Annotated in this window: 55 protein-coding genes and 1 pseudogene (2 of these 56 only partly in view); 27 read left to right on the top strand and 29 right to left on the bottom strand. The window is 69.8% G+C overall.

Annotated elements, in window-relative coordinates:
* Both CLV49_RS09085 and CLV49_RS18620 read left to right on the top strand, forming a co-directional pair.
* Nucleotides 1–706, top strand: partial view of a dipeptide ABC transporter ATP-binding protein gene (locus tag CLV49_RS09085; protein WP_106563258.1) — the 3' portion only. 980 nt of this gene lie to the left of the window's left edge; the window shows 706 of its 1,686 coding nt (coding positions 981–1,686); its start codon lies off the left edge, out of view; the stop codon is at nucleotides 704–706.
* Nucleotides 707–798: 92 nt separating this feature from the next.
* Nucleotides 799–924 carry a hypothetical protein gene (locus CLV49_RS18620; RefSeq protein ID WP_279432405.1) on the top strand — a complete coding sequence of 42 codons (126 nt, stop codon included), beginning with the start codon at nucleotides 799–801 and terminating at the stop codon, nucleotides 922–924.
* Nucleotides 925–1,257: 333 nt separating this feature from the next.
* Here CLV49_RS18620 and CLV49_RS09080 read toward each other — a convergent pair whose 3' ends face one another.
* Together CLV49_RS09080 and CLV49_RS18335 are read right to left on the bottom strand one after the other, a co-directional pair.
* Complete coding sequence (locus CLV49_RS09080) at nucleotides 1,258–2,370, bottom strand: RHS repeat-associated core domain-containing protein (protein ID WP_483401366.1); 1,113 nt, start codon at nucleotides 2,368–2,370, stop codon at nucleotides 1,258–1,260.
* Between the two features lie 137 nt (nucleotides 2,371–2,507).
* Nucleotides 2,508–2,648, bottom strand: a complete 141-nt coding sequence (locus CLV49_RS18335; RefSeq protein WP_158261939.1) for a hypothetical protein — start codon at nucleotides 2,646–2,648, stop codon at nucleotides 2,508–2,510.
* Nucleotides 2,649–2,730: 82 nt separating this feature from the next.
* Between CLV49_RS18335 and CLV49_RS09075 the strand changes: the two genes are divergently transcribed.
* On the top strand, nucleotides 2,731–2,940 hold the full coding sequence (locus tag CLV49_RS09075) for a hypothetical protein (RefSeq protein ID WP_106563256.1): 210 nt from the start codon (nucleotides 2,731–2,733) through the stop codon (nucleotides 2,938–2,940).
* 416 nt (nucleotides 2,941–3,356) lie between these two features.
* On the opposite strand, the gene CLV49_RS09070 is transcribed toward CLV49_RS09075, so the two are convergent.
* From CLV49_RS09070 to CLV49_RS09055, 4 genes are all read right to left on the bottom strand, one after another.
* Nucleotides 3,357–4,232 carry an ABC transporter permease gene (locus tag CLV49_RS09070; protein ID WP_208019802.1) on the bottom strand — a complete coding sequence of 292 codons (876 nt, stop codon included), beginning with the start codon at nucleotides 4,230–4,232 and terminating at the stop codon, nucleotides 3,357–3,359.
* Nucleotides 4,229–5,242, bottom strand: coding sequence for an ABC transporter permease (locus CLV49_RS09065; RefSeq protein WP_106563255.1), 1,014 nt, complete (start codon nucleotides 5,240–5,242; stop codon nucleotides 4,229–4,231). Before CLV49_RS09065 ends, CLV49_RS09070 begins: the two co-directional genes overlap by 4 nt.
* Before the next feature lie 74 nt (nucleotides 5,243–5,316).
* Nucleotides 5,317–6,933: an ABC transporter substrate-binding protein gene (locus CLV49_RS09060; RefSeq protein WP_106563254.1), complete on the bottom strand. Its 1,617-nt coding sequence runs from the start codon at nucleotides 6,931–6,933 to the stop codon at nucleotides 5,317–5,319.
* A gap of 89 nt (nucleotides 6,934–7,022) precedes the next feature.
* Nucleotides 7,023–8,273: an aminotransferase class III-fold pyridoxal phosphate-dependent enzyme gene (locus CLV49_RS09055; RefSeq protein ID WP_106563253.1), complete on the bottom strand. Its 1,251-nt coding sequence runs from the start codon at nucleotides 8,271–8,273 to the stop codon at nucleotides 7,023–7,025.
* A gap of 188 nt (nucleotides 8,274–8,461) precedes the next feature.
* Between CLV49_RS09055 and CLV49_RS09050 the strand changes: the two genes are divergently transcribed.
* The gene (locus tag CLV49_RS09050; RefSeq protein ID WP_158261938.1) at nucleotides 8,462–9,052 is read left to right on the top strand and encodes a TetR/AcrR family transcriptional regulator; all 591 of its coding nucleotides are present in this window, start codon (nucleotides 8,462–8,464) and stop codon (nucleotides 9,050–9,052) included.
* Nucleotides 9,053–9,086: 34 nt separating this feature from the next.
* Here CLV49_RS09050 and CLV49_RS09045 read toward each other — a convergent pair whose 3' ends face one another.
* Nucleotides 9,087–9,926: an alpha/beta fold hydrolase gene (locus tag CLV49_RS09045; RefSeq protein ID WP_106563251.1), complete on the bottom strand. Its 840-nt coding sequence runs from the start codon at nucleotides 9,924–9,926 to the stop codon at nucleotides 9,087–9,089.
* Between the two features lie 167 nt (nucleotides 9,927–10,093).
* Here CLV49_RS09045 and CLV49_RS09040 point away from each other — a divergent pair, with 167 nt between their 5' ends.
* The 4 genes and pseudogenes from CLV49_RS09040 (at nucleotide 10,094) to CLV49_RS18670 (ending at nucleotide 13,007) form a co-directional block, all read left to right on the top strand.
* A complete protein-coding gene (locus tag CLV49_RS09040; RefSeq protein WP_106563250.1) occupies nucleotides 10,094–10,519 on the top strand; it encodes a MarR family winged helix-turn-helix transcriptional regulator in 426 nt (141 codons plus the stop codon).
* Between the two features lie 5 nt (nucleotides 10,520–10,524).
* Complete coding sequence (locus CLV49_RS09035; RefSeq protein WP_483401365.1) at nucleotides 10,525–11,940, top strand: MFS transporter; 1,416 nt, start codon at nucleotides 10,525–10,527, stop codon at nucleotides 11,938–11,940.
* A gap of 116 nt (nucleotides 11,941–12,056) precedes the next feature.
* A pseudogene (locus CLV49_RS18675) lies at nucleotides 12,057–12,248 on the top strand (recombinase family protein); the annotation flags it as partial.
* Nucleotides 12,231–13,007, top strand: coding sequence for a DUF2599 domain-containing protein (locus tag CLV49_RS18670; RefSeq protein WP_106564985.1), 777 nt, complete (start codon nucleotides 12,231–12,233; stop codon nucleotides 13,005–13,007). The pseudogene CLV49_RS18675 and the gene CLV49_RS18670, both read left to right, overlap by 18 nt.
* A gap of 381 nt (nucleotides 13,008–13,388) precedes the next feature.
* Here the strand turns inward: CLV49_RS18670 and hxlA are convergent, their stop codons facing one another.
* On the bottom strand, nucleotides 13,389–14,015 hold the full coding sequence (hxlA, locus tag CLV49_RS09020) for a 3-hexulose-6-phosphate synthase (protein ID WP_106563247.1): 627 nt from the start codon (nucleotides 14,013–14,015) through the stop codon (nucleotides 13,389–13,391).
* 40 nt (nucleotides 14,016–14,055) lie between these two features.
* Nucleotides 14,056–14,646 (bottom strand): 6-phospho-3-hexuloisomerase, encoded by a 591-nt coding sequence (gene hxlB, locus CLV49_RS09015; RefSeq protein WP_106563246.1) that lies wholly within the window; start codon nucleotides 14,644–14,646, stop codon nucleotides 14,056–14,058.
* A gap of 98 nt (nucleotides 14,647–14,744) precedes the next feature.
* Between hxlB and CLV49_RS09010 the strand changes: the two genes are divergently transcribed.
* Complete coding sequence (locus CLV49_RS09010; protein WP_106563245.1) at nucleotides 14,745–15,530, top strand: LuxR C-terminal-related transcriptional regulator; 786 nt, start codon at nucleotides 14,745–14,747, stop codon at nucleotides 15,528–15,530.
* A gap of 18 nt (nucleotides 15,531–15,548) precedes the next feature.
* Here CLV49_RS09010 and CLV49_RS09005 read toward each other — a convergent pair whose 3' ends face one another.
* Nucleotides 15,549–16,412 carry an AraC family transcriptional regulator gene (locus CLV49_RS09005; protein ID WP_106563244.1) on the bottom strand — a complete coding sequence of 288 codons (864 nt, stop codon included), beginning with the start codon at nucleotides 16,410–16,412 and terminating at the stop codon, nucleotides 15,549–15,551.
* Between the two features lie 91 nt (nucleotides 16,413–16,503).
* Between CLV49_RS09005 and CLV49_RS09000 the strand changes: the two genes are divergently transcribed.
* From CLV49_RS09000 to CLV49_RS08980, 5 genes are all read left to right on the top strand, one after another.
* Nucleotides 16,504–19,836 carry a DUF5107 domain-containing protein gene (locus CLV49_RS09000; RefSeq protein WP_106563243.1) on the top strand — a complete coding sequence of 1,111 codons (3,333 nt, stop codon included), beginning with the start codon at nucleotides 16,504–16,506 and terminating at the stop codon, nucleotides 19,834–19,836.
* A 35-nt stretch (nucleotides 19,837–19,871) separates the two neighbouring features.
* The gene (locus tag CLV49_RS08995) at nucleotides 19,872–20,915 is read left to right on the top strand and encodes a substrate-binding domain-containing protein (protein WP_106564984.1); all 1,044 of its coding nucleotides are present in this window, start codon (nucleotides 19,872–19,874) and stop codon (nucleotides 20,913–20,915) included.
* 119 nt (nucleotides 20,916–21,034) lie between these two features.
* Nucleotides 21,035–22,543 carry a sugar ABC transporter ATP-binding protein gene (locus CLV49_RS08990; protein WP_106563242.1) on the top strand — a complete coding sequence of 503 codons (1,509 nt, stop codon included), beginning with the start codon at nucleotides 21,035–21,037 and terminating at the stop codon, nucleotides 22,541–22,543.
* A 35-nt stretch (nucleotides 22,544–22,578) separates the two neighbouring features.
* The gene (locus tag CLV49_RS08985) at nucleotides 22,579–23,619 is read left to right on the top strand and encodes an ABC transporter permease (protein ID WP_208019803.1); all 1,041 of its coding nucleotides are present in this window, start codon (nucleotides 22,579–22,581) and stop codon (nucleotides 23,617–23,619) included.
* Entirely contained in the window at nucleotides 23,619–24,491 is an 873-nt protein-coding gene (locus CLV49_RS08980) for an aldose epimerase family protein (protein WP_106563240.1), read from the top strand. Before CLV49_RS08985 ends, CLV49_RS08980 begins: the two co-directional genes overlap by 1 nt.
* 101 nt (nucleotides 24,492–24,592) lie before the next feature.
* Here CLV49_RS08980 and CLV49_RS08975 read toward each other — a convergent pair whose 3' ends face one another.
* The gene (locus tag CLV49_RS08975; protein WP_106563239.1) at nucleotides 24,593–25,468 is read right to left on the bottom strand and encodes an SDR family oxidoreductase; all 876 of its coding nucleotides are present in this window, start codon (nucleotides 25,466–25,468) and stop codon (nucleotides 24,593–24,595) included.
* Nucleotides 25,469–25,607: 139 nt separating this feature from the next.
* On the opposite strand from CLV49_RS08975, the gene CLV49_RS08970 reads away from it, so the two are divergent.
* Nucleotides 25,608–25,976 carry a winged helix-turn-helix transcriptional regulator gene (locus tag CLV49_RS08970; protein WP_243696708.1) on the top strand — a complete coding sequence of 123 codons (369 nt, stop codon included), beginning with the start codon at nucleotides 25,608–25,610 and terminating at the stop codon, nucleotides 25,974–25,976.
* A 67-nt stretch (nucleotides 25,977–26,043) separates the two neighbouring features.
* Here CLV49_RS08970 and CLV49_RS08965 read toward each other — a convergent pair whose 3' ends face one another.
* The 4 genes from CLV49_RS08965 to CLV49_RS08950 all read right to left on the bottom strand — a co-directional run bounded on the left by CLV49_RS08965 (nucleotide 26,044) and on the right by CLV49_RS08950 (nucleotide 30,689).
* On the bottom strand, nucleotides 26,044–26,889 hold the full coding sequence (locus tag CLV49_RS08965) for a transglutaminase family protein (protein WP_106563237.1): 846 nt from the start codon (nucleotides 26,887–26,889) through the stop codon (nucleotides 26,044–26,046).
* Nucleotides 26,886–27,815 carry an alpha-E domain-containing protein gene (locus CLV49_RS08960; RefSeq protein WP_106563236.1) on the bottom strand — a complete coding sequence of 310 codons (930 nt, stop codon included), beginning with the start codon at nucleotides 27,813–27,815 and terminating at the stop codon, nucleotides 26,886–26,888. Before CLV49_RS08960 ends, CLV49_RS08965 begins: the two co-directional genes overlap by 4 nt.
* Entirely contained in the window at nucleotides 27,809–29,581 is a 1,773-nt protein-coding gene (locus CLV49_RS08955) for a circularly permuted type 2 ATP-grasp protein (RefSeq protein ID WP_106563235.1), read from the bottom strand. The genes CLV49_RS08960 and CLV49_RS08955 overlap by 7 nt, the downstream gene beginning before the upstream one ends.
* A gap of 154 nt (nucleotides 29,582–29,735) precedes the next feature.
* Nucleotides 29,736–30,689: an aldo/keto reductase gene (locus tag CLV49_RS08950; protein WP_106563234.1), complete on the bottom strand. Its 954-nt coding sequence runs from the start codon at nucleotides 30,687–30,689 to the stop codon at nucleotides 29,736–29,738.
* A 157-nt stretch (nucleotides 30,690–30,846) separates the two neighbouring features.
* On the opposite strand from CLV49_RS08950, the gene CLV49_RS08945 reads away from it, so the two are divergent.
* Nucleotides 30,847–31,557, top strand: a complete 711-nt coding sequence (locus CLV49_RS08945) for a hypothetical protein (protein ID WP_243696632.1) — start codon at nucleotides 30,847–30,849, stop codon at nucleotides 31,555–31,557.
* A gap of 75 nt (nucleotides 31,558–31,632) precedes the next feature.
* Here the strand turns inward: CLV49_RS08945 and CLV49_RS08940 are convergent, their stop codons facing one another.
* Together CLV49_RS08940 and CLV49_RS08935 are read right to left on the bottom strand one after the other, a co-directional pair.
* A complete protein-coding gene (locus CLV49_RS08940) occupies nucleotides 31,633–31,896 on the bottom strand; it encodes a hypothetical protein (protein WP_127054364.1) in 264 nt (87 codons plus the stop codon).
* Nucleotides 31,897–31,978: 82 nt separating this feature from the next.
* Nucleotides 31,979–32,455, bottom strand: coding sequence for a hypothetical protein (locus CLV49_RS08935; protein WP_106563232.1), 477 nt, complete (start codon nucleotides 32,453–32,455; stop codon nucleotides 31,979–31,981).
* A gap of 190 nt (nucleotides 32,456–32,645) precedes the next feature.
* Between CLV49_RS08935 and CLV49_RS08930 the strand changes: the two genes are divergently transcribed.
* Together CLV49_RS08930 and CLV49_RS08925 are read left to right on the top strand one after the other, a co-directional pair.
* The gene (locus tag CLV49_RS08930) at nucleotides 32,646–33,500 is read left to right on the top strand and encodes an amidohydrolase family protein (RefSeq protein ID WP_158261937.1); all 855 of its coding nucleotides are present in this window, start codon (nucleotides 32,646–32,648) and stop codon (nucleotides 33,498–33,500) included.
* Nucleotides 33,501–33,608: 108 nt separating this feature from the next.
* Nucleotides 33,609–34,211 (top strand): LURP-one-related family protein, encoded by a 603-nt coding sequence (locus tag CLV49_RS08925; protein WP_208019804.1) that lies wholly within the window; start codon nucleotides 33,609–33,611, stop codon nucleotides 34,209–34,211.
* Here the strand turns inward: CLV49_RS08925 and CLV49_RS08920 are convergent.
* The 4 genes from CLV49_RS08920 to CLV49_RS08905 form a co-directional block, all read right to left on the bottom strand.
* The gene (locus CLV49_RS08920) at nucleotides 34,208–34,489 is read right to left on the bottom strand and encodes a winged helix-turn-helix transcriptional regulator (protein WP_106563230.1); all 282 of its coding nucleotides are present in this window, start codon (nucleotides 34,487–34,489) and stop codon (nucleotides 34,208–34,210) included. The two genes, CLV49_RS08925 and CLV49_RS08920, sit on opposite strands and share 4 nt — an antisense overlap.
* Nucleotides 34,486–34,890 (bottom strand): VOC family protein, encoded by a 405-nt coding sequence (locus CLV49_RS08915; protein ID WP_106564981.1) that lies wholly within the window; start codon nucleotides 34,888–34,890, stop codon nucleotides 34,486–34,488. The genes CLV49_RS08920 and CLV49_RS08915 overlap by 4 nt, the downstream gene beginning before the upstream one ends.
* 95 nt (nucleotides 34,891–34,985) lie before the next feature.
* On the bottom strand, nucleotides 34,986–35,633 hold the full coding sequence (locus tag CLV49_RS08910) for a histidine phosphatase family protein (protein WP_106563229.1): 648 nt from the start codon (nucleotides 35,631–35,633) through the stop codon (nucleotides 34,986–34,988).
* Between the two features lie 10 nt (nucleotides 35,634–35,643).
* Nucleotides 35,644–36,222: a GNAT family N-acetyltransferase gene (locus CLV49_RS08905; protein ID WP_106563228.1), complete on the bottom strand. Its 579-nt coding sequence runs from the start codon at nucleotides 36,220–36,222 to the stop codon at nucleotides 35,644–35,646.
* 159 nt (nucleotides 36,223–36,381) lie between these two features.
* On the opposite strand from CLV49_RS08905, the gene CLV49_RS08900 reads away from it, so the two are divergent.
* From CLV49_RS08900 to CLV49_RS08890, 3 genes are all read left to right on the top strand, one after another.
* Nucleotides 36,382–37,404: a 3-oxoacyl-ACP synthase III gene (locus tag CLV49_RS08900; protein WP_106563227.1), complete on the top strand. Its 1,023-nt coding sequence runs from the start codon at nucleotides 36,382–36,384 to the stop codon at nucleotides 37,402–37,404.
* A gap of 85 nt (nucleotides 37,405–37,489) precedes the next feature.
* Nucleotides 37,490–40,171 (top strand): alpha/beta fold hydrolase, encoded by a 2,682-nt coding sequence (locus CLV49_RS08895; protein WP_106564980.1) that lies wholly within the window; start codon nucleotides 37,490–37,492, stop codon nucleotides 40,169–40,171.
* Nucleotides 40,168–41,139: an NAD-dependent epimerase/dehydratase family protein gene (locus tag CLV49_RS08890; RefSeq protein ID WP_106564979.1), complete on the top strand. Its 972-nt coding sequence runs from the start codon at nucleotides 40,168–40,170 to the stop codon at nucleotides 41,137–41,139. Before CLV49_RS08895 ends, CLV49_RS08890 begins: the two co-directional genes overlap by 4 nt.
* A gap of 67 nt (nucleotides 41,140–41,206) precedes the next feature.
* Here the strand turns inward: CLV49_RS08890 and CLV49_RS08885 are convergent, their stop codons facing one another.
* Nucleotides 41,207–42,850, bottom strand: coding sequence for a sensor histidine kinase (locus CLV49_RS08885; protein ID WP_127054366.1), 1,644 nt, complete (start codon nucleotides 42,848–42,850; stop codon nucleotides 41,207–41,209).
* 236 nt (nucleotides 42,851–43,086) lie between these two features.
* Between CLV49_RS08885 and CLV49_RS08880 the strand changes: the two genes are divergently transcribed.
* The 3 genes from CLV49_RS08880 to CLV49_RS08870 all read left to right on the top strand — a co-directional run bounded on the left by CLV49_RS08880 (nucleotide 43,087) and on the right by CLV49_RS08870 (nucleotide 44,430).
* Nucleotides 43,087–43,500, top strand: coding sequence for a hypothetical protein (locus CLV49_RS08880; protein WP_106563225.1), 414 nt, complete (start codon nucleotides 43,087–43,089; stop codon nucleotides 43,498–43,500).
* A 69-nt stretch (nucleotides 43,501–43,569) separates the two neighbouring features.
* Complete coding sequence (locus CLV49_RS08875) at nucleotides 43,570–43,932, top strand: ArsR/SmtB family transcription factor (protein WP_106563224.1); 363 nt, start codon at nucleotides 43,570–43,572, stop codon at nucleotides 43,930–43,932.
* Nucleotides 43,933–43,941: 9 nt separating this feature from the next.
* Nucleotides 43,942–44,430, top strand: a complete 489-nt coding sequence (locus tag CLV49_RS08870) for an SRPBCC family protein (RefSeq protein ID WP_106563223.1) — start codon at nucleotides 43,942–43,944, stop codon at nucleotides 44,428–44,430.
* Between the two features lie 18 nt (nucleotides 44,431–44,448).
* On the opposite strand, the gene CLV49_RS08865 is transcribed toward CLV49_RS08870, so the two are convergent.
* The 3 genes from CLV49_RS08865 to CLV49_RS08855 are packed head-to-tail and all read right to left on the bottom strand — an operon-like array spanning nucleotide 44,449 to nucleotide 47,568.
* Nucleotides 44,449–45,420, bottom strand: a complete 972-nt coding sequence (locus CLV49_RS08865) for a siderophore-interacting protein (RefSeq protein ID WP_106563222.1) — start codon at nucleotides 45,418–45,420, stop codon at nucleotides 44,449–44,451.
* Between the two features lie 49 nt (nucleotides 45,421–45,469).
* Nucleotides 45,470–46,531, bottom strand: a complete 1,062-nt coding sequence (cds1, locus tag CLV49_RS08860) for an L-cysteine desulfhydrase Cds1 (protein ID WP_106563221.1) — start codon at nucleotides 46,529–46,531, stop codon at nucleotides 45,470–45,472.
* Nucleotides 46,528–47,568, bottom strand: a complete 1,041-nt coding sequence (locus tag CLV49_RS08855; RefSeq protein ID WP_106563220.1) for a LacI family DNA-binding transcriptional regulator — start codon at nucleotides 47,566–47,568, stop codon at nucleotides 46,528–46,530. Before CLV49_RS08855 ends, cds1 begins: the two co-directional genes overlap by 4 nt.
* A 50-nt stretch (nucleotides 47,569–47,618) precedes the next feature.
* Here CLV49_RS08855 and CLV49_RS08850 point away from each other — a divergent pair, with 50 nt between their 5' ends.
* Nucleotides 47,619–49,490, top strand: coding sequence for a glycoside hydrolase family 2 protein (locus tag CLV49_RS08850; RefSeq protein WP_106563219.1), 1,872 nt, complete (start codon nucleotides 47,619–47,621; stop codon nucleotides 49,488–49,490).
* Between the two features lie 90 nt (nucleotides 49,491–49,580).
* Here CLV49_RS08850 and CLV49_RS08845 read toward each other — a convergent pair whose 3' ends face one another.
* The 3 genes from CLV49_RS08845 to CLV49_RS08835 are packed head-to-tail and all read right to left on the bottom strand — an operon-like array spanning nucleotide 49,581 to nucleotide 52,914.
* Nucleotides 49,581–50,711 carry a Gfo/Idh/MocA family protein gene (locus tag CLV49_RS08845; RefSeq protein ID WP_106563218.1) on the bottom strand — a complete coding sequence of 377 codons (1,131 nt, stop codon included), beginning with the start codon at nucleotides 50,709–50,711 and terminating at the stop codon, nucleotides 49,581–49,583.
* The gene (locus CLV49_RS08840) at nucleotides 50,708–51,535 is read right to left on the bottom strand and encodes a sugar phosphate isomerase/epimerase family protein (protein WP_106563217.1); all 828 of its coding nucleotides are present in this window, start codon (nucleotides 51,533–51,535) and stop codon (nucleotides 50,708–50,710) included. The genes CLV49_RS08845 and CLV49_RS08840 overlap by 4 nt, the downstream gene beginning before the upstream one ends.
* A 44-nt stretch (nucleotides 51,536–51,579) precedes the next feature.
* On the bottom strand, nucleotides 51,580–52,914 hold the full coding sequence (locus tag CLV49_RS08835; RefSeq protein ID WP_208019805.1) for an MFS transporter: 1,335 nt from the start codon (nucleotides 52,912–52,914) through the stop codon (nucleotides 51,580–51,582).
* A 234-nt stretch (nucleotides 52,915–53,148) separates the two neighbouring features.
* On the opposite strand from CLV49_RS08835, the gene CLV49_RS08830 reads away from it, so the two are divergent.
* Nucleotides 53,149–54,072, top strand: a complete 924-nt coding sequence (locus tag CLV49_RS08830; RefSeq protein ID WP_106563215.1) for a 2-hydroxyacid dehydrogenase — start codon at nucleotides 53,149–53,151, stop codon at nucleotides 54,070–54,072.
* 116 nt (nucleotides 54,073–54,188) lie between these two features.
* Nucleotides 54,189–54,572, top strand: coding sequence for a DUF1801 domain-containing protein (locus tag CLV49_RS08825; RefSeq protein WP_106563214.1), 384 nt, complete (start codon nucleotides 54,189–54,191; stop codon nucleotides 54,570–54,572).
* 106 nt (nucleotides 54,573–54,678) lie between these two features.
* On the opposite strand, the gene CLV49_RS08820 is transcribed toward CLV49_RS08825, so the two are convergent.
* Nucleotides 54,679–55,576, bottom strand: partial view of an acyltransferase family protein gene (locus CLV49_RS08820; RefSeq protein WP_243696633.1) — the 3' portion only. Its footprint extends 1,277 nt past the window's final position; 898 of the gene's 2,175 nt are visible here — the last part of the coding sequence; its start codon lies beyond the right edge, outside the window; the stop codon is at nucleotides 54,679–54,681.

Here is a 55,576-nt window from a genome sequence, read left to right as displayed (position 1 = left end):
CGCCGGATCGACGTTCGACGTGCCCCGCGGCAGCACCGTCGCGATCGTCGGCGAGTCCGGATCGGGCAAGTCGTCGACGGCCCGGCTCGTCCTCGGCCTCGACTCCCCCACACGCGGCACGATCACGTTCGACGGCCGCGACCTCGCCTCCTTCTCCGCGTCGGAGCTCCGGGCGTTCCGCCGGCGCGTGCAGCCCGTATTCCAGAACCCGTTCGCCTCGCTCGACTCGCTCTTCACCGTCGGCGACACGATCGCCGAGCCTCTCGTCGTGCACGGCATCGGCACGGCCGCCGAGCGGCGAGAGCGCGTTCTCGCACTCCTCGAGGAGGTCGCCCTCCCCGCCGACACCGCCGAGCGGTACCCGCACCAGCTCTCCGGCGGCCAGCGCCAGCGCGTCGCGATCGCCCGCGCTCTCGCGCTCCAGCCGGAGGTCCTCGTGCTCGACGAGGCGGTCTCGGCCCTCGACGTCGTCGTGCAGGCGCAGATCCTCGACCTGCTCGCGCGCCTGCAGCGCGAACACCGGCTCACGTACCTCTTCATCAGCCACGACCTCGCCGTCGTCCGCCAGATCAGCGACTGCGTGCACGTCATGTCGCGCGGGCGCATCGTGGAGACTGGAACGCCGGACGAGCTCTTCGAGTCGCCGCAGGAGGACTACACGCGCGAGCTCCTGAGCGCGATCCCGGGCGCCCGCCTCGCGGTCTGATCCCCGACCGTTCTCGCAGGACGCAACCGCGGCGGCGGTGAGATCTCACGCGCGGACGGTACCTGGATACGCGCGCGAAGGGGGAGAGGATCGTGAAGATCTCCGACGCTCTCGGTGACGCCGGCGTCGAGCTGCGACGTCACTTCCTCATCGTCCTCGAGCAGCCGCTCGAGGACGACGGCGGCGAGACGCAGTTGCGCCCCAGCCGCCTTACATAACGTCCATTATCGGCTCTAATTAGGAACCTACTTTTTGCTCTAGCTGCTCTTTCCTGCGGCTCACCGTTCAGGTCTGACCCGACCCTCGCACCGATGGCCGCTCCTACGACACCGAAGAAGCTAGCAATCAGGGCGACCGAGACGCGACGCTAGTAGTCAAGCCCGTCCTTCTGGGGAATCACTTCTTTCGTATCTGGCGATAACCGATAACCGCCATTGCAATGCCAACTAGAGCAAGCGCCCACCCCAGGAAAGTGGATACGGTCGAGGTCGCGAAGATGGCCAGGGCTACGCCAAGTACCGCGAGCAAGGGTCCTGCAACTAGGAAGATCATCACGGGTAGCTTGTCACAGCTTCAACGAGCCCTACGCCGCTACACGAGTCAAGAAGCGCTGCGATCGCTAGTCCGTAACCTACCCCGGCAGCAGCAAATGCAAGACCCCCAGAAGCTCCTGCCGCTGCGATAAACACCCCCGTGGCAAGAAGTCCGGCCGCGATAGAGAGCCCACAAGAAACAGGGTCGACCGCCAGGCCCGTCGCGTCCGACGAGTTGACCGGATTGCACGCCGCGTACCCGTAGGGATTAGCCTCCTGCCCGCTCGGGTCATATTGAGTGAATCTGCCCAGGGCGGGATCATAGAACCGAGCGCCGAGCTTGTAGAGGCCGCTGGCGGAGTCGTAGTAGCCGGCGATGTAGCGAAGGTTGTTGTTTGTGCTGACGGCTTGGTTGGTGCCGGTGGAGCGTGCTTCGCCGTAGGGCGAGTAGGAGTATCCGCCGAGGTAGGTGCCCGTCTTGTCGAAGAGTCCGACGACGGAGCCGATCAGGTCTTTGGCGTAGTAGTAGCGGGATCCGCCGGAGAGGCGGGCGCTGGTGGCGTCGCCGGTGCTGTCGCGGGTGAAGGCGCGTGAGCCGCCGAATCCGAACTTCTCCGCGCTGAGGCCGAGGGGCGTGTTCAGGTACGAGGTGGTGTCGGCACTACGGGTCTGCTGCAGGGTGTTGCCCTGCCCCATCGCACTGTACGTCGTGGTCCCGATACCGGTCACGGCGCCTTGACTGTTGTAAGAGGCGGTTTGGCCGGTGATGCCGTTGCGGGTCTGGTTCCCGGCCGCGTCATACGTCCACGTCGTCGTATCTGCCGAGGTCGAGGCGATCCGGTTCGCGGCGTTGTAGGTGTAGTTGATCGTCCCCGCGGTGGCACCGGTGGATCCCGTGCGGGCCTGCTGGGTGCGGTTCCCGGCCTTGTCATAGGCGTAGGTCCAGGACGCGGAGGTCGTCGTTCCGACCTTCTCGACCGCCGCGGTGACCCGGTTCAACGAGTCGTACATGTACGACGTGACCGCGCCTGCGGTGATGCCCTGCTCCGCGTAGCTGGTCCGCTTGACGATACTCGTGCGGTCCGTACTTGAGGCGGAACCAGCGCTGGCGGCGGTGTAGGAGTAGCCGATGTCGACCTTCGTGACCCCGGCACCGTCCTTCGCCGTGATGCGGGTAGCGCGGGCGCCCCGGTCGGAACGACGGGCCTCGTGGATAGTATCGGCGCTCGTACGCGGCTGCGGGCGGCGGCGGCTGCGGGGCGAGGTGGCTAGCGGCGGGCCTTCACGTCGAGGGCGTCGCGCAGGCCGTCGCCGATGAAGTTGATCGCGAGCACGATCGACACGATCGCGAGGCCGGGGGCCGCGGCGATCCACGGCTGGTAGAAGTTCTTCGCACCCTCGGTGATCATCGCGCCCCACTCCGGCGTCTCTCGCCGGAGAGACGCCGGTACCGTTGAAGACCACGAGCGGGTCCAGACGGAGGAGGTATGCGTGACGTCAGAGAAGCAACCTGACGAGAAGCAGGAGATTCGAGCGACGATCTACAGACTGCATCGGGTCACGCTCATCCTGCCCGTCGTCATCGCCATCGCTTTCGTCGCCCTGGGGATCGTCGTCCAGAACTGGGCGATCGTCGCCGTCTTCGCGATCCTCGGCCTCGCCGCGGTCGTCACCTCGATTGCGATCGGACGGAAGCGTTGAACGTGCGGGTGTCGATCCATTAGAGGTTGCTCTCACTCCAACCGGCGCCCTCGATGACTCGCCGACACGTCCCGACCAGCGTCGTGATCGACCGACTATCTGCGGTGGAGCTCGCGGGCTCTTCCTCCCGCGCCGTCATCGGCAACCCGTCGCCGTCGTCGTCGTTCTGCGCCTGACTCGAATACGAAGAGGCTGACGAGAACCACAAGAAATACGAACCAAACCCACCAGCGCCAGACGTCCTCGTTATCAAGTGCGCTGATGAGCGCCAACCCCTGTGCCCCGAGTGCAAGGACCCCAGCCACGCCGACACGAAGTCCGCGGGACGTCCGCCTGCGCCCTTCTGGAGTATTCGGGTCGACGGTCATGATCAGATGATGTCAGTTGAACAGGGCGCAGGGCGCGGGGTGCCACCGCTAGCGGCGGGCCTTCACGTCGAGGGCGTCGCGGAGGCCGTCGCCGATGAAGTTGATCGCGAGCACGATCGACACGATCGCAAGTCCAGGGGCCGCGGCGATCCACGGCTGGTAGAAGTTCTTCGCGCCCTCCGTGATCATCGCGCCCCACTCCGGAGTCGGCGGCAGCGCACCGAGCCCCAGGAACGACAGCGACGCCACGAGGAGCACGATCTGACCGAGGTCCATCGTCGCGTTCACGAGGGTCGGCGTCGAGGCGTGCGGGATGATGTGGCGGAACAGGATGCGGCGCCGCGATGCGCCGATCGCGACGGCGGACTCCACGTGCTCGCGCTCCTTGATCGAGAGCACCTGCCCGCGCATCAACCGCGCGTAGATCGGCCACCACACGATGATGATGGCGATGCCGGCATTGTTGAGGCCGGGGCCGAGGGCTGCGGCCACCGCCATAGCGAGCAGGATCGCGGGGAACGACATCGTGATGTCCGCGATCCGCATGATGATCGAGTCGACGAGGCCGCCGACGTAACCGGCGACGGCCCCGAGGACGCTCCCGACGACGACCGACGCGACGATCGACACGAGCGCGATGGGCAGCGAATACCGGGCGCCGTACAGCGCGCGGCTCAGCACGTCACGACCGAGTGCGTCGGTGCCGAACCAGTGCTCGGCGCTCGGCGCCGCGAGGCGCTGCCCCGCCGAGGCGAGCGGATCGAACGGCGCGATCCACTGCACCGCCACCACGAGGACGAGCCAGAACGCCACGATCACGTAACCGAAGACCATCTGCGGCCGCATCCAGACCGACGACCGCGCGGTGCGCAGGGCGGCGAGCGAGGTGGTGCCCATCCCGGCGAAGGCTGATGCGGCGCTCATGCGAGTCTCACTCTCGGGTCGATCGCGGCGTACACGAGGTCCGTGACGAGGCTCGCGAGCAGGAAGATGACGCCGCCGAGCAGCGTGACGCCGTTGATGGCCGGGTAGTCGAGCGTTCGAGCGGCCTCCACCGCGTAGGAGCCGATCCCGTTCCACGAGAAGATCTGCTCGACGAGGACCGCCCCCATGAGGAGCGCTCCGAAGGCGAAGCCGACGACGGTCACGACCGGGGTGAGGCTGTTGCGCAGCACGTGGCGGCGCATGACGGACGACTCCGCGATGCCCTTCGCCCGCACCGTCCGCACGTAGTCGGAGTGGAGCTCGTCGAGCATCGCTGCGCGGACCAGCCGGCTGATGGTGCCCATGAGCCCCCACGCGAGCACGAACGCCGGGAGGAGGAGGTGCGCCCAGGCATCCACGAAGAGCGGGATGTTCCCGGCCACGAGCGCGTCGATCGTGTAGAAGCCCGTGACGTGGGGAGGGGGATCGACGCGCGCCGAGAGCCGACCGGGCCCCGGCACGATCCCGAGCTGCGCGTAGAACACGAAGAGGAAGACGAGTCCGGTCCAGAAGATCGGGAGGGAGGAGCCGAGGAGCGCGAACACGCGCGCGGCGTTGTCGGCGAACGAGTCCTTCCTGCTCGCCGAGATCACTCCGAGCACGATGCCGCCGAGCGCTCCGATGATGAGCGCGAGGATCGTGAGTTCGAGCGTGGCCGGCAGCCTCTCGGCGAGATCGGCCGACACGCTCGCACGAGTCTGGAACGACGTGCCCATGTCGCCCGTGAGCAGGCGCCCCACGTAACTGACGTACTGGATGAAGACGTTGGAGTCGAGTCCCCAGCGCTCCCGTGCGGCCTCGACGACCTCGGGGTTGTTCATGCTGCGCTGCCCCACGATCGCCGCGATCGGGTCTGACGGCATGAGGCGGGAGATGACGAACGCGATCGTCACGATCCCGAGCAGCAGGAGCGGCACGATCGCCAGACGGCGGAGGACGAAGCGGGTCATACGGTTCTCCAAGCGGGAGGGGAGGGGAGAGCGACGGGCGGGGCGCTGAGGGGTGCGCCCCGCCCGTCGGTTCGTCAGCCGGTCAGGCCGAGCTGCCCGATCTCGAGGTTGCAGCAGGGGCTGTACGCGACGCCCGAGATGTCGCTCGCGTACGCGAGGATCAGCTGCGGGTTGACCATCGGCAGGACGAATGCGTCGGCCGCCATGGACTCGGCGAGCGCCTGGTACGTCGCCACCCGCTCGTCGCCCGACTCGGCGAGCGCCTGAGCGAGCAGGTCCGTCTGCTCCTGCGACACCGATCCGGTCCACGGGTTGATGAGTCCGCCCTGGTCGATGTTGCCGAAGTACTGCACGTACTGGCTCGAGTCCGTGTGGTCGGGGGCGAAGTAGACCGCCGTGACGGGCGTGCCGTCGCCGCTCACCGTGTCGATCCACTGCGTGAAGTCCACGGGGTTGAGCTCGAGCGTCACCCCGATCTCGGCGAGGTCCTGCTGCACGGCCTGCATCTGCAGGTCGAGGTCGACACCGTACGCGACGAGCTTGGGGTACGTCGCGCTCACGGTGAAGCCGTCGGCGTACCCGGCCTCGGCGAGGAGCGCCTTGGCGCCATCGAGGTCGTAGCTCGGGAGCGCGACCTCCTCGCTCCCCTCGAAGCCGTTCGGGATCGGCGACCCCTGCAGCTTTCCGTAGCCGGCCACGAGGGTGTCGACGAGACCGTCGTAGTCGACGGCCATCCGGATCGCCTCACGCACGCGGACGTCCTCGAGCGGTTCACCTCCGGGAGCGGCCGGGAGGAGGGCGATGTACGTGTAGTTGTAGGAGTCGACGACTTCGGTCGTCACGGCCTCGTCGCCCTCGAGCTGCGCGAGCGCGTCTGGCGAGATCTGCATCGCCACGTCCACGTCGCCCTGCTGCAGCTGCTGGAGCTGCGAGCTCGAGTCGGTGACCTCCTTCATCTCTACGTCCGTGAAGGCGGGGGCCGCACCCCAGTACTCGTCGTTCGCCGTGAGCTCGACCGACTCGCCCGCGCTGTAGTCGGCGAGGGTGTACGGTCCGCTGCCCGCCGAGTTCTCGAGGAACCAGCCCTCGGCGTCGTCCGTCGACGCGGCGTCCTCCGCGGCGCTCGCCCCGTTCTCCTCGGCGACCTCGCTGTTCACGATGCCGAGGTACGGAGCCGCCGTGATCGCGAGGAACGCGGAGTTGGGCTTCTCGAAGGTCACGACGACCGTGGATGCGTCGGGCGTCTCGATCCCCGTCATGCCGGCGAGGAGGAACGAGGCGGAGCCCTGCAGGTTCACGAGTCGCTCGAAGCTCCACTTCACGTCCGTCGACTCCACGGGGGAGCCGTCGGAGAAGACCGCGTCGGCGTCGAGGGCGAAGGTGAACTGGGTGTTGTCCTCGTTCGCCTCCCAGCTCTCGGCGAGACCGGGCAGCACGGTCGACGTGTCGGCCGGGTCCACGGTCACGAGCCGCTCGTAGAGGGCCGTGTAGATGATCTGGCACGTGTCGCAGTATCCGCGCTGCGGGTCGAGCGTCGTGAGGTCCATCGCTCGGGCGATGACGAGGGGTCGCTCACCGCTCGTGCTCGCGGGGGTGCCGCCCGCGCAGCCGGTGAGGGCCACGGTGAGGGCGGCGACGCCGGCGAGGGCGGCCCTCCACCGGCGTTTCGGTCGCTGTGGTGCAGTGGTCACGGAGTGCTCCTCGTCGCTTTCGTCGGGTGGCGCTGTCGGGGTGGGACGGTTCGGGATGGAACGGGTGATGCGGTCTGCGGGGTGGTGGGTCAGCCGATGACGGCGCGCGCCTCGGCGAAGGCGTCGGCCGTGCGGTCGAGCGCGTCGGCGATGTCCTGCTCGGTGTGCGCCGTGGAGAGGAACCAGTTGTGCACCGGGTGGAGCAGCACGCCGCGGGCCGCGGCCGCACCGGTGAAGGCGAGGGCGGCGGCGTGGCCCGGGTCGTCGACGAAGCGGAGGTACGGCATGACGGCCGGTCCGCTCTGCACGATCTCGAACCCGTTGTCCTCCGCCTGGGCCTGCAGCCCGGTGCGGAGGAGCGTTCCCACGTGGTCCATGTACGCGGGAGTGTCGGTCTCGCGGAGGAGCCCGATGTTCGCGATCGCCGCGGCCATCGCGACGCCGGAGTACCAGAACGAGCCGGTGGCGTAGATGTCGGACGCGGCCTGCGCGAGCGCGTCGATGCCGACGACGGCCGCGAGCGCCCACCCGTTGGCGATCGCCTTGCTGTACGCGATGAGGTCGGGCGCCACACCGAGGGGCTCCCACGCGCTGCCCGTCACGAGGCGGAAGCCGGTGCGGACCTCGTCCATGATGAGCACGGCGCTGTTCCGGTCCGCGATGGCACGCACCGAGCGGGCGAACTCGACGTCGGCGAGGCGCTGGTCGTCCGCCGGACCGTCGTGCTTGAACGGGGAGACGATGATGCCGGCGAGGTCGTCGCCCGCCTCGGCGGCTGCGGCCTCGAGCGACGCGATGTCGTTGAAGTCGAAGAAGATGATGTTCGACCGGTCCTCCGGGGTGGAGCCGAGGGGGTTCGGATTGAACCACGCGTTCGCGCCGTGGTATGCCGTCCGGCCCTTGAGGATCTTGCGCTTGCCGGTGGCGGCGCGCGCGATCGTCACGGCGAGGCTCGTGGCGTCCGTCCCGTTCTTGCCGAACATGGCCCAGTCGGCGGGGCCGACCGTGTCGACGAGCAGCTCGGCGAGCTCCACCATGCGCTCCGTCGGACCGCCGAGGGCGTCGCCCCGGGCGAGCTGCTTCGCGGCCGCGGCCTCGACCACCGGGTTCCGGTAGCCGGAGATCATCGGGCCGAACCCGCACATGAAGTCGATGTACTCGTTGCCGTCCACATCGGTGAGGCGGGCGCCGTCGCCCGAGCGGTAGTACTGCGGGTACGCGGCCGGGAGCAGCGTGACGTTGAGGTGGCCGTACATGCCGCCGGGGATCACGCGGGATGCGCGCTCGCGCAGCCCGGCGTCCACGGGCTTGAGGGTCTGGATCGCGGTGTCGATCGTCATGGGGGTCCTTCGCGGGAGGGGGCCGGTCGACGAGCCGGGACGGCGCTGCGTCGTGTGATCAAGTTTTTGGTACAGGCGTCCGAAATAGATTTCGTCGCCGTTACGGGTACGTTAAATAGATCAAGCGTCCGAAAAAGCGCGCGACGATGGAGTCGACACCGCACGCTTGGAGAAAGGAGGCACGATCAGTGCCCAAGATCGTTGACCACGACGAGCGCCGCGCAGCGGTGCTCGAGGCCACGTGGCGCGTCATCAGCCAGCAGGGACTCGAGGCGGCCACGGTCCGGGAGATCGCGAAGGCCGCCGGGGTGTCCAACGGCGCGCTCGCCCACTACTTCACGAACAAGGACGACGTGCTCATCCAGGCGCACAAGCTCGCCTACCAGCGCGTCTACGACCGCGTCGCCGACCGCGCGGACGAGCTCGACACCTTCGGCATGCTGCGGGAGATGCTGCACGAGGCACTGCCGCTCGACGACGAGAGCCGCACCGAGGCGATCATCGACGTCAGCTACATGGGTCGGGCGATCACGAATCCGACCCTCGCCGCCGTGCGGGCCGACTCGATGGTCGTGGCGCGGGCCTGGTGGACCGACGGACTCACGGCGGCGCGCGACGCCGGCGACCTCCGCGCCGATCTCGACATCGCTCTCACGGTCAACGAGCTCCTCGTGCTCATCGACGGCATCTCGGTCCAGGCCGTTCTCTACCCCGACGAGATGACGCCGGACATGCAGCGCAGCCTCGTCGACGCGTTCCTCGACCGCATCAGCACCTGAGCCGGCGTCTGCGTCTGCGTCTGCGTGTGGCCGATCAGCGGGGGACGCGGGCGTCGAGCCACGCGAGGAGGTCGCCGACGATCTCGTCGCGGTTCGTCTCCTTGTAGATCTCGTGGCGCGCACCCTCGTAGATCCGCATGGTCACGTCTGAGAGCTTCGAGCGCTTCACGTACGCGTCGCGGAGCAGCGTCATGCCGCGGGTGCCGCCGAGCGAGTCGTCCGACCCGCCCTGGATGAGCACGGGGATGTCGCGCATGCCCTTAAGCGGTCGCCCGAGGAAGGCGAACGCCTGGACCGCCGTCCACACGGGCCGCTCCGCGATGTCGAACGCGCGCGGGTCCTCCGCGAAGGCCGTTCCCACCGCGGGGTCGCGCGAGAGCCACTCGAATCCGGTGCTGCCGGCGCCGCGCCACCGCTTGTTGAGGTCGCCGGCGTTGATGACGCCGGGGATCGCGAGCGACGAGCCGGACAGCACGACCGCGTCGTAGGGGTGCTCCCCCGCCACGATCTTCTGCGCCATGAGCGAGCCCCAGCTGTGCCCGAGGAGAACGAGGGGGACGCCGGGATTCTGTTCCGCGATCGTCTGGCCCACGTGGAGGACGGAGCGGATGGCGCCGCGCGTCGTGCCCTGGCCGAGTCGGCCGAGACCGAGATGGTTCTCCCCCGTGGCGCCGTGACCGCGGTGGTCGTCGGCGACCACGGTGAAGCCGGCGCCGACGAGGTCGTCGGCGAGCTGCTGGTACCGCCCGGCGTGCTCCCCCGCTCCGTGCGCGATGTGGACGATGCCGCGGGGCTGTTCGGCCGCCCACGCGTAGTACCAGATGGTGACCCCGTCGGCGTCGACGAGGGTCCGGGTCTCGGGAGCCTGACTCACCCCCACACCCTACCCACCCGCCCCCTCTGCCCCTCCCCCCACCCCAAAAAGATTTCGATACTGCAGTGAATTTCGTGCCGTATCGCCATCTTTTTGGGGTCTGGGGCGGGGGGGGGAGGGGGAGGGGCGGGAATAGTTAGCAAGGGTAATGAGTTATGCTAAGTAATATGCCTCGAACCATCGCCGAACAGAGTTCGGACCTCCGGATGGGCACGTTCCGACTGGCGCGCCGACTTCGCGCAGAGAAGGCCGACGACGACCTCAGCGACGGCCAGTTCTCGGTCCTCGCCGCCCTCTTCACCCACGGTCCGCACACCCTCAGCTCCCTCGCAGAGCGCGAACGCGTCTCCGCCCCGTCCATGAACCGCACCGTCGGCTGCCTCGAAGACCTCGGGTACCTCACACGCGTGCCCGACGCCGACGACAAGCGCCGCGTGAGCATCACCCTCGCACCGAGCGGCACCGACATCGTGAAGGCCACCGTCAAGAAGCGCGACGCCTGGCTCACCCACGCCCTCAAGGCGGTCACGCCCGAGGAGCGCGCCACGCTCGCGGACGCGGCCGCCATCATGCAGAGGCTGGCCGGACGATGAGCGCGATGTTCCGGTCGCTCTCCGTGCGCAATTACCGGCTGTGGTTCATCGGCGCGCTCGTGTCGAACATCGGCAGCTGGATGCAGGCCACCACGCAGAACTGGGTGGTGCTCACCGACCTGACCGACAACGACGCCGTCGCCGTGGGATTCACGATGGCGCTGCAGTTCGGCCCGCAGGTGCTCCTCGTCCCGATCACCGGCCTCATCGCTGACCGCTTCGACAGGCGAAAGATCATCATGGTCACGCAGTCGCTGCTGCTGCTGCTCGGCCTCTCCCTCGGTCTGCTGCTCATCTTCGGCACCGCGCAGCTCTGGCATCTCTACGTGTTCGCGCTGCTCCTCGGCCTCGTGAACGCGGTGGACGGTCCGGCCAGGCAGACCTTCGTGTCCGACCTCGTCGACGAGCACAACATGTCGAACGCCGTCGCCCTCAACGCCGCCTCGTTCAACGCCGCGCGCATGATCGGCCCCGCCGTCTCCGGTCTCCTCATCGTGGTGGTCGGCGCCGGCTGGGTCTTCGTCATCAACGCCGGGACATTCATCGCGATGATCGTCGCGCTCACCTTCATCCGCACGTCAGAGCTGCGCCCCCGCCTTCGAGCGAGTCGCGCCCGCGGACAGCTCGCGGAGGGCTTCCGCTACGTGCGCGGCCGGCCCGATCTGCTCGTGGTCTTCGCCGTCGTGTTCCTCATCGGAGCGTTCGGCATGAACTTCCCAATCTTCGCCTCCACCATGGCGGTCGAGTTCGGGCGGGGAGCCGGCGAGTACGGTCTGCTGTCGTCGATCCTCGCGATCGGCTCTCTCACCGGGGCGCTCCTCGCGGCACGGCGGGAACGCGCGCGCCTGCGCGTCGTGGTGCTCGCGTCCGCCGGATTCGGGCTCGCGGCCATCACGTCGTCGCTCATGCCCACGTTCTGGACCTTCGGCGTCTCGCTCATCCTCATCGGCTTCGCCACCGTCACGATGCTGACCACCGCCAACGGCTACGTGCAGACCACGACGGAGCCGGCGGTCCGCGGACGCGTCATGGCCCTGTACATGGCGATCCTCATGGGCGGAACGCCGATCGGTGCCCCCATCGTCGGCGCCGTCGCGAACGCGTTCGGCCCGCGCTGGGCGCTCGTCGTGGGCGGGGTCGCCGGACTCGTCTCCGCCGGCATCGCCTTCACGTGGCTCATCGTGCGGAAGAACCTGCGCGTGCACCGCTCGCCCACCGGCCGCTTCCGCTTGCGCGTCGACTACGTGGGCAAGCCGCGCTCGGTGAAGACGGACGTCGTGCCGGAGGACTTCTCGGAGCAGGTGGCTCTCACGTCGCCCATCCCGATCCCGCTTCCCCGCGCCGACGGACGGCACCAGCCGTCGTCCTCGAAGCGCACACCGACGGCGTCGATCCCGCAGCAGCGCGCGCCTCGCCGCTGACACTGACGATGCGCTGATCTAGCTGTGCCGACCCGGATCGTGTTGACGTAGGAGCGACCTCCGGTGTCTAGGTGGACTGTCCAGTTCTGTAGCTCGCATGTGCCAAGAGGCCGGCCCTCGATCATGCCCTGAACGCGCTAAGCCACCGGGACACCTTCGTCACTACCACGCTTGATCGCTTTGACCGCTCGACGATCAATGTGCTCGACCTCGCCAACCAGCGCCGATCGAAGGGCAACAATCTGCGCGTGCTGAACCTTGGCGGGCAGAACGTCAACACCAGAACACCCATGGGTGGATTGGTGTTCACGGTCAGCCAGATCCAGAACGGGCGGCGACTCATCCAAGCAGGTGGATCGCCAATCGAAATCGCACGAGACCTAGGCCTGTCACGCGCCACATTGCGCCGCCGCCTCCGAGAACTTCGAGTGAGTTTCATCTACAGAACGGATGACTATCCCCGCGAGTCTGCACGCTCTACACTCCCGACTGGGGGGGCGCATGCCATACGTGTAAGTCTCCGACGTCAACGATGCTTGAGGAGTACGGATGCGATCGAGTTGCTTGGCCTCGCTACAGGCCTGACCATTGTTCTGGGGCTTCAGGGAATCACCGGCCCTGCCTCAGCCCAGACCGACGACTCCGGCACAATAGCGCTGGCTGCCGAAGCTTCACCAAGCTCAGTGCCATCGACGGACGACCCCGATGCGGTCGCGGAGTACCTCAAGCTACTTGCTGAGTATCGAAGCTCAAATACAAGTGCACGAGCAGCGGCGGCCTCCGGTCCGTGCCTGTCGGGTGCGGTGAAGAAGACAGTCTCGCAAGGCACGACAATCTCCGTCTACCGCACTGTCGACGCACCCCGACTTGTCTGTTCTAATGCCGCACAAGCTGTTTACGACAACGAGTACAAGCCGATGGTGGCGAGTGCCTACGAGGGGCAGAAGAGGAGGGACCAGTTGGTCTGCCAGATTTCAAATGCTTGGGATAAGCGTCCCTGGAACCTGGACCCTTGGCGTCCAAATGTCGGCTACGCGGCAACTGTAGCCGCCCTATGCAACCCGTAGAGATCAGAGAGGGCAAAATGATGCGAAACAAAATGACAGCCGTGTGGGGATCTACCGCGGTGCTTTGCCTCGCAGGGATCATCGCTATCCAGGGCGCGTTCGGCGATGCGGTGACCGCAGCCGATCAATCTTCCGGAACACCCGCAATCGGGGTTCTTCTGATCGCCGCGTCCTTGGTCCTTGCCGCCCTACTCGTCGTGTCCGTCGCAGGATTCGCTCGAGTTGTGACGAAGGCGCGCAAGGCCTAACGCCCCGACCTGGGCTGACGCTATCGGTCCGGAACGCGTCGAGCGCTACAGCTCGAGCCGAGCGCTACAGGAATTCCTGTAACGCTCGGCTCGAACGGTAGCGCTCGGTAGACGCGCGGCCGGAAGCCGGACGTCAGTCGGTGATGGCGGCGCGGAGCTCTGCGGCAGCGGCTCCGACGTCGTCGGCACCGTAGATGGCGCCGCCGGCGACGGCGACCTGCGCGCCGGCCTGCTGCACCGACGCGATCGTCGACGCGTTGATACCGCCGGCCACGGAGAACGGCACGCCAGAGGCTTCGCCGTCGCGGAGCAGCGTGGAGAACGTGAAGCCCTCCTCGGCCTGCTCGTCGAGTCCCGCGTGCATCTCGACGAACTCGGCGCCGAGGGCGACGACCTCCTTCGCGCGCTTCGGCTTGTCGGCGACGCCGATGAGGTCGACGACGACGCCCTTGCCGTGCTTCTTAGCGGCCGCGACGGCCCCGACGATCGTGCTGTCGCCGGCCGTGCCGAGAACGGTCACGAGGTCGGCTCCGGCGGCGAAGGTCATGTCGGCCTCGAGCTCGCCCGCGTCCATCGTCTTCAGGTCGGCGAACACGATCTTGTCGGGGTGCGCCTCCTTGATGGCCGTGACGGCGGAGAGGCCGGCGCTCTTGATGAGCGGCGTGCCGAGCTCGAGGATGTCGACGTGCGGCGCCGCGGCGGCGGCGAGCTCGAGAGCGGCTTCGGTGGTGAGCGTGTCCATGGCGAACTGCAGTTTCATGAGATTCCTTTTCGTGAGGTCGGTCGGAGAGGCGTGTGGGTCATTCGAGGTTGGCGTGGCGCGGCCACAACTCGTCGGCGCTCGCTCCTGAGCGCTTCCAGAGCGCGTGGAAGAGGGCGTCGCCGAGGAGCACCACGAACTGTTCGAACAGTCCGCCGGCGTACTGGGCGGAGGCTGCTTCGGAACGATCGAGCTTCTCGGCGGCGGGCACCACGGCGACGACCGTCGCGAGGAGCGCGAGGGGCGAGTCGGCCGCGGTCGTGATGGCGGCGACGCGGGCTCCCGCCTCGACGGCGCCCTCGGCCGCGCGCACGATCGCGCCGGTGGTTCCGGATCCGCTCGCGGTGAGGAGCACATCCCCCTCGGCGATCGCGGGGGTCGTCACCTCTCCCACGACGTGCACCGCGAGTCCCAGGTGCATGAGGCGCATCGCGGTCATCCGCAGGGCGAGGCCGGAGCGGCCGGCGCCCACGACGAAGACGCGGTCGGCGTCGGCGAGCAGATCGGCGAACGCCTCGAAGGGATCCGCGTCCGTGTCGCTCGCGTCGGTGACGGCGCGCTCGACGAGGGTGTCGAGTTCGCCCCGGATGAGGCTCAGTGCGTCGCGCACGGACGTGTCGGGTGTGGTCATTCCTCCATCCTGTGCGGGGCGGCAGAAGAACGTGCTCCCCCGTTGGAGCAGGATCGCCTACCCGAAAGGATGGGGTGGGCGAGGCGTATAGTCGGGCCATGACCGTCGACACGATCCAGCTCGCCGCCGACCAGGCCGACCACCACGCAGTGACGCTCGAATCGATCCTCGCGGTGCTGCGCTCGCGCCGCCTCGACGACCGCGCCGCGCGCACGATGGCGACGGAACTCGCGGCCGGGGCGCTCGTCGACCTCAGGACAGCGAGCGACGAGTTCCGGGACAGCCTCGTCGAGCCCGTCGTCGGCGCCTTCGCTCGCCTCCGGAACGACCTCCGGCCGCTCGTCCGTCACGGCGACCTCGACGTGCAGTTCGTCGAGCCGCCCGCGACGGGCCGCGCCCTCCCCGGCGAGGTCGCCCACGCCGCGCGCGCCATCGTGCGGAGTGCCGTGCTGGCATTCGTCGACCAGGGCGAGACGAACCGCGTCCGCATCCAGTGGGACTGCGACGGGCTCAACCTCCTCATCGACATCCGCGACGACGGCCGCGGGGAGCTGACCGCTCACGACGATTCCCTCCGCCCGATCGCCGAGCGTGTCGCAGCGCTCGGCGGCGAGCTCGGCGTCTCGTCGACCGCCGGCTGGGGCTCGGACCTCGCGATCCGACTACCGCTCGACCCGCCGGCGCTTCCGGAGTCCCTCGACAGCGTCGAGCTCAGCGCACGCGAGCGGGAGGTGCTGCGACTCGTCGCGTCGGGCGCCCGGAATCGCGCGATCGCGGGCCAGCTCGCGATCAGCGAGAACACGGTGAAGTTCCACGTCTCGAACCTGCTGCGGAAGGCCGGGGCGTCCTCGCGGTCGGAGCTCGTGGCGCTCGCGACGCACTGACCGGACGACGTCCTTCGATCATCCCTTGCGCTGGCGGCGGTAGCGGAGCGGCGAGACGCCGTGGACGCGCTTGAACTGGCGCGCGAAGTAGAACGAATCCGGGTACCCCACGGTCGCCGCGACGGAGGCGATCGGTTCGTCCGTCGTGTCGAGGAGCTCACGCGCCCGCGCCATCCGCACCTGCGTCTGGTACTGCCGGACGGGGAACCCGAACTGCTCCTTGAAGAGGGCGGAGAAGTGCGACGGACTCAGCCGCGCCATACCCGCGAGCGCCGCGACCGACACGGTCTCGTCGCCGGACTCGCGGATGTAGGCAGCGGCACGATCCAGGGTGTCGTGCCGGGTTCCCGGCGCGCGGTCGGTCGCGAGCAACGCCATGAGGTGCCATGCGGCCCCGGCCGCACCGAGCAGGCTGGCGGGCGAGGCGTCCCGCTCCATCCACACGAGCGCCTCCTGGACGAGCGCGACCGCGCGGTACACGTCGGACAGCGACCGGACGGGCGACCGCGTCGTGATCCCGGCGGCCGTGAGGAACTCGGGCAGGTCGCGACCCTGCACGTGCAACCACCAGACCGTCCAGGGATCGTCCGGGTCGGCCCCGTAGGCGTGCGGGTGCCCCGGCGGCAGCACGACCGCTTGTCCGGCCGAGACGTCGACCCGACCGTCCTCGGTGGTCGCCCACCCCTTCCCCTTCGTGCAGACGATCACGACGGCCTGGGGGATCCCCGTCGACCGCGACCGGCCGTGGGATTGCGCCTCGGGGAAGTAGCCGCAGTCGGTCACGACCAGGTGCGCCGTGCCCGGCCGCTGGAGCGCATCGCGGACGAGGGGACGGGGCAGCACGAGCATGCGCTGACCGGGGAAACCGTCGGGGATCGACATGGAGCGATCATGTGCCCGAATCGGCGTTTTGTCCAGATTTGTCCGCGATTCCTGCTGTCCGGGGCCCGGCGGACGCGCCTAGCCTGAGCGAGTGCTCGAACAGACAACGGTGTCGCCCTCGCGATTGACCCTCCCCGACGTGCCCGCCCACCTGGCGGGACAGCCGGTCGCGGTGTGGAGCGAGCCGGTCCTGATCGACACGTACCTGCCGGCCGAGCCGGACGACTACCCGGCCTTCCTCGACACCCGCGTCTACCAGGGCTCCTCCGGCTCCGTGTTCCCACTCCCGTTCCACGAGCGCATCGCGCAGGAGAAGGCCCCGCACGAGTGGCAGGCCGTGCACCTCGAGAACGCCTGGATCCGGCTCATGATCCTGCCAGAACTCGGCGGGCGCATCCACGTGGGCTACGACAAGACCGCCGACTACGACTTCTTCTACCGCAACAACGTGATCAAGCCCGCCCTCGTCGGGCTCGCGGGACCATGGATCTCGGGCGGGGTCGAGTTCAACTGGCCGCAGCACCACCGCCCCGCCACGTTCCTCCCGACGGACGTGGAGATCGAGCACGAACCCGACGGCGCCGTCACGGTGTGGTGCTCCGACCACGACCCGATGCAGCGGATGAAGGGCATGCACGGCATCCGCATCCGGCCGGACAGCACGGTGATCGAGGCGCGCGTGCGGCTCGTCAACCGCTCGGAGATCACGCAGACCTTCCTCTGGTGGGCCAACGTCGCGGCGGCCGTGAACGACGACTACCAGTCCTTCTTCCCGACCGACGTGTCGTTCGTCGCGGATCACGCGAAGCGCGCGATCGCCACGTTCCCGGCCGTCGAGGGCACCTACTACGGCGTCGACTATCCGGCCCGCCGCACGGACGATAATCCGGACGGCGACCGCCTCGACTGGTACCGCAACATCCCCGTCCCCACCTCGTACATGATCGTCGACACCGACGACGACTTCTTCGGCGGTTACGACCACGGCCGCGAGGCCGGATTCGTGTACTGGGCCGACCGGACGATCGCGCCGGGCAAGAAGCAGTGGACCTGGGGGAACGCGGAGTTCGGCTGGGCGTGGGACGCCAACCTCACGGACGGCGACGGGCCGTACGTGGAGCTCATGGCCGGCGCCTACACCGACAACCAGCCCGACTTCTCGTTCCTCACGCCCGGCGAGACCAAGACCTTCAGCCAGTACTGGTACCCGCTGCGCGGCATCGGTCCCGCGCAGCGCGCGACGCTCGACGGAGCCCTGCGCCTCGACGTCCGGGCCGACGGTGATCGCTCACGGGTTCGGGTCGGCGTCTCGGCCACGCGGGAGATCGCGGACGCGACCGTCTCCGTGCGCGCGGCCTCGGGTTCCGTCGTCCTCGAACGTCGGACGACCCTCCGCCCCGGCGAGCCGCTCCTCATCGAGGAGTCCGTCGACGCGACGGGTACGCTCAGCGCGGACGTGACGGACGCCCACGGAACGGTCCTCCTCTCCTGGACCCCTCCGACCGAGCGGGCGGAGTCGCAGCCGCCGGACCCCGCAACGGCGCCGCCGGCGCCCGCCGAGATCGCGAGCATCGAGGAGCTGTTCCTCACCGGCCAGTACCTGCGCCAGTACCGCCACGCGACCAGGTCCCCCGAGCCGTACTGGCTCGAGGCCCTCCGCCGCGACCCGGGCGACGTGCGCTCCTCCATCGCTCTCGCCGGACTCCGCTACGAGGCCGCACGCTTCGCCGAGGCGGAGACGCTGCTGCGCACCGCGATCGAGCGCCTCGTCGACCGCGTCCCCAACCCCGCCGACGGCGAGGCCCACTACCGGCTCGGACTCACGCTTCTACGACGGGGCCGTGCCGCAGACGCCGTACCCGCCCTGCGGAAGGCGATGTGGAACTCCGCGTGGCGCGTACCGGCCGGACTCGTGCTCGCCCGGATCCACTCGGCGGCAGGGGATCTCCCCCTCGCCCTCGAGCGCCTCGACGAGCTGCTCGCCCTCGACACCGAGCACCTCCAGGCCACGGCTCTCCGCGCTCGTGTGCTGCGATCCCTCAACCGCACGGAGGAGGCGGACGACACGCTCGACCGCATCCTCTCGATCGACCCCCTCGACCAGTGGTCGCGCCACCTCGCGGGCCGCCCGCTCACCACGGACGCCCCCACCCTGCTCGACGTCGCGCTCGAATACGCCTCCGCCGGCTTCACGGACGACGCCCTCGACGTCCTCGACCTCGCCGCCACGGCCGCGCACCGCACGGCTCTCGGCCAGGTGCAGGTCGCACCCCTCGTCCACTACCACCGCGCGGCCGTCCTCGACCGCGTCGGACGGACGGAGGAGGCCGCGGCCGCGCGCCGTGACGCTCGTCTCGCCGATGCGCGCTTCGCCCTGCCGTCGCGCCTCGACGACATCGCGGCCCTCGAAGCCGCCGTGGCCGAGGACCCCGACGACGCCCGCGCCTGGTCGCTCCTCGGCAGCTGGTACTACGACAAGCGCCGCGTGGACGATGCGGTCGCCGCGTGGACGCGATCGCTCGAATCGGGCGGAGCGGACACACACACCACCGCCCTCGCGCACCGGAACCTCGCGATCGCGGCGTACAACGCGCGCAGCGACCTCGCCGGAGCGCTCGCGCACTTCGACGCCGCCCGGGCGGCCCGGCCGGACGACGCCAAGCTCCTCTACGAGCACGATCAGCTCCTCGCCATCGCGGGGCGCACGGCGGAGGAGCGGCTCGTCGTGCTCTCGGGGCGGCGCGACCTCGTCGACTCCCGCGACGACCTCTCCGTCGAGCTCGCCGGTCTGCTCACCGCGGTCGGACGCGCCGACGAGGCGCTCGACCTGCTCGCGGCCCGACGGTTCCAGCCGTGGGAGGGCGGGGAGGGCCGCACCCTCCAGGCATGGGAGGACGCGCAGATCGCACGTGCGCGCCGAGCGCTCGACGCGGGCGACGCCGAGGCCGCGGGTGACGCGGTCCGGTCGGCCCTCCGCCCACCCCATTCCCTCGGCGAGGCCCGGCACCCGCTCGCGAACGTCGCACGACTGCAGCTCGTCCTCGGCGACGCGGAGGCGCTCCGCGGACACGACGACCTCGCACACGCCGCCTGGACCGCCGCCGCCGCATCGGTCGGCGACTTCACCGACATGAGCACGCGCACCTACAGCGTGCACACGGCGAGCAGCATCACGGCCCTGCGCCGCCTCGACCGCCTCGCGGAGGCCGAGGATCTCGTCGCCCGCTTCGCCGCGTACATCGAGGAGCTGTCCGCGACGAAGGGCACCATCGACTACTTCGCCACATCCCTCCCCACGATGCTGCTGTTCCACATCGACCCGGACGAGACGCTGCGCGCCGGCGTCCGCGCGCTACGCTCGGCCCTCGCCTCCGTCACCACGACCTCCCCGACCCCCGCACACCACGAAGCCCTCGAGCACTGACGCTCGCGGCACCGAAGAGAATGAAGGACACCACGATGAACAGATCCACAGCAGGACGCCGGCGTCGTGCTCTCGCCGCGGCGGGCGCCCTCGTCGCCCTCGTCGCGCTCAGCGCGTGCTCCTCCGGAATGGAGGAGGCCGGTTCAGGCGGCGGCGCGTCGAGCGGCCCGAAGGACGGTCCCCTCACCATCGCGTACCTGCAGAAGCAGGGCGACCAGCAGTACTTCGTCGACCAGGCCAACGGAGCCAAGGCCGCGGCCGAGGAGCTCGGCGACGTCACCATCAACGTCGTCGACCTCGGCACCGACTCCAACAAGGCGATCAGTGAGCTCGACTCCGCGATCGCGCAGGGTGTCGACGGCATCATCATCGTGGTGCCCGACCAGCAGATCGGCCCGCAGGTGATCGAGGCGGCCGACGCGGCCGGCATCCCGATCATGGCGTCCGACGACATCATCACCGACGCGGAGGGCAACGATGCGCCGTTCGCCGGCTTCGACGGGACCGCCATGGGCACCGAGGTGGGCAACGCCGCGGCCGACCTCTACATGGACGCCGGCTGGGACGCCGCCGACACCCGCATCCTGTCCGGTTACAAGCAGGACCTGAGCGTGTGCCAGCAGCGGGTCGACGGCGCGGAGGCGGCCTTCACCGAGGCCGTCGGCGACGACGCCCCCGAGCTCATCGAGATCGGCACCGACAACTCGGTCACCGACGCGCAGGACCAGGCCGGCGCGGTCATCACGGCCAACGCCGGCGTGAAGCACTGGATCGTTTGGGGCTGCAACGACGAGAACGAGACCGGGATCGTCACGGCGCTCCAGAACTCGGGCGTCTCGGGCGACGACATCATCGGGGTCGGCCTCGGCGCGTACCTCACCTGCAAGGACTGGGCCGCCGGCCAGGACACCGGCAACAAGGCTGCCCTCTTCATCTCGGGCGCCGAGGTCGGCAAGGCAGCGGTGACCTCGATGGTCGCTCTGCTGCGCGACGGCACACCGCTTCCTCCCCAGTCGATCGCGAACACGGAGATCGTGGACGCGAGCAACTGGGAGTCCGAGGGCGTGGTCTGCACGTAGGTCCACCCCAGCCCGCGACGTGCGGACATCCGTCGACTGATCGTCCGAGAGGACGACGGACGTCCGCACGTCGCAGGGCCACCCTCCGCCCCACCGATCGACGACGACGAGGAGCACCCATGAGCGAGACCCGAACGGGCATCGCCTTCGCCGCACGCGGCATCACCAAGAGCTTCGGGCCCGTCCGCGCCCTCCGCGGCGTGGAGCTCGAGCTCCGACGCGGCGAGGTCACCGCCCTCATGGGCGAGAACGGTGCGGGCAAGTCCACACTCCTCAAGATCATCACGGGCGACTACCAGCCGGACGACGGCGTGCTCGAGCTCGACGGCTCCCCCGTGGTCTTCGCGGGTCCCGGCGCCTCCCGCGCCTCCGGTGTGCGGGTCATCGCGCAGGAGCCCGAGATCGTGCCGCACGTCTCGGTGGCGGAGAACATCTTCATCGGGTCGCTCGGCCGGCTCGGCTACAAGCGCTCGGAGCTGCTCGAGCGCGCCGCGGCCGCCCTCGACGATTGGGGCTTCGCCCGCGTCATCCGCCCCGAACTCATCGGCAGCACCCTCTCGCCGGCCCAGCGCCAGATCGTCGAGATCATGCGGGCGCTCATCTCGGAGCCCGAGGTGATCTGCTTCGACGAACCCACCTCCTCCCTCGGAGACGACGAGGTGGCCATCCTCTTCGCGGTCATCCGGCGCCTGCGCGACCAAGGGGTCGCGATCGGCTACGTCTCCCACCGCATGGCGGAGATCTTCCAGCTCGCCGATCGCATCACCGTGCTGCGTGACGGCGGGCTCGTGGGCACCGAGGCGGCAGCGGACATCGACGATGAGGGGCTCGTGCGCATGATGGTCGGGCGCGACCTCACGCAGTTCTTCCAGCGAGAGGCCGTGACCCCCGGCGAGGTCGTCCTCGAACTCATCGGTGTCTCGAACGAATTCGTCGACGACATCTCGCTCACGGTGCGGGCCGGCGAGGTGGTCGGGATCGCCGGTCTCGTCGGCGCCGGGCGCAGCGAGCTCATGAAGACGATCGTGGGCGACTTCCCGCTCACGGCGGGCGAGCTGCGCGTCTCGGGCACCGCCCGCCGCTTCCGCAGCCCCGCCGACAGCGTCGCGGCGGGCATCGGCTTCGCACCCGAGGAGCGCAAGGCCGAGGCCCTCCTCCTGCAGCGGACGGTGCGCGACAACATGGCGCTCGCGATGCTCCGGAAGCTGTCCCGCTGGATCTTCGTGCGCTCGCACGCCGAGCGCGCCCTCGCCGCCGAGTACATCACCCGGATGCGCGTCCGCACGCCGTCCGCCGAGCAGATCGTCGGGACGCTCTCGGGCGGCAACCAGCAGAAGGTCGTCCTCGCACGCTGGCTCGCGACGGGACCGAAGCTCCTGCTGCTCGACGAGCCCACGCGTGGCGTGGACGTGGGGGCGAAGTCGGAGATCTACACGATCATCGACGAGCTCGCCCGCTCCGGTGTCGCCGTCCTCGTGGTCTCGAGCGAGCTGCCCGAGGTGATCGGGATATCCGACCGCATCTACGTGATGGCGCACGGCCACATCACCGGAGAGGTTCCCTCCCGCGGCGCGAGCGAGGAGTCCATCCTCGCCCTCGCCATGGAAGAGGAGCCGACCTTCTCATGACAACGACGTCCGACCCGTCCGAAAGGAGCACTCCGGTGCCCACCCCCTCGACCACCACCCCGACCGGTTCGGTCAGCCCGCCGACGGACGACGCCGGCCCCGGCCCGTTCCGGCGCGCGCTGTCCGCCGTCGGCGTGCAGAACGTCTCCCTCCTCATGGCGATCGCCCTCGTGGTCGCGATCATCGGTTCGCAGAACCCGCTCTTCTTCACCGTCGCGAACCTGCGCGTGATCGGCACGGCCGTCGCGATCTCCGGGCTCCTCGCGATCGTGCAGACGATCGTGATCATCCTCGGTGCCCTCGACATCTCCGTCGGCTCGATCGCGGGGCTCACGTCGGTGACCTCCGCGATGATCTTCTCCGTCACCGGCACGGCCGCGCTCGGCGTGGGCGGGGCGATCCTCATCGGCGTGGTGTGTGGCCTCGTGAACGGCTGCATCATCGTCTTCGGCCGCGTGAACCCGGTGATCGCGACGCTCGCGACCCTCGCCGCCTACAAGGGCGTCGCGCAGCTCGTCTCCGACGGCCGAGCGCAGGGCTACACCGGGGCCGACCCGTTCTTCGTCTTCCTCGCCCGGGGCAGCATCGCCGGAGTCCCCACGCTCATCTGGGTGCTCATCGTCATCGCGATCCTCGCGCACATCGTGCTGCGCTACACGACGATCGGCCGCAACATCTACGCGGTCGGCGGCAACGACGTGGCGTCGCGCCTCGCGGGTATCGACATCAACCGCTACATCCTCGGCGTGTACATGGTGACGGGCGCCGTGGCCGCGATCGCCGGTCTCCTCATCACCGCGCGCACCGGGTCGGGTCAGCCCGTGTCCGGCTCGGAGGGCCTCGAGCTCGAGGCGATCACCGCCGCGGCGCTGGGTGGCGCGGCGCTCAAGGGCGGCAAGGGCACGATCGCCGGCACGATCCTCGCGGTCATCCTGCTCGGGATCCTCACGAACGGTATGACCCTGCTCGGGGTGAACAGCTTCTGGCAGAACGTCGCGAAGGGCGGCCTGCTCGTCGTCGCCGTGATCATCCAGCAGCTGCGCTCCGGCGAGCGGCGGGTGGGGCTCCCCGGCTGATGAGGGAGGTCGTGGGCGGCGGCGGGCTGCGCCTCGTCGTGGATCCGGACAACGGCGGCCGGGTGGTGAGTCTGACTCACGACGGGTTCGAGTGGCTCGCCCCGTCGACCCCGGCGCCCGCCGGTGCCGCCGACTTCGAGCACCCCGGCATGGGCGGGTGGGACGAGGCGCTCCCGACGATCGCCGCGAGCGCGTCGCTCCCGGACCACGGCGACCTGTGGAACACGGCGTGGACGGTCGTTCCCTCCACGGACGGGTCGGTCGTGCTCGACGCGCGGTCGGCATCGTCGGAGGTCTCGCTCCGACGCACCATCGCCGCGACCGACGACGGGATCGAGCTGCGCTACCACGCATCGACGGACGCCGACGGCGATCGACCGTTCCTGTGGTCGGCGCACCCGGTCATGACCGCCGAGCCGGGCACGACGTTCCACCTTCCGGGGGTGCGGACGGTCCTCGGGGAGTACCCCGATCCGGGACGGGCGATCGACGTCCCCCCGGGCTCGTGGATCGACGAGGCGGCCGGGCGCCCCGCGGGCTTCAAGGCCTTCGTCCGCTCCGACGCGCTCCGCCCCGACCCGTCCGGTTCCCACACGCGGGGAGCTGACACGAGCGGGCCCGGCCCGTGGGTGACCGCCGGGGTGCGACGCTCGGACGGCCGAGGACTCGACCTCTCGTGGGATCCGACGGAGATCCCCTGGCTCGGCCTCTACTGGGACTCCGGGGAGTTCAGCGCCCGCCCGGTCCTCGCCCTCGAGCCGACGAATGCCGGCACCGATCACGCAGACCGCGCAGACGCACTCTGGTCGGTGCGACGAGACCGGCCCCGCGCCTGGCGTTTCCGGGTGCGTCCCGCGTCCCCATCACGCTGAGTCCGCGTCCGTCCCACCGACCGGACCGCCCGGCGGCACCACCCGATGAGGGCGGTGCCGTCGGAGCGAGTCATCGCGACCGGCGTGGCCGTCGTGACGGATCAGCGGCCGGTCGCGGTGCGCAGCCCCTCGACGAGCGGGGTCGTCGGACGACCGATGAGGCGCGAGAGGTCCCCGCTCGTCTCGGCGAGCAGTCCGTCGCGGATGTTGCCGTCGAGCGCCGACACGAAGCCGGCTGTTCCCTCGTCGAGGCCGGCGCCGGTGAGGATGGCGACGTGCTCCTCGCTGGAGACGTTCTTCCACTCCACCGGCTTGCCGGTGATCTCGGTGATCGCGGCGGCGAGGTCGGCGTACGTCCAGGCGACGTCTCCCGAGAGCTCGTAGACCGCACCCTCGTGCCCGTCGGAGGTGAGCACGGCGGCGACGGCCTCGGCGTAGTCGGCGCGGCTCGCGCTCGCGACGCGGCCGTCTCCCGTGCTCGAGACGAGGACGCCCGACTCGGCGGAGCGGTCCACGTCGGCTGCGTAGTTCTCGGTGTACCAGGAGTTCCGCAGGATCGTCGTGGCGACGCCGGCCTGCGCGAGGTACTCCTCCGTGGCCTTGTGCTCGGGCGCGAGGATGAGCGCGGAGGTCGTCGCCTTGGGGGCGCTCGTGTAGACGATGCGCGAGACGCCGGCGGCGACGGCCGCGTCGATCGCATTGGTGTGCTGCTGCACGCGCTGACCCACCTCGCTGCCGGAGACGAGCACGAGCGTTCCTGCACCGGCGAGTGCGGCATCGAGGGAGGCGCGGTCGGCGTAGTCGGCGACGGCCGTGCGCACTCCGGTGCCCGCGAGGTCGGCGAGCTTCTCCTCGTTGCGGCCCACCGCGACGATGTCGCCCGCCGCGACACCGCGGGTGATGAGCGACTCGACGATGTGGCGGCCGAGCGGGCCGGTGGCGCCGGTGACGACGATGGGGGTGGGTGCGGTGGTCATGGGAGGTCCTTCCGTCGGAATGCGTACTTCACAGCCAACACGGCGAGGCTGTGATTCTTCCCGATCCGCAGTACCCACTTTGCGGTAAGCTACCTACCTGATGGAAAGTTATGTGCAAACTCAGGCATCGACCGACCCGATTATTCTCGGCGGGCTCCTCTCGGGTCCCGGAACCACGGACGGCGTCTTCCCCGCGGCCTGCCCCACGCGGGTGGTGCTCGATCACGTCACGAGCAAGTGGGGCGTGCTCGTGATGGTCGCGCTCGCCGAGCGTTCTCTCCGCTGGGGCGAGCTGCGTCGCGGCGTCGAGGGGATCAGCGAGAAGATGCTCGCGCAGACGCTCAAGCTGCTCGAGCAGGACGGCTTCGTGCTGCGCGAGGCGCAGCCCACGATTCCGCCGCGCGTCGACTACAGCCTCACGCCGCTCGGCCGCGACCTCGCCGACCGCCTGCTCCCGCTCGTCTCGTGGATCGCGGACAACTCCTCCCGCATCCTCCCTACCCCATAAAGATGGCGATACACCCCGAAACCCCATGCTGTATCGCCATCTTTTTGGGGGGCGGCGAGGGGGAGGGTCAGGACTCGCGGGTGATCTCCACGCGGACGAAGAGGGACGACGTGAACGGACCGGCGTAGACCCCACGCAGCGGGGCCACGTCGCGGTAGTCGCGGCCGCGACCCACGAGCACGTGACGATCGCCGATCTCGATGAGGTTCGTGGGGTCGTACCCGTGCCACGAACCGGAGAACCACTCCACCCAGGCGTGCGACTCGCCCGTCACCGTCTCGCCGATCGGAGCATCCGGTCTCGGGTGCAGGTAACCGGACACGTACCGGGCGGGGATCCCGATCGAACGCAGCGCGCCGAGCGTGATGTGCGTGATGTCCTGACAGACGCCGTGCTTCTTGCTCCACGCATCGGCCGCCGTGGTCTGCACCCCCGTGACCCCCTGCACGTACTCGACGGCGCGGCCGATCGTCTCGGCGATCTCGAGCGCGGCTCCGTACGGCGTCTCGTGCCGCTCACGCACCTCGCGCGCCAGCTCGAGGAGATCCTCAGGCGGCGCCGTGCGATGCGTCTGCTCGCTCTGCTCCACCGTCTCGACGCTGCGCCGTACGAGCTGATCGAGCTGCTCCCACGTGATGCCGCTGTCGTGATGCGGCCGCGGGCGGACCTCGACGAGACTCGACGCCGTGAGCGACAGCTCGCTGTGCTTCGTGAGCACCTCGAACGCCGTCACCTTGGAGCCGAAGTAGTCGGTATACACGTTCTGGCTGGCGGGCGGATCGATCTGGATCCCCGCCTCCAGGACGAACTGCCCATCGGTCGTCGACGGCAGCATGCGCGCCTCGTTGTACGACGTCTGCACGTGCCCTTGGTAGGTGAAGCCCGTGCGGTGAACGATCCGTAGCCGTTTCATGCGTTCTCCCCGATCCAGCTCGGCTCCGCCTGCGTCGGGAAGAACCGCTGACGCACGGCCTCCGACGTCTCGAGCGTGGCCCGCTGCACGTTGTCCATGTGGCGGGGCAGGTCCTCCAGGATCTGCGTGATCGGGGTGTACTCGAGCTCGCTGCGGATCTGACCGAGCAGCCGCTGCGACTGCCCGGAGACCCCGACGCGGTCGGATCGCGGCTCGAGCTCGCGCACGCACTCCAGGCCTTCGATGATCGAGAACATGATCGAGCGCGGGAACAGCCGATCGAGCAGCAGGAACTCGGCCGCGTTCGTGGCGCTCGGCACGCCGCGGTACGTGCGCAGGTACGCCTCGTAGGCACCGCACGAGCGGAGGATTGTGGTCCACGAAGGACCCGAGGCCTCCGTGAGGGACCGTGTGGCGAGCAGCCGGGCCGTCATGTCCGCGCGCTCGATGCTGCGCCCGAGGGTGAAGAAGCGCCAGGCGTCGTCGCGGCTCGTCGCCGAGTCCACGATGCCCACGGCGAGCGCCGAGCGTTCGCGCACCCACCGGAAGAACGAGTGCACCTGGTCGGCGTCCACGCGTCGCGGCATGCGCGTGCGGGTGGTGTTGAGGCACTCCCACAGCTCGCTCGACACGATCTCGCGGGCTCGCCTGGCGTTCTCGCGTGCCGCCGTGATCGAGTACGCGATCGACGAGGGGTGCGTGCGATCGACGGCCAGTCGGCGGAGCACGTCCTCCCGCGTGAGCGGCACGTCGTTGTCGTGGTCGCTGCCCATCACGCTGAGGAGCGAGTGGCAGGCCGAGTTCTCGTCGATCCACGGGTCCTCGAGGAGGAGCTGGAGGTGCACGTCGAGGATGCGGGCCGTGCCGTCGCTGCGCTCGATGTAGCGTCCGATCCAGAACAGGCTCTCGGCGATGCGGCTCAGCATGCGTCGCCCTCCGTCCCGTTCGTGCCGACGCTCTCGCGCGACTGCTGCTGCTGTTCGGCCTGTCTCGCGCCCGGTCCTTCGTAGGGCGAATGCTGCTGCGGCGACTCGGGCGTGTGCGTCTGCTGCTGCTGCTCCGCCTGCCCGGAACGACTCGGCTTGTCGTACGGTGAGTGCTCGGGTTCCGGCTGATCGGCGTAGATGATCGGGATCGCCTGGGTCACCGTGGCCTGATCGGCGACGAGGCCCTGGATGTCGTGCGGGGAGTCCTCCGGAACGCCGCGGTGCTCGGCAGCTCCGACGATCCATGTGTCCTTCGATCCGCCGCCCTGGCTGGAGTTAACGACGAGCTGACCCTCCGGGAGCGCCACGCGGGTGAGGCCGCCGGGCAGCACCCATACGTCGTTCCCGTCGTTGACGGCGAAGGGACGCAGGTCGGCGTGACGCGGACGCATCCCGTCCTCCACGAGTGTCGGGATCGTCGAGAGCATGACCACCGGCTGGGCGATCCAGCCGCGCGGGTCGGCCGTCAGTCGTGTGCGGAGCTCGTCGAGCTCCTTCGGCGAGGCGTCCGGCCCCACCACGAGGCCCTTGCCCCCGGAGCCGTCGACGGGCTTCACGACGAGCTCGTCGAGCCGGTCGAGCACCTCCTCGAGGGCACCCGGCTCCTCGAGACGCCAGGTGTCGACGTTCTTGAGGAGCGGCTCCTCCCCGAGGTAGTAGCGGACCAGATCCGGCACGTACGTGTAGACGAGCTTGTCGTCGGCCACGCCGTTGCCCACGGCGTTCGCGATCGTGACATTGCCGAGTCGCGCCGCGAGCATGAGGCCGGGCGAGCCGAGCATCGAGTCGGCGCGGAACTGCAGCGGGTCGAGGAACTCGTCGTCGACCCGACGGTAGATCACGTCGACGCGCTGCGGGCCGCTCGTGGTGCGCATGAACACCTTGCCGCCGGCGCAGAAGAGGTCACGGCCCTCCACGAGCTCCACACCCATGAGGCGCGCGAGCAGCGTGTGCTCGAAGTACGCCGAGTTGTAGACGCCGGGGGTGAGGACGACGACGTTCGGATCCTCGACGCCGTTCGGCGCGCTCGCTCGGAGCGCCTGCAGGAGCTTGTTGGGGTAGTCGCCGACGGGGCGGACCTTCATCGAGACGAAGAGCTCCGGAAGCGTCTGCGCCATGACCCGTCGGTTCGAGATGACGTAGCTGACGCCGCTCGGCACGCGCACGTTGTCCTCGAGAACGCGGAGCTCACCGTTCTCGTCCCGGATGAGGTCGATGCCCGAGACGTGGATGCGCACGCCGTTCGCGCTCGTGATGCCGGCCGCCTGGCGGTGGAAGTGCTGGGACGAGGAGATGAGGCTCGCGGGGATGATGCCGTCGCGCACTGCGTTCTGACGACCGTAGACGTCGGAGAGGAAGGCCTCGAGCGCACGGACGCGCTGCTTGATGCCGGCCTCGACGCCCGTCCACTCGCCCTGTTCGATCACGCGCGGCACGGCGTCGAGCGGGAAGGGCCGCTCCTCGCCGGCGAAGTCGAACGTCACCCCCTGGGCGAGGTACGAACTCGCGAGGGCGTCGGTGCGTCCGCGGAGCTCCTCCTGCGTCATGGCGGCGAGCGAGTTGTAGATGTCGCGGTAGCCGGCGCGGGCCGATGCTTCGCCACCCGGGGAGGCCCCGTGTTCGAACATCTCGTCCCACGGCGGTACGCCCTTGACGGTCTTCCGGGGCGCGAGAGTGGCGCCGTATCCGTCGAAAAGGTCTCCCATGGGCCGAGCCTACACGCGCGCATGTTGCGCCCATGTTTCGCCCGCTCCCCTCCTCGCCCCGCCCCTCACACCCCAAAAAGATTTCGATACAGCCCGAAATTTCGTGCCGTATCGAAATCTTTTTGGGGTCAGGTTGGAGGGGTGAGGGGCGGGGTCAGGAGGCGGAGGCGGCGGAGAGGGAGGCGAGCTCGGCGGGGGTGAGCTCGAGCGTCGCCGAGGCGAGCAGGTCGGGCAGCTGCTCCAGGCGGCTCGCGCTCGCGATCGGCGCCACCACCGTGGGCTGCTCGCGAAGCCACGCGAGGGCGACCGTCGCGAGACTCGCGCCGTGCGCCTCTGCGACCACGTCGAGCGCCTCGATCACCGCGTCGCCGCGCGCGTTCAGGTACTCGGCAGCGCCGCCGGCGCGCGGGCTGTCCACCACGGCGCCGCCGCGGTACTTGCCCGTGAGGAAGCCCTTCGCGAGCGCGAAGTACGGGAAGACGCCGAGGTCGAAGCGCTCGGCGCGCTCGCGCAGGGCGCCCTCGAACTCGCGCTCCACGAGGTTGTAGTGCGGCTGAAGCGCGACGGGAGCGTGGAACCCGTTCGCCTCCGTGATCGCCATCCACTCGTCGATGCGCTCAGCCGTGTAGTTGGAGACCGCGATCGTGCGGATCTTGCCCGCGTCGACGAGACCGGAGAACGCCGCGACCGTGTCCTCGAGGGGGACGGAGTCGTCGTCGAAGTGGGCGTAGTAGACGTCGATCACGTCGGTCCCGAGGCGGGCGAGCGACGCGTCCGCGGCAGCACGCACGTTCTCGGGTGCGAGGCCGGCGAACTGCGGGTTGGTGCTCACCTTGGTGGCGATCACGAGGTCGTCGCGGCGACCGGTACGCGCGATCCACTCGCCGATGAGCGTCTCCGACTCCCCTCCCGTGTGGCCAGGCACCCAGTGGGAGTAGCCGTCCGCCGTGTCGACGAGGTTGCCGCCGCCGTCGGTGAACGCGTCGAGGATCGCGAAGGACGTGTCGCGGTCGGCCGTCCAGCCGAAGACGTTGCCGCCGAGCGCGAGCGGGAAGACGCGGACGTCGGAGCGGCCGATGGGAACGAGGGGAGTGGAAGAGGTCGTCATACGGAGTCCAACGCGTCGGACGCCGCGGCCTATTCCGGTGTCGACGAAGACGCGACCCACGGGCGGCGGCCGGGTATGGGGAGGAGTACCCCTCCCCATCGACCCGTCCCTTGGCCCGTCGTTAGCGTCGGAGGACAGCCGAGAGAAAGAGGACACCATGCACTCCGTGCGCACCATTCGTTCCCGCAGCCTGGCGGCAGCCGCCATCGCGTCGATCGGCATCCTGGGACTCGCCGGGTGCTCCACCGCCTCCGAGGAGCCGGCCGACGAGACCGAGCAGTCCGCCGCGCCCGAGCCCAGCGAGTCGGAGGAGTCGGAGGCACCAGCGGCCGAGGGCCAGCCCGCCTGGGCGAACCCCGTGACCGAGGGCGGCGAGCTCATCTCCACGATCGAGCTCGACGGCGGCATCACGGTCGAGGTCTACCAGGTGGGCACCACGGCGGCCACGAAGACCGGTCAGTTCGTGGACCCCGACACCAACGAGCCGATCATCGACGAGGGCGACGAGATCGTCTTCGTCAACTACGTCGTCTCCAACGCCGGCGACCCCGTCGACCTCGGGTCGAGCCTCGTGAGCGTCGACGCGCGGTACGACGACTGGCCCTACATGCAGGGCATGGACTCGGTCGTCGACGACGCCCTCTTCGAGGAGCAGGGCGTGAACACCGACGCGCTCGCCGACGGCGCCTACGTCGACCCGTCCGTGTACACGCTCGGCACCGGCGAGCAGTACTCGTACGGCGAGAACTTCCCGTACCAGGCGGATTCGCCGATCACGTTCGACGTGTCGGTGACGCCGGTGGACGCCGAGGGCGAGCTGCTCCACGACGACCGCATCGAGGCCGAGGGCACGGGCACGATCGCCTGACCTCGTCCCCTGCTATACCGAGACGGGGATGGCGCGCCACGGGGCGCGTCATCCCCGTCTCTCGCATCCGGATGCCTACGAGGTGTGAACGCGGGCGTACTCGTCGACCGTGAGCACGACGGTCTGGATCTTGCGGTTGACCACACGGATGACAACGACGATGAGCCACAGCCCGCCGGTGAGGAGCGTGAGCACGAGGTTCCAGAACCAGCCGATGCGCTTCTTCCGCTGCAGGACGGCGGTGGCGCCCGACACGGACGAGACGCTCCACCCGTTCTTGGCCCAACGGGCGACGGCCTCGTCGAGGGCGGCGATGCGCACGGGATCGATGTTCGACATGGTGACCTCCTCGGGATGGTCCATCGATCGTATCCAGCCCACCTGAGCGGACGACGGGGGTGGCGCGTCGGGCCGTGGGTGATCAGCCCTCGACGGGACCGACGCCGTCGTACGGTGTGATGAGACTCCAGGACCCGTCGGCGATTCCGTCCGTCCCGCTCGCACCGGCGTCCCTGAGGTAGACGCGCACGACGCCGTCGACGTCGAGCGGGTCCCCGTCCGGATAGGACGCCTCCGAACACGTCACGGGCGTCGCGACGACGCGGAGTCGGTCACCTGTTCGGATGTCGGTGTCGTCGAGTGGCGACACCACGTCGTCCACCTCGACGGTCCATGCGTTCGCCTCGTAGCCGAACATCTCCTCCGTGCCGTCCCGTTCGACCACACGAACGTCGGCCACGAGATCGGAATCCGCGATCCGCGCCTCGTCGTCGTCATAGGCGACCCAGTCGACGCACGTCTCCGTCGTGGTGCAGCCGCCGAGGACCGTCACCCCGAGGACGGCGGCGAGGGCCGCAGCGACGCGGGGCCAGGTCGTCGCGACACGTGTCGTTCCCATGGTCGTCCTCCCTGTCCTGTCCTCGCTGAGACGATGCGCGAGCCTCGTTCCACCCTGGCAGGAGACCCGGCCCCGCGCACGGCGACGGGTCGGGGCCGCGCCGCCGGGGCGACGCTCGTGGATGGCGCCGGATCCTGGAAGACTGGCCGACGGACCGGCGCGACGACGCGGCGGGGACGGAGGACCGGCCATGACGATCATCGACGCGCACCTGCACGTGTGGGACACCGCCCGCCTCGACTACGCCTGGCTCCGCGACGAGCCGCACATCGACCGCCCCATGGGCTTCGCCGAGCTCGCGGCCGAGCGGAAGCCATCGCCGCAGCACGTGGACGGCCTCGTGTTCGTGCAGGCCGACTGCCGCCCCGATCAGGCGATCGCCGAGGTGGAGTGGGTCACCTCCGTCGCGGCCGACGGCCCGATCGTGGGCATCGTCGCGTTCGCCCCGCTCGAGGACGGCGACGCCGTCTCGGCGCATCTCGACGAGCTCAAGGAACACGAGCTCGTCGTCGGCGTGCGGCGCCTCCTGCAGTCCGAGCCGGTCGGCTTCTCGGCGTCGGACGGCTTCCGCACCGGCGTACGGCTGCTCGCCCAGCGGGATCTCACCTTCGACGCGTGCGTCACGCACGACCAGATCGACGACGTGACGGCCCTGGCCGACGCGACCCCTGGCCTCCGCATCGTGCTCGACCACCTCGGCAAGCCGGATGCGGCACACCCCGAGTCGCTCGGGGCGTGGCGATCATCGCTCGTCGATCTCGCGCGCCGCTCGAACACGACGTGCAAGATCTCCGGGCTGCCCCCGCAGCTGGGAGACGGGGACTGGACGCCGGCCACCATCCGGCCGTGGCTCGACACCGCCCTCGAGGCCTTCGGCGCCGATCGGCTCCTGTTCGGCAGCGACTGGCCCGCGTCGAGCGGCCACACCACCTACGACCGCTGGCTCGACGCGGTGCTCGAGTGGTCCACTCCCCTCTCGGAGGACGAACGCGAGTCGCTCTTCTCCGGCACCGCCGTGCGAACGTACGGCCTCGACACACCCTGACCTGCGTCGGTGCCTGTCCGGGGCGGCCGCAGCCGGGCAGCGGTGCCCATCGTGCCGGACCCGGTCCGACCTCTACTGTCGGGAGAGCACACCGACCGGGAGGATCCCATGACCGACGCGACGTTCAGCCAGAACGCCCCTCAGCCGCACCCGCAGTACATCCCGCGCCTCTTCGTGAAGCAGCGTATCACCGCGATGGTGAACCGCTACGAGATCCGCACCGCGAACCCCGACGGCAGCGAGGGACAGATCATCGCGATGGCGCAGCAGAAGCGGCTCGCGTTCAAGGAACAGGTCACGTTCTTCGCCGACGAGGCGCGCACGCAGCCCGTCTTCTCCTTCAAGGCGAGGCAGCGGATGGACGTGGCGGCCACGTACGACGTGGTCGACGCCGACGGCACCCCGATCGGCTCGTTCCAGAAGGACTTCAAGGCGAGCCTGCTGCGGTCGAGCTTCCACTTCTCCGGCCCCGGCTTCGAGGCGTACGGGCAGGAGCGGAACCACGCGATCGCGATCATCCGTCGCTTCGTCGACCTGCCGTTCTCGTTCCACTTCGACTTCACGGACAAGCAGACGGGGCAGGTCGTCATGTCGAGCGAGCGCCAGTTCTCGCTGCGCGACCGCTACACCGTGGACGTGCACGACCAACGCATCGACTACAGGCTCGCGGCCGCGATGGCCGTGGGTCTCGACGCCCTGCTGCAGCGCTAGGCCCGCTCGGCACCCCATCGCCCGAGGGCCTCGATCGCGACGCGCAGAGCGAGCCCGCGATCGGTGAGCACGTAGGCGCGGGTGTTGTGCCGGAGGGGCAGCCGGGACAGCACGCCGGCTGCCTCCAGTTCCCGTAGGCGGGTCGCGAGGATGTTCGTCGGCACTCCCAGGTCGCGCTGCAGGTCGCCGTAACGCTGCGGCCCGTCGAGCAAGCGCTCCACGATGAGCAGAGCCCACCGCGCCCCGACGACGTCGAGGGCCGCCGCGAGGTCGCTCACGCGGTCTGGTCGGCTTCCGGCTTCATCCAGAACGGCGAATAGTGGTAGCCGTCGGGGTCGTCGAACTGACGCTGGTACATGAAGGGGTAGTCGTCGGTGTCGCCGATCCGACCGCCGGCGGCACCGGCGCGTTCGACGAGTTCGTCGACGGCCTCCCGGCTGCCGAGGTCGAACGAGACCGTGACCTTGGAGGGGGTCTCGGGTCCGCCGATCAGATCGTCGACACCCCCGACGCTCGCGTACATCTCGCGACTGCCGAGCATGACGTACTGCTCGGGTGCGATCGCGAAGCAGGACACGTTGTGGTCGGACATCTCGGCGTTGCGGGTCCACCCGAGGGCGGTGTAGAAGGCGGTGGCGCGGTCGACGCTCTTGACCGGGCAGGTGATGAAGAGGCTCATGGCGGTCATGCTTGCAAAATACAAGTAGGCCGTCAAGACCCCCGTCTGTCGCGCGGACGCCGGCGAGCGGCGAGCCGTCGGGACAGCGGCCTGAGCTAGAGGGCCTCGCCCGTGGGGTCGGGCGCCGTCTCGTCCTCGAGCTGCGTGCCGCCGAGCGGGTCGTCGTGCCACGAGACGCACTCCCAGCCGCCCGACGGCGAGCCCTCGAGCACGACCATCGCGGTGTTCGCGAGGGCACGATCGCGGGTGTTGTCCGCGTCGAGGTTGCCCGCCGCGTTCGCGCTCCACGCGCGGATCGCCGCACCGTGGCTGAAGAGGGCGACCGTGCCGTCGTGCTCGGCCGCGATCCGTTCGACGTCGGCGCCGAATCGCGCGAAGAACTCCGTGCCGCTCTCGCCGACGCGCGCCTCCGGGTCGGTCCACCACGACAGCAGCGTGCCCATGTACTCGTAGACGGCCTCCAGGTCGGAGCGCCCCTCGAGCCGGCCGGCGCTGATCTCGTGGATACCCGGGAGCTCCACGGGCTCGATGCCGAGAGTCGCGGCGAGAGGCGCGGCCGTGAGGTGCGTGCGCACCATGCGCGACACGTAGATCGCATCGATCTGCTCACCCTCGAGCGCCGGCGGCACCGCCGCGGCCTGGAGGCTGCCGAGCGGGGTGAGCCCGGGACCGGGGATGACGGTGCCGAGCGAGCCGCTCACATTGTCGGGGGTCTCGCCGTGACGGATGAGCAGGAGTCGCATTCCCCCTACGTTATCCGAGCGCCCTGGACGGGTCATCGGTGCCGTGGATGACGGTCGTGCCGCCGAGCTGCTTCGCGAGGGTCTCGAGCTCGACGACGACCCCCGGGCGGAGGAACACCGCGTGCTCCGCCGGGAACGGGGTGATCTCGCCAGTGCGCCTGTAGCCGCGGCGCTCGTACCAGGCGAGGAGATCGTCCCGCGTGCTGATGACGGTCATGATCATGGCGGTCGCACCGAGCACCTCCCGGGCGACGCGCTCGGCCTCCGCGAGCAGCGCCTTTCCGAGACCTGCGCCCTGGACGTTCGGCGACACGGCGAACAGGCCGAAATAGGCGGTGCGGCCCTGATCCGTCTCTCCCTGATCGGTCACGGTGCAGCACCCGACGACCGTGCCGTGGTCCTCGGCGACGATGAGCGTGTTCCCCGGGGACCGCATCGTCTCGCGGACGAGGGCCGCATCGGCACGCGGCCCCGTGAAGAGGTGCGCCTCCGTCGTCCACCCGGGTTCGCCACCCGTGCCGCGGTAGGCGTGGGCGACGAGCGCCACGATCGCGTCGACATCGTCTTCGGTTGCCGTCCTCGATTCCACCGCTCCACGCTACGCCGTCCCCGCACGAAGGGCCGCCCGACTCCTAGCACGTCGACGGGCCGGGCGGAACCTGAGAGCGCATGGCCCGACGTTCATATTCACAGGGATAAAATGATCCCTTGGTGAAACGAGCGTGACGGCTCGTTCGACGGAGGATTCGTGACAGGAAATGCGACGACCCGCTTCGACAACGTCTCCCTGTTGTCCGTCGCGAGCACACTGCCCACTCGGGTGACCACTTCGGACGACATCGAGGCTCGCCTCGCGTCCGCCCTCAAACGACTCAAATTGCACAGCGGACTGCTGCGCCGTGTCGCCGGTGTCCTCGAGCGCCGCAACTGGGCGGAGGGCGAGAGCACCGACGACGCCACGATCACCGCCGGCAAGCGCGCACTCGCCGAGGCCGGGGTCGACCCGTCCGATGTGGGCCTCCTCATCAACACCTCCGTCACCCGCAAGCACCTCGAGCCCTCCGTCGCCGTTCGCCTCCACCACGGCCTCGGTCTCCCCAGCTCGGCCATCAACTTCGACGTCGCCAACGCGTGCCTCGGCTTCGTCAACGGCATGAGCCTCGCGGCGAGCATGATCGAGTCCGGCCAGATCCGGTACGCGATCGTCGTGAACGGCGAGGACGCCGACGACATCCAGACCAACACGATCGACCGCCTGCTCCGTGAGGACGTCGACCGCGAGGGCTTCATGAGCGAGTTCGCGTCCCTCACGCTCGGCTCCGGCTCGGCCGCCGCTGTTCTCGGCCGCGCCGACGAGCACCCCGGCGGACACCGCATCCTCGGCGGCGTCACGCGCGCGGCCACCCAGTTCCACGAGCTGTGCGTGGGAAGCGTCGACGGCATGTTCACCGACGCGAAGGCTCTCCTCAAGGGCGGACTGGACCTCGTCGTGTCCGCGTGGAAGGAAGCGTCGACCGAGTGGGACTGGTCGAAGATGGACCGCTACATCACCCACCAGGTGTCGTCGGTGCACACCAACGCGATCGTGAAGGCCGCGAAGCTCGACCGCGACCGCGTGCCCACCACGTTCGGCAGATTCGGCAACGTCGGCCCCGCGTCGATCCCGATCACGCTCGTGGAGGAGCAGGAGACCCTCAAGAAGGGCGACCGCGTGCTGCTCATGGGCGTCGGTTCGGGCCTCAACACGGCGATGATGGAGCTCGCGTGGTGATCGCTCTCTTGAACAGAGCCTGCGCAACGATTCAGGACCCGGAGTGCTCGACGACGCGCCGGTGCTCCATGGGGCTCGCGTGGTGATGGAAGCTTCGCTTCCCCCCTCCGGACTCCCGGGGCTCGACCCCCGTTTCAGCAGGCTCCTCACGGTTCCCGGTCGTGGCGTCGACGCGGGCCGTTCGCGCGTCTGGCACCACCTCGACACGGGGCCATACCTGTCGGAGCGCGGCATCATGACGGCCGGCACGATCCTCGCGGTGCACGGCAACCCCACGTGGTCGTACCTGTGGCGGCGCGTCGTGTCCGAGACGGTCGCCGCGGCCGAGGCGGGCCGCCCGGCGTGGCGCGTCGTGGCCGTCGACCAGCTCGACATGGGCTTCTCGGAGCGCACCGGCGTGCACCGCCCGCTCCACCAGCGCGTCTCCGACCTCGCCGCCTTCACCGAGGCGCTCGCCCTCGACGGACCCATCGTGACCCTCGGCCACGACTGGGGCGGGGTCGTGTCGCTCGGCTGGGCCGTCGATCACACGCGGTCGCTCGCCGGCGTGATGATGCTCAACACGGCGATCCACCACCCCGAGGGCGTGCCGATCCCCGCGCCGCTCCGTCTCGCCGGGGCACGCGGAATGCTCGCGGCGTCCACCGTCCGCACCACGGCCTTCCTCGACACGACCCTCGCGCTCGCCTCCCCGTCGCTCACCCCGGAGGTGAAGGACGCGTACCGCGCGCCGTACCGCACCGCGGACCGCCGCGAGGCGATCGGCGGCTTCGTGGCCGACATCCCCGTGGACTCACGGCACGAGAGCTTCGCCGAGCTCGAGCGCATCGCGGCGGGCGTCTCGCGGCTCGACGTCCCGGCCCTCATGCTCTGGGGACCGAACGACCCGATCTTCAGCGACCGCTACCTCGACGATCTCGTCGACCGGATGCCGCACGCCGACGTGCACCGCTTCGAGGGAGCGAGCCACCTCGTCGCGGAGGACCGCCCGTACGCCACCGCCGTGATCGACTGGCTGGAGGACAACGGGGCTCGGCTCTCGGGGATCGACGACTCGTCGCCGCGCGAGGCAGCCGCGCGACCGACCACCTCGCCCGACGCGCCGCCGTTCGTGCCCCTGTGGCGCGGCCTCGACGACCGCCGCACGGACGATGCGATCGCCGTCATCGACATGGCACCGCGCGGCCGCGACACCCCGCTGCACGTCAGCTGGGCGCAGCTCGACGACCGCGTGCGCCGCATCGCCGCCGGCCTCCACCGCATCGGCGTGCGCAAAGGACACCGCGTCTCGCTGCTCGTCCAGCCCGGCCCGACGCTCACCGCCGTGATCTACGCGTGTCTGCGCATCGGCGCGGTCGTCGTGGTGGCGGATGCGGGGCTCGGACTCAAGGGACTCACGCGCGCCGTGCGCGGCTCCTGGCCCGACTTCGTCATCGGCGAGGCGCTCGGCCTGTCCGCGGCACGGGCGCTCGGCTGGCCAGGAGTCCGCATCTCCACGGCGCGACTGCCCCGGGCGTCGCGGGCGACGCTCGGCGTCCCGCACAGCCTCGCCGACATCCTCGAGCGCGGCACCGGCGCCCCCATCCCGGCTCCGCCCGGCCCGGACGACGAGGCCGCGATCCTCTTCACCTCCGGTTCCACGGGCCCCGCGAAGGGCGTCGTCTACACGCACGGCGAGCTCTCGGCCCTGCGCGACGTCCTCGCCGCGCACTTCGAGGTGACTCCGGACACCGGCCTCGTCACGGGCTTCGCCCCCTTCGCGCTGCTCGGGCCGGCCCTCGGCACCCACTCCGTGACACCCGACATGGACGTGTCCGCTCCGCGCACCCTCACGGCATCGGCCGTCGCCGCAGCGGTGCGCGCGTCCGACGGCAAGATCGTGTTCCTCTCCCCCGCCGCGATCCTCAACGTCGTCGCCACGGCGGACGCTCTCACGGCGGAGGACCGCGCGGCGCTCGCCCGCGTGCGCACGTTCCTCTCCACGGGGGCGCCGATCGGGGAGCAGCTTCTCGCCTCGGCCGCCGATCTCATGCCGAACGCGACGCCCCACACCCCCTACGGCATGACGGAGTGCCTCCTCGTGACCGACGTCACGCTCGACGGCATCCGCGTCGCAGCCGACGCTCCGGACGACGGCGTGTGCGTCGGACGCCCCATCGGATCGAACCGCGTGCTCGTGAGCGCGCTCGACGCCTCGGGGAAGGCGACGGGCGAACCGAGCGCAGACGCTGGTGTCCTCGGCGAGTTCGTGATCTCCGCCCCGCACCTCAAGGACCACTACGACCGGCTCTGGCTCACGGACCGCACCGCGGAGCGCGGCACTCCGTCCGCCTCCGACGCCGGGTCCGGCGAGCGCTGGCACCGCACGGGTGACGTCGGACACCTCGACGCCGACGGCCGCGTCTGGGTGGAGGGGCGCCTGCAGCACGTGATTGTCGCCTCCGACGGTCCGGTCGCGCCGGTGGGGGCCGAGCAGGACGTGGAACGCATCGCGGAGGTGCGCCGCGCCGCCGTTGTCGGCGTCGGCCCTGAGGGACTGCGTCAGGCGGTCGCCGTCGTCGAGACGCTTCCGTCGGCCGGGCGCCCTGGCCTCGCCTCCCCCGAGCTGACGCGCGCCGTGCGCGAGAGCACGTCGCTCCCGATCGTCGCGGTGCTCGTCGTGCCGCAGCTGCCCACGGACATCCGCCACAATTCGAAGATCGACCGCTCGCGGCTGTCCGTGTGGGCGGAGCGCACCCTCTCGGGCGGGAAGCCGACCGCGCCGTGATCGTCCTCGTCACGGGTGCATCGGGCTTCCTCGGCGGAGCGGTCGCGGCCGAGCTCGTCGCCGCCGGCCACACGGTCCGCGCATTGCAGCGGCGTCCCACCGGCGTCTCCGGAGTGACGGACGTGCTGGGATCCGTCACGGATCCGGAGCTCGTCGATCGGGCGGTCGACGGCGTCGAGGGCGTCGTGCACCTCGCGGCCAAGGTGTCGCTCGCGGGTGACCCGCGCGAGTTCCACACCGTCAATGTGGGCGGCACGCGACTGCTGCTCGACGCCGCCGAGCGCGCGGGCGTCTCGCGGTTCGTCCAGGTGTCCTCCCCGTCCGTGGCGCACGCCGGCTCCGCTCTCGCGGGCGTCGGCGCCGAGCCCGCGTCACCGGAGCACGCGCGGGGCGACTACGCGCGCACGAAGGCCGAGGCCGAGCTCGTGGCCCTCGCTCGCGACTCCGCCGCGATGCGTGTGGTCGCCGTCCGTCCGCACCTCGTGTGGGGCCCGGGCGACACGCAGCTCGTGGAGCGGATCGTCGACCGCGCGCGCCGCGGGCGCCTCCCCCTGCTCGACGGCGGCACGGCCCTCATCGACTCGACCTACGTCGACAATGCGGCCTCGGCGATCGTCGCCGCCCTGCACCGCGCGGACGTAGCGCACGGCAACGCGTACGTGATCACGAACGGGGAGCCCCGTCCCGTCGGTGACCTGCTCGCGGGGATCTGCCTGGCCGCCGGCGTCACCCCGCCGCGATGGAGCGTACCCGCCGGGCTCGCGCGCGCCGCGGGATCCGCGATCGAGCGCGTGTGGGCGATCCGTCCCGGCACCGACGAGCCGCCCATGACGCGCTTCCTCGCGGAGCAGCTCTCCACGGCCCACTGGTTCGACCAGCGCGACACCCGCCGCGACCTCGACTGGACGCCGTCGGTCACGCTGGACGAGGGGCTCTCGCGGCTCGCGGCCCACTACGCCGCCCGCTGAACCTCGGTAGCCGCCGGAACCGGCCGCAGGAAGATGTTTCGCCGGCTCACCGGTGTGCAGGTGTCCGTCAGACGGTCTTGTCGCGGGGGATCGCCACGGTGACCCGTGATCCTCGACCCTCCGCACTCGCCACACTCACGCGGCCCCGGTGACCGTCGATCGTGTTCTTCACCATCGCGAGCCCGAGGCCGAACCCCTGGATCGCACTCGATCGAGCGAACGGGGTCCGGTAGAAGCGGTCGAACATCTGGGCACGCTCTCCCCGGTCGAGCCCGGGCCCGCGGTCGTGCACCGAGACGATGACCTCGGCGTCCGTGGTGTCCAGCTCGACCGTGATGCGCGACTCCGGCGGACTGAACTTGATCGCGTTGGTCAGGAGTTCGGTGAACGCCTGCCGCAGCTGCCCCGGGTCCCCCTGCACCCAGGCCGTCGCGGCGTGCGTGCGCCGGACGTCGACGAGGTGTCCCCGCGCCGTTGCGAGCTCCGACACCGCGCTCACCGCGTCGTCGACGATCGCACCCAGATGGATCGACCGCGGGTCGACGACTGTCTCGGACTCCGTCGCCGCGAGGAGGTCGGCGATGCGGTCGCGCAGGGTCTTCGTATTGCGCGAGATCACTTCCAGATAGCGGGCGCTCGTCGTGTCCGTCACCGCCAGCGAGTCCTCCAGCAGCTCGAGATAGCCGGTCATGCTCGTGAGCGGCGTGCGGAGCTCGTGCGAGACCGTCGTGAGGAACTCCTCCCGGATGTCGATCGCCTGGGCGAGCTCGGTGATGTCGTAGGCCACGATCACCGTGCCGAGGAGGTCCCCGTCGGGGCGATGGACCCGACGCGCGGATGCCATGATGGCCACCTGGGCACCGGCCGGACCGAGCCACTCGACGTGCTCGTCGATCGCCTCGCCGCGGAGTGCCCGCGGGATGATCTGCTGGTCGAAGGGGATCGTCGTGGTGCGGTCGGCGGCGAGGACGTTCACGCCGGCGTACGGCGGCTCGTCGAGCCGGAACCCGACGAGTCCGACGAGAGCGGAGGCTGAGTCGTTCGCGACGACGAGCCGATTGTCCGCATCGTAGAACGCGACGCCGGCCGTGACGGTGTCGAGGATCGCGCGCGACAACAGCTCGTTGTCGTGGGAGTCGCGCAGCGCCTTCGCCTGGGAGTCGAGCGCGACGAGCAACCGCTGCCGATTCCGTCGGAGCTGAGAGGACGCGACATTGACGACGATCGCCACGGCGATGATGAGAGCGGGCAAGGTGATGACGTTGGCCCACTGCAGAGCGGTCGAGGGCCAGGTGCCGTTGTAGGCGAATTCGTACGAGGTGATGAAGAGAGCGCCACCCACGGCGAGCAGGATCGCCGGACGACCGAACCCGTACGAGAGCCACAGGATGGGGAAGATCGCGAGCATGCCGATGGAGGGGATGTCGTCGAGGAGTTCCGCCCGGATGAACGCCACACCAGCGATGTCGACGACGGCCACGGAGATGAGCGAGGAGGGAGAGACTGTCTCCCACGGCACGGCCGCAGCCGCGATCGACGCCGCCACGATCGATCCGACGCCGAGGAGGAACACGGAGCTCGTCAATGCCGACGGCACCGCGACGACGGCGACCACGAACACGAAGACCGTCGCCAGCAGCAGGGGAAGCTGCGCTCGGACGAATACCCGCAGCCGACCGCGCGGCGTCGCCTCCTGCTCGAACAACGGCACAACGACCTCCACGATGCGGGGCGGATCGTCACCCCGGCATCCCCATGATGGCGTCTTCCAGCCGCGGTCGCCTCCACCGACGGGGGCCTTGATTCGACGCACCGTCGAGTGCAGGCGAGCTCCGATGTCACCGGCATTGGGGGGTGCCGGCTCGCTGCCGGTGGGATGCAATGAGAGAGCCGCGTGTTCCGCTGGCCGCGCCCGTCGCCGGGCGTGACGTTCGCCAGAGAGACACCATGAGCATCGACCGTATTGACGCAACTCCCGTTCCGGCCGCCGCACCCGCGATCGTCGAGCGACGCGACGTCAGCCGCCCGCGCCGAACGTCGGAGGCCGAGCTCTTCCTCACGTGGGTCGATCCGGTCGTCACGGGCGAGCTCCACACCCCGTCCGGACTCGCCATCGGCAACGCCGGCCGACGGGCCGCTCACGACGTCTCGGTCGACTCCCCCGCGGGCGAGAGCATCTCCGCGGCACGCCTCGCCCGCTCGGGCCGCCTCCTCGTCGCCTCGGTCGACGAGCCGGGATCGATCGCCGCCGTCGTCACGACAGGAACGGTCTTCGTGGACTGGACGGACCGCAACGGCGACCGCCGCACGGACTGGCTGCGCGTGCCGCCGCTCCCCGCCCGGTTCTCCGCTCGCGCCTGACCTCTCGACGATCCCCTCTCGACGACTCCCTCTCGACAGTCGCGGAAGCACGTCGTAACATACAACCAAATGGTTGTAGATGAGCTGACCCAGGAGGAGACCGACCGTCTCTTCCTCGCCCTGGCGGACGCCACCCGCCGGGACATCGTCGAGCGTGTCCTCGTGGAAGGCATGTCGGTCTCGAGGCTGTCGTCGCAGTACGCGATGAGCTTCGCGGCCGTGCAGAAACACGTCGCCGTGCTCGAGCGCGCGCACCTCGTCGTCAAGCAGAAGAACGGGAGGGAGCAGATCGTCCACGCGGACGTGACGACTCTCCGACGCGCGAGCGCCCTCCTCGAGCACTTCGAGACCCTCTGGCGACAGCGCGTGAACCGGATGGAAGATATCCTCGCCGACGACCCGCCGCAGACGGACGCCGACGACCGACCCTGAGGAGACACCATGCCCGTCATCAGCACGGACATCGACACCGGCGAGCTCACGATGACGCTCGTCGCGGAGTTCGCGGCAGACACCGCCCGCGTCTGGCAGCTGTGGGCGGACCCGCGCCAGCTCGAGCGCTGGTGGGGACCGCCCACCTGGCCGGCCACCTTTACGGCGCACGACCTGCGCCCCGGAGGGACCACCCGCTACTACATGACCGGCCCAGACGGCGACACCGCCGCGGGCGAGTGGGAGTTCACGGCCGTGGACGAGCCGTCCTCCCTCGCCTTCGACGACTACTTCGCGGACGAGAACGGCGAGCGCTCGCGCGATATGCCCGTCTCCCACATGTCGGCCGAGCTCGACTCGGCGGGCGACGAGCGGACCCGGATGACGATCGTGACGCGCTTCGAGAGCATCGAGCAGCTCCAGCAGCTCACGGAGATGGGCATGGAAGAAGGCATGCGCGAGGCCGTGTCGCAGATCGACGCGCTCCTCGCGGGTTGAGCCGCAAGGGCGTGCCGGTCAGCCGCCGAGTTCCGGGCGGCCCTCTCGCCAGTACCCCATGAAGGCGACGGAACGGCGGTCGACGCCGAGTTCGGAGACGAGGAGGCGGCGCAGCGTCTTGATGACGCTCGCCTCCCCCGCGAGCCACGCGTAGAACGGCGCGCGCTCACCGAGGGCGGCGCCGCCGGTCTCGGAGACGGGCACCTCCCACAGCAGCCCGGCGTCGATGTCGACGTCTTCGAGGGGTGCGTTCGCGATGCGCTCGGCCCGCGCGATGAGCTCGCATTCCTCCAGCACGCGCGGCGCGCGGCGGCGCAGCTCCGGCTCGAGGAGCGTTCCGACCTTCGCGTCGCCGCGGGCCAGGATGACGACCTCGACGTGCTCGGGAGCGCTGCGGATCACGACGGCATCGTCGGCGTGCGGCACCTCGATGACGGCGATGCCGCACGCGTCGGCGGGGAGCCGCTCGAGGATGCCGGCGATCGCCGGAGCGGCGGTCTCGTCACCGGCGAGCATCACCCGATCGACGCGCTCCGGGGCGTGCCAGTCCACTCCACCGTGCACGTCGGGGTAGTGCGCGCACGGCGCGTTGACGATGATGCGGTCTCCGGGCTGCGCGTCGAGCACCCAGGACGACGCCGGGCCGAGGCGACCGTGCAGGGCGATGTCCACGTCGAACTCGGCGAGCTCCGAGCGCACCTCGCGGATCGTGTACGTGCGCATCGGCATGCGCTTCTCGTCCGACAGCTCGCGCCAGCGCTGGTACCAGGTGGTCGGCTCGAGGGAGAATTCGTCGACGCTCGCCGTCTCCGTGGGGAGCAGGAACTTGATGCGCTGGTCGTAGCGATTGTCGGCGATGCCGTCGCAGAGCGGACCGGTGAAGGTGACGCGACGATACGTCGGGCTGATCGTCTCGATCCGTTTGACCTCGACCTCGAAGAGGCGGAAGGGGATCGGGGCGTGTTCGGTCCGGTCGTCGAGAAGCGTCATGGTAAGGAAAGCCTAACCTGACGAATGCCGACGCGCCAAGGGCGTGTTCTCAGTCCCCCCAGACGCCGGTCTCGAGGAAGCGCTCCATCCGTTCGTGGTGCGGGGCGAGGTCCCAGCCCTGCCGCGCCACCCACTCGTCGTCGTAGTAGGTGCCGGCGTAGCGCGCGCCTCCGTCGCAGATGAGGGTGACGATGCTGCCCTCATCGCCCGCGGCGCGCATGCGCGCGACGAGCTGGAACGCCCCGACGAGGTTCGTGCCCGTCGACCCACCGGCCCAGTGGAGCGTGCGCTCGCGCAGGAGCCGGATGGCCGCGATCGAGGCGGCGTCCGGGATCTGCAGCATCTCGTCGATGACGCCGGGCACGAACGACGGCTCGACCCGGGGGCGGCCGATCCCCTCGATCCGGCTCGGCGTGCCCGTCGTGTGGCCGGCATCGCCCGTGCGCCAGCCGCCGAAGAAGGCCGAGCCCTCGGGGTCGACGACGGCGACGCGCGTCGGGTAGCGGCGGTACGTCACGTAGCGGCCGAAGGTCGCGCTCGTGCCCCCGGTTCCCGCGCCCACGACGATCCAGCTCGGAACCGGATGCCGCTCCAGCGCGAGCTGGGAGAAGACGCTCTCGGCGATGTTGTTGTTGCCCCGCCAGTCCGTGGCCCGTTCGGCGTAGGTGAACTGATCGAGGTAGTAGCCGCCGCTCTCGGCCGCGAGCCTCTCGGCCTCGCCGTACATGTCCGTCCCACTGTCGACGAAGTGGCAGCGGCCTCCGGCGAACTCGATGAGCTGGATCTTCTCCGGACTCGTCGACCGCGGTACGACGGTGAGGAAGGGCAGGCCCAGCATGCGGGCGAAGTAGGCCTCGGATACGGCCGTCGACCCGCTCGAGGCCTCGACGAGCGTCGTCCCCTCGTGGATGCGACCGTTCACGAGCCCGTAGAGGATGAGCGACCGCGCCAGCCGGTGCTTGAGCGAACCCGTCGGGTGCACCGACTCGTCCTTGAGGTAGAGGTCGATGCCCCACTCGCGCGGCAGCGGGAAGATGTGCAGGTGCGTGTCGGCGCTGCGCGTGGCGTCGGCTTCCAGCAGGGCGATCGCGGTACTGGTCCAGGAGCTCACGGTCTCGAGCGTACCGGGGGCGGCGACCAGTCCCCGGGGGCACTCTCCCTGACCACGAGCCGGTGCCCGACCGTCACGTGGCGGCCGGGCCCGTCGAAGCCGTCGAGGCGTTCGAGGAGGAGGTCGAGGGAACGCTCCGCGAGGGCTCGGGTGTCGGGGCCGACGGACGTGAGACTCGGCACGAGGCTCTCCCCGAGATCGATCGCGTCCCAGCCCACGACGGCCACGTCGCCGGGAACATCGAGGTCGTGGCGCCGCAGCGCGCGGAGGGCGCCGATGGCGGCGAGGTCCTCGCGGCAGAGGAGCGCATCCACTCGCAGTCCACCGTCGAGCGCCGCGGCGAGGGCCGCCTCCGCCCCCACGGCCGCGACGCCGTCGCGCGGAACGAGCAGCGACGGGTCGGCGGGGAGCCCCGCGGCCTCGAGCGCGTTCCGGTACCCCTCGAGTCGGAGGCTGGATGTGCGCGAGAGCGTCCCAGCCTCGTGGCCGAGGAAGCCGATACGCGTGCGACCCGAGGCGACGAGGTGCCGGACGGCCTCCTCGGCGGCCACGACGTTGTCGATCGCCACCTGATCGGCTCCGACCGGCGGCGGATCCTCGCCGAGGAAGACGATGGGGACGCCTCTCCGTTGCTCGTCGAGCCGCTCGGCGGAGAGCGCCTGCGGGTGCATCACGAGGCCGTCGACGATGCCGGCCTCGCGATCGTGGAGCACCGCTTGCTCGCCGTCCTCGGTTCCGCCCGTCTCCATCAGCAGGAGCCTGTAGTCGCGCTCCTCGGCGACGCGGGCGAACACGTGGGCGAGCTCCGCGAAGTAGGGGCGGCGGAGGTCGGGGAACGCGAGCCCGAGCATGTGAGAGCGGCCGGTGGCGAGGTTCCGGCCGATGCGGTTGGGGCGATACCCGAGCTCGTCGATCGCGGCCTGCACGCGTTCCCGCATCGCCGGACTCACGTGACGGAAGCCGCGCACCACGTTCGACACGGTCTTCATCGAGACGCCGGCGCGCTGCGCGACGTCCTTGAGTGTGACCTGGTGCATCCTCGCAGGTTACCGTTGACCGTAGTTTACAGCGCTGTAAACTGCTCGACATGGCTTCAGAGACTCCGTCGTCCCCGACCCCCGTGTCCACTGCACCGCCGCGCGCCAGTCGCCAGGACGGCACCTATCCCCGCCCCCAGCTCGTGCGCGAGCAGTGGACGAACCTCGACGGGACGTGGTCGTTCCGCCACGACGACGCCTCCGCGGGTCTCATGAATGAGTGGACTGACGGATGGGCCGCCGGCTTCCCGGACGCGCGCGACATCGTCGTTCCGTTCCCGCCGGAATCCGTCGCGTCCGGCGTCGACGAACCCGGCTTCCACCCCGTGGTCTGGTACTCCCGCACCATCACGAGCGACGACCTCGACAGCGCGGGCCTCTCGGCCGACTCCCCGCGCGTGCTGCTGCACTTCGGCGCGGTCGACTACCGCGCGAGCGTGTGGATCGATGGCGCGTTCGTCGGCGAGCACGAGGGAGGACACACCCCGTTCTCGTTCGACGTGACGCACCTCGTCTCGACGGGCGACGACCACACCCTCGTGGTGCGCGCCGAGGACGACCCTCACGACCTCACCCAGCCGCGCGGCAAGCAGGACTGGCACGAGGACGCGCACGCGATCTGGTACCGCCGCACGACCGGCATCTGGCAGACGGTGTGGCTCGAGGCCGTGCCCGAGACCTCCATCCGAACCCTCCGCTGGGTGCCGCTCGACCACGCGCGGATCGAGCTGGGGGTCAGGCTCCGCGGCGCGGCGGCGGCGGGCTCGCGCATCCGCGTCTCGCTGTGGTGGGACGAGCGGGGCGAGCACCTCGGCACGGTCGAGTCGACACTGCCGGTGGCCGCCGACGTGTTCGACCTCGTGATCCCCGTCGTGCGCCAGACCAACGGGCAGGCGGAGGACGAGCTGCACTGGAGTCCCGAGCGGCCGCGGCTGATCGACGCGACGGTGGCCCTCGTCACGCCGACGGGCGAGGAGGTCGACGTGGTCGCCTCGTACCTGGGGATGCGGACCGTCGGCATCGACGCCGGCGTCTTCCTCCTCAACGGACTGCCGTACGACGTGCGCTCCGTGCTGAACCAGGGCTACTGGCCCGACTCGCACATCGCCGCACCCTCATACGACGCTCATCGGCGTGAGGTCGAGCTCATCAAGGAGCTCGGCTTCACCGCCGCGCGCGTGCACCAGAAGATCGAGGATCCTCGCTTCCTCTACTGGGCCGACCGTCTCGGGCTGCTCGTGTGGGGAGAGGCGCCCGGCGCCTATGCCTTCTCCCCCACCGCGGTGCAGCGCCTCATGCGGGAGTGGATGGACGCGGTCGAGCGCGACGTGTCCCACCCGTCGATCGTCACGTGGGTGCCGGCGAACGAGAGCTGGGGAGTGCAGCACATCGCGACGAACCGCGCCCAGCAGGCGTACGCCCGCTCGCTCGCCGACGTGACCCGCGCCCTCGATCCGTCGCGGCCGGTGATCTCCAACGACGGCTGGGAGCATGTCGGGTCCGACATCCTCACGGTGCACGACTACGAGGGCGACGGCGAGGCCCTCGGCCGCACCTACGCGGACGACGACGCGCGCGCGCGGCTGCTCTACGGCCGCGGACCGGCCGGGCGGCGCATCCTCGTGGGCGACGCGGAGGACCGCGGGCAACCCATCATGCTCACCGAGTTCGGCGGCGTCACCTACCAGCCGGGAGCTCGCCGCGAGGACGCCTGGGGCTACACGGCGGCGGAGAGCGGGGACGACTGGATCGCCCGCATCGGCGCGCTCTACGACGGCATCCGCGCGAGCTCGTTCCTCGCCGGGTCCTGCTACACGCAGCTCACGGACACGATGCAGGAGACGAACGGACTCCTCACGGCCGAGCGCGAGCCGAAGGTGCCGATCGAGCAGATCCGTCGAGCGATCACCGGGCGCGACTGACATCCCCCTCTCGCGACAGTGCGGGCTCTCGTCGCCGGTCCGGTCGGATCGGGGACGAGAGCCCGCACGTCGCGGGAGTGCCGGGACTCGCTACAGGGTCTGCGCGAAGGGGTCGAAGTCGACCGGCACGGACGGAACCGGCGCGGAGATCGAGCTGTCGATGCGGACGAACTCGCCGCTCGCCGCCGATTCCTGCGCGGAGAGCATGACGTCGAGCACGTGGTAGCCGAGCTCACCGGTGGCGACGTGCGGCCGGTCCTCGGCGATCGCGCGGACCATGTCGAGCAGGCCGAGGCCGCGACCGACGACCGTGCCCTTCTGCTCGATCTCGGTCCACTCCTGCTCTCCCCAATCGCCGTCGGAGAGCGAGGTGCGCGCCGTGACGTACGCGCTACGCCCCTCGAACTGGTTGGGGTCGGGAACGATGAGCGAGCCCTCCGTGCCGTGCACCTCGAAGATGCCGTGACGCTCGAGCGCGGAGTCGAAGCTCAGGAGGCTCGACGCCTGCTGGCCGGCCGCGAACGACGTGAGCACCTGCAGCGACGTCGGCACCTCGACGGGGAAGGTCGTGCCGGCGTCGGGTCCCGAGTGGATCACGCGCTCCTCGGCCTTCTTGCGGCCGAGCGCCGCGACCCGCTCCACCGGGCCGAAGAGGCTCACGAGGCCACTGAAGTAGTACGGACCCATGTCGAGCAGCGGGCCGGCGCCCTGCGCGAAGAGGAACGCGGGGCTCGGGTGCCAGAGGTCCGGACCGACGGTCTGGAAGGTGGTCGTCGCGAACATCGGCTCGCCGATGACGCCCTCCTGGATGGCGCGCTTCGCCGTCTGGAATCCCGGCCCCAGGATGGTGTCGGGAGCCGAGCCCACGCGGAGGCCCTTCGCCGCCGCGTCCTTCAGCAGCTGCGCGCCGCCGTCGCGGTCGAGCCCGAGGGGCTTCTCGCTCCACACGTGCTTGCCGGCCGCGATCGCGGCGGACGAGATCTCGAGGTGCGCAGCGGGGATCGTGAGGTTCACGACGACCTGCACGTCGGCGTGGCCCAGCACGTCGCCTGCGGAGCCCCACGCGGGCACTCCGTGCTTCTCCGCCTGGCTCTTCGCCCGCTCCTCGATGAGGTCGCCGACGATGAGGACCTCGACGTCGGGGAACGACTTCAGGTTCTCGAGGTAGGTGTCGCTGATGACTCCGGCGCCGATGACGCCGACTCCGATGGGCCCGCTCATGCCGCGTACCCGCCCTTCACGAGGAAGTCGTAGCTCGCCTGGATGTCCGCGAAGACGTCGCCCGTAGCGTTGTCGTACTCGATGACGGCGTACTGGATGGCGCCCTCACCGGCCGCGAGCGACGCGACGAGCGGCACGTCGCCCTCGCCGGGTCGACGCTGGTCGAGCGTCTCCGAACCGAACGCCGCAGCGCCCGGGGCGAAGGGGTTCTCGGCCGGCGCGATGCCGTCCTTCACGTGCACGGCGACGAGGCGCGAGCCGAGCTTCGAGACGAGCGCCGGTCCGTCCTGGCCGCCGGTGAGCGCCCAGAAGAGGTCGAGCTCGATCTGGACGCGCGGGTCCGTCGTCGCGACGAAGCGCTCGTACGCCGTCTGGCCGTCGAAGGACGCGATGAACTCCTGCGCGTGGTTGTGGTACCCGACGGAGAGGCCGAACGTCGCGGCGACCTCGGCAGCAGCGTTGAGGCGATCGGCGATGTCCGCGACACCGTCCTCGGTGAGCCAGCGGTCGGCGGCGACGAACGGGTCGATCACCGTCTTCATACCGAGGGTGGCTGCCGCCTCGAAGACGACCTCCGGAGCGGGCGTGGGGATGGAGCCGTCAGGCGTCCACAGCTCGTCGGAGAGCAGCGGGGCGTGGCCGGTCGGCGACGACAGGCCGCTCGCGTCGAGAGCGGCGCGGATCTCCGCGGGACGACCGACGAAGTCGAACGCCTCCACGTTCTTCAGGCCGATGGCGGCGAGCTTGTCGAGCGAGCCGTTCGGGTCCTCGGTGAACTCCTTGGCCAGCGTGTAGAGCTGGACGGATGCGAGGGGAAGTGCCATGGGGATGGAACCTTTCGATGGATGGTCGGAGAACGCGTGCGCGCTCACCTGACCTTCTTGATGGGGAAGATGACCACTGCACCCACGATTGCAGCTATTGCGCAGACGGAGAACCACAGGGCGTAATTGTTGCCCGTCGGGTCGCTCACGTAGACCAGGATTCCGCCGATGAGGGGCGCGATCGTCTGGGGCAGCGCGTTGGCGATGTTGAACACGCCGAGGTCCTTGCCGGAGTTCTCCGGGTCGGGCAGCACGTCCACCACGAGGGCGAGGTCGACGCCCACGTAGATGCCGAAGGCGATGCCGAGGAGCGCCTCGAGCACGTAGAAGCCGCTGACGTCGTTCACGAAGATGAGCGCGAACGTTCCGATCGCGAACAGTGCCGTCGAGCTCCAGACGAAGACCTTGCGGCGACCGATGCGGTCGGACAGCCAGCCGGCGAAGTAGCTCGCGCCGATGAGGGCGACCGTGTAGATGAGCACGCTCGTCGTGATGACGCCGGGGATGTCCGCCTCGGGCACTCCGACGTGGTTGAGGAGGTAGAAGAAGCGGAAGGTCGTGAATCCGAAGCTCGCGAACGTGATGAGGAACCGCGACCACCAGGCGAGCGCGTAGTCGGGGTTCTTGCGCGGGCTGACCCAGAACGTCTCGGCCCAGTCGCGGAAGGTAGCCCGCGGCGGACGGACGGGCAGGCGACGGTCGGGCAGCACGACGACGAAGATCACCATGACGATGATGGCCAGGACGGCCGGTCCCACGAACATGATCACGAGGTTCCCGACGAAGGCCTGCGCCACGTAGGTTCCGCCGAGAACACCGACGTTCTGCGCGATGCCGAGCGACGCCGTGATCTTGCCCCGCTGGAACTTCGGCACCTGGTCGGCGATCGTCGCGATGAACGGCGCGAGGGCCATGTTCGCGCCGAGCTGGGCGAGCGACCAGCCGACGGTCGCCCAGAGGAGGTTCGGCGCGACCGCCATGATGACGAAGGCGACGGTCATGATGACGGTACCCGCGACGATCCAGATGCGTCGACGGCCGAAGCGGCTCGTCGTGCGGTCGGAGAGGCGCCCGAAGACGACGTTGGCGATGGTGGCGAAGAGAGCCCCGAATCCGCCGAGCACGGCCGCCGCTCCGGTCGCCCCGTTCTGGGAAATCTCCCCGATGTCGACGAGAGACTGGATCTTGAGCCCGATGCCGACGATCGCCGGTCCGAGGAGGGCGATGAAGAAGACCAGCTGTGCGATGAGCAGCCACGCGACGTAGCTCCGTTTCGCCGGCTCCGTCGGTTCATGGAACACTGCGTCGTTCTGCGCGGTCGCCGTCGCCACCGTCATGCCGGACGGCATTCCTGCGGCTGATCCACTCGATGTTGTCATTGCCGGTCCTCTCACCATTGAGCTCTGCGGTACGAGCGTCGGGATCCGGATCTGAAAACCGATCACTGTACGGGATCGAGTATGAGACGAACGATCTGAATGCACAAGTATCAATTTCGAGATGTGACGAATGGCCCGGTGTGGCATCCGATTGCCACCCGCGCGGAGCGTGAGACGAGAGCCGTCGCATGCAATCCCCCGAAGCTGTCGGACGTGGCCGCTAGGGTCGGAGACATGACAGATTCCCTCATCGTCAGCGTCCCCGATGCCCGCCTCGCGAACGCCGTGGGAGATGTTCCCGCCGGCGTCGAGATCGTGGAATGGGACTTCCAGAGCGACCCGCCCCGCGAGCGCATCGACCTGATCGTGCCGCCGTACATGGGTGGCAGCAGCCGGCTCGGGCGCGTCGGAGAGGTGGAGAACCGACTCGTGCAGTCGCAGTCGATCGGCTACGACGGTGTCGAGGAGCTCCTGCCGGCCGGCATCACGTTCGCGAATGCGAGCACCGTGCACGAGACGGCCACCGCCGAGCTCACGCTCGCCCTCACCCTCGCGGCCCAGCGCGGGCTCGCCGACTTCGTCCGCAACGCCGAGACGGGCACGTGGAAGAGCCGCATGCATCCCGGACTCGCGGACCGTCGCGTCATGATCCTCGGCTACGGCGGTGTGGGCCGTGCGATCGAGGACCGCCTGCTGCCGTTCGAGGTCTCCGTCGTGCGCGTGGCGTCGAAGCCGCGATCCGACGACCGCGGGCACATCTACGGCGTCGAGGACCTTCCGGAGCTCCTGCCCGATGTCGACATCGTGATCGTCGTGACACCCCTCACGCCCGCCACCACCGGTCTCGTCGGCGAGGACGTGCTCTCGGCTCTCCCCGACGGCGCTCTCGTGGTCAACGTGGCGCGCGGCCCCGTCGCCGACACGGACGCCCTCGTGCGCCACGCGACCGAGGGCCGGATCCGCCTCGCGCTCGACGTGACGGACCCCGAGCCGCTCCCCGCCGACCACCCGCTGTGGTCACTCCCGAACGTCCTCATCTCCCCCCACGTGGGCGGAGCCTCCGGCGCGATGCTCCCCCGCATGGCAGCCCTGGTCCGCCGCCAGATCGACCACCTCCTGGCGGACGAGGAACCCGAGAACATCGTCCTCCGCACCTAGCCCCCTCCCCCTCCCCAACGAGAGGGCTACACCCGAGCGAGGGCTACACCTGCAACTGGCGCCCTCGAAGCGGAAGTGGCGCCCTCGCGCAGCCGATAGGCGAGAACAGGAGTGACGTGGAACGACACACACCAGAGGTCGACACCTATCTCGCCTCCCTCGACCATCCGCTCGCCGCGCAGGTGAGCGAGCTCCGCGACGCGATCCTGGCGCTCGACGCCCGCATCACCGAACGCATCAAGTGGAAGGCGCCGAGTTTCGTCGTGGACGGCGTCGACCGCGTCACGTTCGCGCTCCGTCCCGGCAAGGGAATCGAGCTGATCCTCCACCGCGGTGTCGCCGTCCGCTCCGACACGGACACATTCCGCTTCGATGATGACTCAGGCCTCATCCGCTGGGCCACACCGGACCGCGGCATCATCTCCCTCGCTGATGCGGACGCTGTGCAGGGACATCGAGATGCCGTTCTGTGGATCGTCGCACGCTGGATCGACGCCTGACGAGTCCGTCGTGGCCGCAATCCCCGCCGGCGAGGGCGACAGTTCGATGCCGAGGGCGGTAGGTGTACCTGCCGCCCTCGCTCGGGAGTAGCCCTTTGGGGTGGGGTTAGAGGGTGCCGGCCTCGGCGAGGAGGCGGCGGATAGCCGGGGCGATGTGTTCCGAGTACGCCGTCGTGAGGTGCACCTGGTCGAACTTCGTGGGGATGGATCCCGCGAACGCCGGGCACACGCCGTCGGCGCAGCTGAACGGGAGGGACGAGACGTACGTCCACATGCCCGATGCATCCGCCGCCGCTCCGGCCGCGTCGAAAGCCTTCCACGTGTCGTCGACCCGCACCGCGCAGTCCGTCGGACTCGACACCTGCGTGTAGCAGGACCCGAGGTCCGCGCCGAGCGGCGGCGGTGCGAGGTACGTGACACGATCGCCGACCCCGAGCCCGGCCGCGTAGCGCGCGGTGGCCGCGACGATCTCGCTCGGCGACAGATCCTGGCCCGACGTCGTGTGTCCACCCACGAACGCCTCCGCGATCACGACCATGTCCGGCTGTTCGGACGCGATCATGGCGGCGATGCCCTGCTTCCGGTCGGCGCACGACTCCATCACGCCGTCCCCGTCGCCCTCGAGGAGCACGTCGGTGAAGCGGCACCCGTAGAGGCCGATGGTCGTGATGCGCCACTGCCCGCCGCTTTGATCGGCGATCGCGCGGAACGCGGGCGAGTAGGCGAGGGCGGTGGAGTCGCCGATCACGAACATGCGCTTCGGCGCGTCGCCGTTGCCCCACGAGCAGCGGCCCTCGTCCGGCATCCCGCCGGGCTGGAAGCAGTCCCGCGCGGGGTTGTCGCTCGTGCTGCGCGCGATCACATCGTCGAGTGACGGGGACAGCTGCGGCCAGGCTGTGGCGGTCGTGGCGGCGGCGATCTCCTGCTGGACCGCGGCGAGCGCCTCGGTGTCGTCGCCGGCCGGCGCGGCCGCCTGCGTCGACGCGACGGAGTGCAGCTGCGGC

It is taken from the genome of Labedella gwakjiensis (assembly GCF_003014675.1).
Classification (GTDB): Bacteria; Actinomycetota; Actinomycetes; order Actinomycetales; family Microbacteriaceae; genus Labedella; species Labedella gwakjiensis.
This window is presented reverse-complemented; position numbering and strand designations above follow the sequence as displayed.

Coding starts and splice junctions, on each gene's coding strand:
- CLV49_RS18335 (WP_158261939.1), bottom strand. CDS start 2,648: ATGATCACCGAGGGTGCGAAGAACTTCTACCAGCCGTGGATCGCCGCG.
- CLV49_RS09070 (WP_208019802.1), bottom strand. CDS start 4,232: ATGAGCGCCGCATCAGCCTTCGCCGGGATGGGCACCACCTCGCTCGCC.
- CLV49_RS09065 (WP_106563255.1), bottom strand. CDS start 5,242: ATGACCCGCTTCGTCCTCCGCCGTCTGGCGATCGTGCCGCTCCTGCTG.
- CLV49_RS09055 (WP_106563253.1), bottom strand. CDS start 8,273: ATGACGATCGACACCGCGATCCAGACCCTCAAGCCCGTGGACGCCGGG.
- CLV49_RS09040 (WP_106563250.1), top strand. CDS start 10,094: ATGCCTCGAACCATCGCCGAACAGAGTTCGGACCTCCGGATGGGCACG.
- CLV49_RS09035 (WP_483401365.1), top strand. CDS start 10,525: ATGTTCCGGTCGCTCTCCGTGCGCAATTACCGGCTGTGGTTCATCGGC.
- CLV49_RS18670 (WP_106564985.1), top strand. CDS start 12,231: ATGGGTGGATTGGTGTTCACGGTCAGCCAGATCCAGAACGGGCGGCGA.
- hxlA (WP_106563247.1), bottom strand. CDS start 14,015: ATGAAACTGCAGTTCGCCATGGACACGCTCACCACCGAAGCCGCTCTC.
- hxlB (WP_106563246.1), bottom strand. CDS start 14,646: ATGACCACACCCGACACGTCCGTGCGCGACGCACTGAGCCTCATCCGG.
- CLV49_RS09010 (WP_106563245.1), top strand. CDS start 14,745: ATGACCGTCGACACGATCCAGCTCGCCGCCGACCAGGCCGACCACCAC.
- CLV49_RS09005 (WP_106563244.1), bottom strand. CDS start 16,412: ATGTCGATCCCCGACGGTTTCCCCGGTCAGCGCATGCTCGTGCTGCCC.
- CLV49_RS08995 (WP_106564984.1), top strand. CDS start 19,872: ATGAACAGATCCACAGCAGGACGCCGGCGTCGTGCTCTCGCCGCGGCG.
- CLV49_RS08990 (WP_106563242.1), top strand. CDS start 21,035: ATGAGCGAGACCCGAACGGGCATCGCCTTCGCCGCACGCGGCATCACC.
- CLV49_RS08980 (WP_106563240.1), top strand. CDS start 23,619: ATGAGGGAGGTCGTGGGCGGCGGCGGGCTGCGCCTCGTCGTGGATCCG.
- CLV49_RS08975 (WP_106563239.1), bottom strand. CDS start 25,468: ATGACCACCGCACCCACCCCCATCGTCGTCACCGGCGCCACCGGCCCG.
- CLV49_RS08965 (WP_106563237.1), bottom strand. CDS start 26,889: ATGAAACGGCTACGGATCGTTCACCGCACGGGCTTCACCTACCAAGGG.
- CLV49_RS08960 (WP_106563236.1), bottom strand. CDS start 27,815: ATGCTGAGCCGCATCGCCGAGAGCCTGTTCTGGATCGGACGCTACATC.
- CLV49_RS08955 (WP_106563235.1), bottom strand. CDS start 29,581: ATGGGAGACCTTTTCGACGGATACGGCGCCACTCTCGCGCCCCGGAAG.
- CLV49_RS08950 (WP_106563234.1), bottom strand. CDS start 30,689: ATGACGACCTCTTCCACTCCCCTCGTTCCCATCGGCCGCTCCGACGTC.
- CLV49_RS08945 (WP_243696632.1), top strand. CDS start 30,847: ATGCACTCCGTGCGCACCATTCGTTCCCGCAGCCTGGCGGCAGCCGCC.
- CLV49_RS08940 (WP_127054364.1), bottom strand. CDS start 31,896: ATGTCGAACATCGATCCCGTGCGCATCGCCGCCCTCGACGAGGCCGTC.
- CLV49_RS08935 (WP_106563232.1), bottom strand. CDS start 32,455: ATGGGAACGACACGTGTCGCGACGACCTGGCCCCGCGTCGCTGCGGCC.
- CLV49_RS08930 (WP_158261937.1), top strand. CDS start 32,646: ATGACGATCATCGACGCGCACCTGCACGTGTGGGACACCGCCCGCCTC.
- CLV49_RS08925 (WP_208019804.1), top strand. CDS start 33,609: ATGACCGACGCGACGTTCAGCCAGAACGCCCCTCAGCCGCACCCGCAG.
- CLV49_RS08915 (WP_106564981.1), bottom strand. CDS start 34,890: ATGAGCCTCTTCATCACCTGCCCGGTCAAGAGCGTCGACCGCGCCACC.
- CLV49_RS08910 (WP_106563229.1), bottom strand. CDS start 35,633: ATGCGACTCCTGCTCATCCGTCACGGCGAGACCCCCGACAATGTGAGC.
- CLV49_RS08895 (WP_106564980.1), top strand. CDS start 37,490: ATGGAAGCTTCGCTTCCCCCCTCCGGACTCCCGGGGCTCGACCCCCGT.
- CLV49_RS08880 (WP_106563225.1), top strand. CDS start 43,087: ATGAGCATCGACCGTATTGACGCAACTCCCGTTCCGGCCGCCGCACCC.
- CLV49_RS08875 (WP_106563224.1), top strand. CDS start 43,570: ATGGTTGTAGATGAGCTGACCCAGGAGGAGACCGACCGTCTCTTCCTC.
- CLV49_RS08870 (WP_106563223.1), top strand. CDS start 43,942: ATGCCCGTCATCAGCACGGACATCGACACCGGCGAGCTCACGATGACG.
- CLV49_RS08865 (WP_106563222.1), bottom strand. CDS start 45,420: ATGACGCTTCTCGACGACCGGACCGAACACGCCCCGATCCCCTTCCGC.
- CLV49_RS08855 (WP_106563220.1), bottom strand. CDS start 47,568: ATGCACCAGGTCACACTCAAGGACGTCGCGCAGCGCGCCGGCGTCTCG.
- CLV49_RS08850 (WP_106563219.1), top strand. CDS start 47,619: ATGGCTTCAGAGACTCCGTCGTCCCCGACCCCCGTGTCCACTGCACCG.
- CLV49_RS08845 (WP_106563218.1), bottom strand. CDS start 50,711: ATGAGCGGGCCCATCGGAGTCGGCGTCATCGGCGCCGGAGTCATCAGC.
- CLV49_RS08840 (WP_106563217.1), bottom strand. CDS start 51,535: ATGGCACTTCCCCTCGCATCCGTCCAGCTCTACACGCTGGCCAAGGAG.
- CLV49_RS08835 (WP_208019805.1), bottom strand. CDS start 52,914: ATGACAACATCGAGTGGATCAGCCGCAGGAATGCCGTCCGGCATGACG.
- CLV49_RS08830 (WP_106563215.1), top strand. CDS start 53,149: ATGACAGATTCCCTCATCGTCAGCGTCCCCGATGCCCGCCTCGCGAAC.